This is a genomic window from Granulicella paludicola (genome assembly GCF_025685545.1).
Taxonomy (GTDB): domain Bacteria; phylum Acidobacteriota; class Terriglobia; order Terriglobales; family Acidobacteriaceae; genus Granulicella; species Granulicella paludicola.
On record NZ_JAGSYC010000023.1, the window covers coordinates 230,687 to 288,357 of the forward strand.

45 protein-coding genes and 1 tRNA gene (2 of these 46 running past the window's edge) are annotated in these 57,671 nt (G+C 58.0%); 18 read left to right on the forward strand and 28 right to left on the reverse strand.

Features of this window, described 5'->3' with window-relative positions; all coding sequences use genetic code 11:
• Together OHL14_RS08325 and OHL14_RS08330 are read right to left on the reverse strand one after the other, a co-directional pair.
• A protein-coding gene (locus OHL14_RS08325; RefSeq protein WP_263378878.1) for an IS1595 family transposase crosses the window boundary here: on the reverse strand, positions 1-190 show its 5' portion. It extends 404 nt beyond the left edge of the window; the window shows 190 of its 594 coding nt (coding positions 1-190); it begins with the start codon at positions 188-190; its stop codon lies off the left edge, out of view.
• A gap of 440 nt (positions 191-630) precedes the next feature.
• Entirely contained in the window at positions 631-1,005 is a 375-nt protein-coding gene (locus OHL14_RS08330) for a tautomerase family protein (RefSeq protein WP_263378879.1), read from the reverse strand.
• Between the two features lie 219 nt (positions 1,006-1,224).
• On the opposite strand from OHL14_RS08330, the gene OHL14_RS08335 reads away from it, so the two are divergent.
• Entirely contained in the window at positions 1,225-1,788 is a 564-nt protein-coding gene (locus OHL14_RS08335) for a TetR/AcrR family transcriptional regulator (RefSeq protein ID WP_263378880.1), read from the forward strand.
• 106 nt (positions 1,789-1,894) lie between these two features.
• On the forward strand, positions 1,895-2,809 hold the full coding sequence (locus OHL14_RS08340) for a proline dehydrogenase family protein (protein ID WP_263378881.1): 915 nt from the start codon (positions 1,895-1,897) through the stop codon (positions 2,807-2,809).
• On the opposite strand, the gene OHL14_RS08345 is transcribed toward OHL14_RS08340, so the two are convergent.
• The 3 genes from OHL14_RS08345 to OHL14_RS08355 form a co-directional block, all read right to left on the reverse strand.
• The gene (locus OHL14_RS08345) at positions 2,806-3,276 is read right to left on the reverse strand and encodes a DUF3106 domain-containing protein (RefSeq protein WP_263378882.1); all 471 of its coding nucleotides are present in this window, start codon (positions 3,274-3,276) and stop codon (positions 2,806-2,808) included. The two genes, OHL14_RS08340 and OHL14_RS08345, sit on opposite strands and share 4 nt — an antisense overlap.
• Positions 3,277-3,669: 393 nt before the next feature.
• Positions 3,670-4,182 carry an anti-sigma factor family protein gene (locus OHL14_RS08350; RefSeq protein WP_263378883.1) on the reverse strand — a complete coding sequence of 171 codons (513 nt, stop codon included), beginning with the start codon at positions 4,180-4,182 and terminating at the stop codon, positions 3,670-3,672.
• A 96-nt stretch (positions 4,183-4,278) separates the two neighbouring features.
• Entirely contained in the window at positions 4,279-5,166 is an 888-nt protein-coding gene (locus OHL14_RS08355) for an RNA polymerase sigma factor (protein WP_263378884.1), read from the reverse strand.
• Between the two features lie 55 nt (positions 5,167-5,221).
• On the opposite strand from OHL14_RS08355, the gene OHL14_RS08360 reads away from it, so the two are divergent.
• The 3 genes from OHL14_RS08360 to OHL14_RS08370 all read left to right on the forward strand — a co-directional run bounded on the left by OHL14_RS08360 (position 5,222) and on the right by OHL14_RS08370 (position 6,565).
• The gene (locus OHL14_RS08360; RefSeq protein WP_263378885.1) at positions 5,222-5,356 is read left to right on the forward strand and encodes a hypothetical protein; all 135 of its coding nucleotides are present in this window, start codon (positions 5,222-5,224) and stop codon (positions 5,354-5,356) included.
• Positions 5,347-5,421 (forward strand) — tRNA-Val (locus tag OHL14_RS08365). The genes OHL14_RS08360 and OHL14_RS08365 overlap by 10 nt, the downstream gene beginning before the upstream one ends.
• Positions 5,422-6,037: 616 nt before the next feature.
• A complete protein-coding gene (locus OHL14_RS08370) occupies positions 6,038-6,565 on the forward strand; it encodes a general stress protein (RefSeq protein WP_263378886.1) in 528 nt (175 codons plus the stop codon).
• Positions 6,566-7,162: 597 nt separating this feature from the next.
• Here the strand turns inward: OHL14_RS08370 and OHL14_RS08375 are convergent.
• Positions 7,163-7,522, reverse strand: a complete 360-nt coding sequence (locus OHL14_RS08375; protein ID WP_263378887.1) for a thioredoxin family protein — start codon at positions 7,520-7,522, stop codon at positions 7,163-7,165.
• A 211-nt stretch (positions 7,523-7,733) separates the two neighbouring features.
• Positions 7,734-8,390 carry a BON domain-containing protein gene (locus tag OHL14_RS08380; protein ID WP_263378888.1) on the reverse strand — a complete coding sequence of 219 codons (657 nt, stop codon included), beginning with the start codon at positions 8,388-8,390 and terminating at the stop codon, positions 7,734-7,736.
• 397 nt (positions 8,391-8,787) lie between these two features.
• Here OHL14_RS08380 and OHL14_RS08385 point away from each other — a divergent pair, with 397 nt between their 5' ends.
• Genes OHL14_RS08385 through tcuB form a run of 3 tightly spaced genes read left to right on the forward strand, consistent with a single transcriptional unit; the run spans position 8,788 to position 12,642 of the window.
• Positions 8,788-10,047: an MFS transporter gene (locus OHL14_RS08385; protein WP_263378889.1), complete on the forward strand. Its 1,260-nt coding sequence runs from the start codon at positions 8,788-8,790 to the stop codon at positions 10,045-10,047.
• A 50-nt stretch (positions 10,048-10,097) separates the two neighbouring features.
• A complete protein-coding gene (gene tcuA, locus OHL14_RS08390; protein WP_263378890.1) occupies positions 10,098-11,543 on the forward strand; it encodes an FAD-dependent tricarballylate dehydrogenase TcuA in 1,446 nt (481 codons plus the stop codon).
• Positions 11,530-12,642: a tricarballylate utilization 4Fe-4S protein TcuB gene (gene tcuB / locus OHL14_RS08395; protein ID WP_263378891.1), complete on the forward strand. Its 1,113-nt coding sequence runs from the start codon at positions 11,530-11,532 to the stop codon at positions 12,640-12,642. The genes tcuA and tcuB overlap by 14 nt, the downstream gene beginning before the upstream one ends.
• Positions 12,643-12,745: 103 nt before the next feature.
• Here tcuB and OHL14_RS08400 read toward each other — a convergent pair whose 3' ends face one another.
• The 9 genes from OHL14_RS08400 to OHL14_RS08440 all read right to left on the reverse strand — a co-directional run bounded on the left by OHL14_RS08400 (position 12,746) and on the right by OHL14_RS08440 (position 22,524).
• Positions 12,746-14,158, reverse strand: a complete 1,413-nt coding sequence (locus OHL14_RS08400; RefSeq protein WP_263378892.1) for an MmgE/PrpD family protein — start codon at positions 14,156-14,158, stop codon at positions 12,746-12,748.
• Positions 14,159-14,243: 85 nt separating this feature from the next.
• Entirely contained in the window at positions 14,244-15,476 is a 1,233-nt protein-coding gene (locus tag OHL14_RS08405) for a carbohydrate porin (RefSeq protein ID WP_263378893.1), read from the reverse strand.
• Between the two features lie 233 nt (positions 15,477-15,709).
• Positions 15,710-16,453 carry a Crp/Fnr family transcriptional regulator gene (locus tag OHL14_RS08410; protein ID WP_263378894.1) on the reverse strand — a complete coding sequence of 248 codons (744 nt, stop codon included), beginning with the start codon at positions 16,451-16,453 and terminating at the stop codon, positions 15,710-15,712.
• A gap of 444 nt (positions 16,454-16,897) precedes the next feature.
• Positions 16,898-17,710 carry a hypothetical protein gene (locus tag OHL14_RS08415; protein ID WP_263378895.1) on the reverse strand — a complete coding sequence of 271 codons (813 nt, stop codon included), beginning with the start codon at positions 17,708-17,710 and terminating at the stop codon, positions 16,898-16,900.
• Positions 17,703-19,058 carry a multicopper oxidase family protein gene (locus OHL14_RS08420; RefSeq protein WP_263378896.1) on the reverse strand — a complete coding sequence of 452 codons (1,356 nt, stop codon included), beginning with the start codon at positions 19,056-19,058 and terminating at the stop codon, positions 17,703-17,705. Before OHL14_RS08420 ends, OHL14_RS08415 begins: the two co-directional genes overlap by 8 nt.
• Before the next feature lie 125 nt (positions 19,059-19,183).
• Positions 19,184-19,747, reverse strand: a complete 564-nt coding sequence (locus OHL14_RS08425; RefSeq protein WP_263378897.1) for a YceI family protein — start codon at positions 19,745-19,747, stop codon at positions 19,184-19,186.
• A 39-nt stretch (positions 19,748-19,786) separates the two neighbouring features.
• The gene (locus OHL14_RS08430) at positions 19,787-20,917 is read right to left on the reverse strand and encodes an NAD(P)/FAD-dependent oxidoreductase (RefSeq protein WP_263378898.1); all 1,131 of its coding nucleotides are present in this window, start codon (positions 20,915-20,917) and stop codon (positions 19,787-19,789) included.
• 139 nt (positions 20,918-21,056) lie between these two features.
• A complete protein-coding gene (locus OHL14_RS08435; RefSeq protein ID WP_263378899.1) occupies positions 21,057-21,695 on the reverse strand; it encodes a DUF2306 domain-containing protein in 639 nt (212 codons plus the stop codon).
• 94 nt (positions 21,696-21,789) lie between these two features.
• A complete protein-coding gene (locus tag OHL14_RS08440; protein ID WP_263378900.1) occupies positions 21,790-22,524 on the reverse strand; it encodes a methyltransferase domain-containing protein in 735 nt (244 codons plus the stop codon).
• 325 nt (positions 22,525-22,849) lie between these two features.
• Here OHL14_RS08440 and OHL14_RS08445 point away from each other — a divergent pair, with 325 nt between their 5' ends.
• The 3 genes from OHL14_RS08445 to OHL14_RS08455 all read left to right on the forward strand — a co-directional run bounded on the left by OHL14_RS08445 (position 22,850) and on the right by OHL14_RS08455 (position 25,571).
• Complete coding sequence (locus OHL14_RS08445; protein WP_263378901.1) at positions 22,850-23,317, forward strand: PepSY domain-containing protein; 468 nt, start codon at positions 22,850-22,852, stop codon at positions 23,315-23,317.
• Between the two features lie 126 nt (positions 23,318-23,443).
• Positions 23,444-24,121, forward strand: a complete 678-nt coding sequence (locus tag OHL14_RS08450; protein WP_263378902.1) for a winged helix-turn-helix domain-containing protein — start codon at positions 23,444-23,446, stop codon at positions 24,119-24,121.
• A gap of 67 nt (positions 24,122-24,188) precedes the next feature.
• Positions 24,189-25,571, forward strand: coding sequence for an ATP-binding protein (locus OHL14_RS08455; RefSeq protein WP_263378903.1), 1,383 nt, complete (start codon positions 24,189-24,191; stop codon positions 25,569-25,571).
• A 170-nt stretch (positions 25,572-25,741) separates the two neighbouring features.
• Here OHL14_RS08455 and OHL14_RS08460 read toward each other — a convergent pair whose 3' ends face one another.
• Entirely contained in the window at positions 25,742-28,792 is a 3,051-nt protein-coding gene (locus OHL14_RS08460) for an amidohydrolase family protein (protein ID WP_263378904.1), read from the reverse strand.
• A 77-nt stretch (positions 28,793-28,869) separates the two neighbouring features.
• Entirely contained in the window at positions 28,870-31,953 is a 3,084-nt protein-coding gene (locus OHL14_RS08465) for a TonB-dependent receptor (protein ID WP_263378905.1), read from the reverse strand.
• Positions 31,954-32,471: 518 nt separating this feature from the next.
• Between OHL14_RS08465 and OHL14_RS08470 the strand changes: the two genes are divergently transcribed.
• The gene (locus OHL14_RS08470; protein WP_263378906.1) at positions 32,472-33,422 is read left to right on the forward strand and encodes a LysR family transcriptional regulator; all 951 of its coding nucleotides are present in this window, start codon (positions 32,472-32,474) and stop codon (positions 33,420-33,422) included.
• Positions 33,423-33,463: 41 nt separating this feature from the next.
• On the forward strand, positions 33,464-34,768 hold the full coding sequence (locus tag OHL14_RS08475; protein ID WP_263378907.1) for an aminotransferase class V-fold PLP-dependent enzyme: 1,305 nt from the start codon (positions 33,464-33,466) through the stop codon (positions 34,766-34,768).
• 24 nt (positions 34,769-34,792) lie between these two features.
• On the opposite strand, the gene OHL14_RS08480 is transcribed toward OHL14_RS08475, so the two are convergent.
• Positions 34,793-35,152 carry a hypothetical protein gene (locus OHL14_RS08480; RefSeq protein WP_263378908.1) on the reverse strand — a complete coding sequence of 120 codons (360 nt, stop codon included), beginning with the start codon at positions 35,150-35,152 and terminating at the stop codon, positions 34,793-34,795.
• A 324-nt stretch (positions 35,153-35,476) separates the two neighbouring features.
• On the opposite strand from OHL14_RS08480, the gene OHL14_RS08485 reads away from it, so the two are divergent.
• Positions 35,477-36,745, forward strand: a complete 1,269-nt coding sequence (locus tag OHL14_RS08485) for an ammonium transporter (RefSeq protein ID WP_263378909.1) — start codon at positions 35,477-35,479, stop codon at positions 36,743-36,745.
• 18 nt (positions 36,746-36,763) lie between these two features.
• On the opposite strand, the gene OHL14_RS08490 is transcribed toward OHL14_RS08485, so the two are convergent.
• From OHL14_RS08490 to OHL14_RS08510, 5 genes are all read right to left on the reverse strand, one after another.
• Positions 36,764-37,744 carry a serine/threonine protein kinase gene (locus OHL14_RS08490; protein WP_263378910.1) on the reverse strand — a complete coding sequence of 327 codons (981 nt, stop codon included), beginning with the start codon at positions 37,742-37,744 and terminating at the stop codon, positions 36,764-36,766.
• A complete protein-coding gene (locus OHL14_RS08495; protein ID WP_263378911.1) occupies positions 37,745-38,551 on the reverse strand; it encodes a PP2C family protein-serine/threonine phosphatase in 807 nt (268 codons plus the stop codon).
• 78 nt (positions 38,552-38,629) lie between these two features.
• Positions 38,630-40,435, reverse strand: a complete 1,806-nt coding sequence (locus OHL14_RS08500) for an APC family permease (protein ID WP_263378912.1) — start codon at positions 40,433-40,435, stop codon at positions 38,630-38,632.
• A 92-nt stretch (positions 40,436-40,527) separates the two neighbouring features.
• Positions 40,528-41,922, reverse strand: a complete 1,395-nt coding sequence (locus OHL14_RS08505; protein ID WP_263378913.1) for a porin — start codon at positions 41,920-41,922, stop codon at positions 40,528-40,530.
• Positions 41,923-42,443: 521 nt separating this feature from the next.
• Entirely contained in the window at positions 42,444-44,270 is a 1,827-nt protein-coding gene (locus tag OHL14_RS08510) for a porin (protein ID WP_263378914.1), read from the reverse strand.
• Positions 44,271-44,610: 340 nt separating this feature from the next.
• On the opposite strand from OHL14_RS08510, the gene OHL14_RS08515 reads away from it, so the two are divergent.
• From OHL14_RS08515 to OHL14_RS08530, 4 genes are all read left to right on the forward strand, one after another.
• The gene (locus OHL14_RS08515) at positions 44,611-46,101 is read left to right on the forward strand and encodes a sensor histidine kinase (RefSeq protein WP_263378915.1); all 1,491 of its coding nucleotides are present in this window, start codon (positions 44,611-44,613) and stop codon (positions 46,099-46,101) included.
• Positions 46,102-46,127: 26 nt separating this feature from the next.
• The gene (locus tag OHL14_RS08520; RefSeq protein WP_263378916.1) at positions 46,128-46,865 is read left to right on the forward strand and encodes a response regulator transcription factor; all 738 of its coding nucleotides are present in this window, start codon (positions 46,128-46,130) and stop codon (positions 46,863-46,865) included.
• Between the two features lie 194 nt (positions 46,866-47,059).
• Positions 47,060-47,686 (forward strand): sigma-70 family RNA polymerase sigma factor, encoded by a 627-nt coding sequence (locus OHL14_RS08525; RefSeq protein ID WP_263378917.1) that lies wholly within the window; start codon positions 47,060-47,062, stop codon positions 47,684-47,686.
• On the forward strand, positions 47,679-50,396 hold the full coding sequence (locus OHL14_RS08530) for a serine/threonine protein kinase (RefSeq protein WP_263378918.1): 2,718 nt from the start codon (positions 47,679-47,681) through the stop codon (positions 50,394-50,396). Before OHL14_RS08525 ends, OHL14_RS08530 begins: the two co-directional genes overlap by 8 nt.
• 9 nt (positions 50,397-50,405) lie before the next feature.
• Here the strand turns inward: OHL14_RS08530 and OHL14_RS08535 are convergent, their stop codons facing one another.
• The 4 genes from OHL14_RS08535 to OHL14_RS08550 form a co-directional block, all read right to left on the reverse strand.
• Positions 50,406-51,686, reverse strand: coding sequence for a serine/threonine protein kinase (locus OHL14_RS08535; protein WP_263378919.1), 1,281 nt, complete (start codon positions 51,684-51,686; stop codon positions 50,406-50,408).
• Positions 51,687-51,749: 63 nt separating this feature from the next.
• The gene (locus OHL14_RS08540) at positions 51,750-55,766 is read right to left on the reverse strand and encodes a beta strand repeat-containing protein (protein ID WP_263378920.1); all 4,017 of its coding nucleotides are present in this window, start codon (positions 55,764-55,766) and stop codon (positions 51,750-51,752) included.
• 113 nt (positions 55,767-55,879) lie between these two features.
• Entirely contained in the window at positions 55,880-57,067 is a 1,188-nt protein-coding gene (locus OHL14_RS08545; RefSeq protein WP_263378921.1) for an HlyD family secretion protein, read from the reverse strand.
• A gap of 2 nt (positions 57,068-57,069) precedes the next feature.
• Positions 57,070-57,671 carry the end of a TolC family protein gene (locus tag OHL14_RS08550; protein WP_263378922.1) on the reverse strand. The gene runs 883 nt beyond the window's last position, so 602 of the gene's 1,485 nt are visible here — the last part of the coding sequence; the start codon falls outside the window, past its right edge — the gene reads right to left on this strand; the stop codon is at positions 57,070-57,072.

The following is a 57,671-nucleotide window of genomic DNA, read 5'->3' on the forward strand; positions in this document are numbered from 1 at the left end:
CACCGCGCTCTAGCATACCGACCACTACCGTCTTACCTTTGACGGTTCCGGGGGTGTTGTAGAGCTTAGCACGCTTGCTGGCGTGCATGTTCTTAGCCTTGCCGCCGACGAACGTCTCATCCATTTCGACGGTTCCCTTTAGCTGCGTGGAATCGTCTTCCTGCATGGCGAGACGAATACGCTGGAGCATAAACTATGCCGTCTTCTGTGTGACGCCAAGCGAACGGTGAATCTCATAGGACGAGACGCCATTCTTGCAGTTCGCCATCATCCACCTTGCCCCCATCCACTTATCAAGACCGATGGGGTACCTCAGGGGCTGAAGCCCCTTGATTCATAGGAGTCAGTATTGCCCGGACTAAAGTCCGGGTCTATCTCAGAAGCGCAGGCCGTGGCCGACCGAGTGTGCTGTCGGAGAGTGGACTCAGGGTATGCTCGCGGTTTTGGTCCCGCGGCACTACACTGCAGGTTTCTCCGCTGCGCATCGCGTTGGAATTGCGATGTGCCGGTCGAAACGACAGCTCATACGGGATAGGTGTGCCGATGTATCGGCGTCCCGCTCATGCACGATGGGGCTGCGCATGAACGGGGCATCCGGTTGGGGCTGCGGCGGATGATGCGTCGAGCAACTTACCAGGGCAGGCCATTGCCGAAGGACCAGTCTTCGCGGTCGACGAAGACGAGGCTGATGAAGACGTCTTCGCGGCGGACGCCGAGGCGGCTGTGGAGATCGTCTGCGATCTGCTTGAAGAAGGCGACCTTCTGCTCCTTGGTGTTGCCGACAGTGCTGGTGACCTGGAGGATGATGACGTCGGGGGTGCGCTGGATGTCGAGGAAGTTGGGGTCGTAGATGAAGTTTTCGGTGGAGTGCTCGCCGATGACCATGAAGCGGTCGCCCTCGGGTGCCTTGAGAACGCCAACGATTCCCTGGTAGACGACATCGGCGACGGTGGAGCGGTACTCGGCGGACTTTCCTTTGGCTAGATCGATGCGTGCGAAGGGCATGACAATCTCCTTGAGGTGCGGTTGAGGGTGAAGGGTGAGCGAGGGTGCCGATGGGGCTCGGTCGCAGGATGGATGTTTCGGGTGGTTCTGATTTGTCTACCGGCCACTTGGTCGGTTTATAGAGTAGACGCTACCGGCCACTTGGTAGATTCAGGAATTTCAAATAAAATTCAGGTCGGGCCCGGTTGTTGCGTCTTAGGGGCGAGATGAGGCAGACCTGTGAGTTCAGATTCTCGGGAAAAGGTGCTGGTGGAAGCCATGCGGGTGGCGCAGGCGCATGGGTATAACGGCTTGAACTTTCGCGATCTGGCAGAGGTCGTGGGGATTCGACCGGCGAGTATTTATCATCACTTCCCCAGCAAGGCGGTGCTGGCGGAGGCGGTAGCGAGGCGTTACTGGGAGGACCATGCGACGGCGCTGGAGAAGATTCTGGCGGAGGCTTCGAGTCCGATGGAGGCGCTGCGGCGATTTCCGGAGACGTTTCGGTGGGCTCTGCAGAATGAGAACCGGATGTGCCTGAGCGGGTTTATGGCTGCCGAGTATGACGACCTGCCGGAGGCGGTGAAGAAAGAGGTCCAGACGTTCGCGGATGTGAATGTCGCCTGGCTGAGCAAGGTGCTGGTGGCTGCGGGTTTGGTGAAGCCGGGGGAGAGCGAAGCGCGGGCGCGAGCGATCTTTGCGGCAGTGGGTGGGGCCCAGCTGATGGCGAGGAGCCGATCGGATATTGCGCTGTATGACGGGCTGATTGAGAGCTATCGGCAGGCGGGGCTGTTGCCGGCGTAGAAGGTGGTAGTCCCCTTCCCCGCTCATTGCATGAATGAACATGCGCTGTCGATGGGACAACAAGCTCAGAGACGAGGCAGCGGGAGATGTCATAAGCTGGAAGCCTATGCTGCGTTCATTTTTTATCGGGCTTTCGACCAATAAGGCGTTTCGGAGATTTTCAGAGCAGTCGGCGATGGGGCAGCGGGTGTCGCGGCGGTTTGTGGCGGGGATGACGGTGGAGGGCGCGATTGCGGCGGCGGCGCAGTTGAATGCCGAGGGCGTCGATGTCTCGCTCGATTCGCTGGGCGAGAGTGTGACGGAGCGGGCGCAGGCGGAGGCCAGTGCGGCGATCTATCATCGGCTGCTGGATGAGATTGCAGCGAAGAAGCTACGTGCGAATGTGAGCGTGAAGCTGAGCCAGATGGGCATGGAGATGGACCCGGCGTTTGCCGAGGAGATCGTCGCAGGGATCGTGGAGCATGCGGCGGCGATTGAGAGCTTTGTGCGGATCGATATGGAGGGGTCGCCGTATACGGAGGCGACGCTGAACATGACGGAGCGGCTGCATGCGCGGTTTCCGGGGGCGGTGGGGACGGTGCTGCAGGCGTATCTGCGGCGCACGGCGGACGATACGAACCGGCTGCTGCGGGAGCATATCCGGATACGGCTGTGCAAGGGGGCTTACAAGGAGCCGGATTCGATTGCCTTCCCGATCAAGGCAGCGGTGGACGAGAACTATGTGCGGCTGGCAAAGCACCTGATTACGAGCGACGTGTTCTGCGGGCTGGCGACGCATGATGAGCGGATCGTGGATGAGATCTGCGCGTATGTGGCGGAGCGGAAGATCGACAAGAAGGCGTTCGAGTTCCAGATGCTCTATGGGATTCGGCGGGACCTGCAGAGGAAGCTGGTGGCCGAGGGGTTCGGGGTACGGGTGTACCTGCCGTTTGGAGCGGAGTGGTATCCGTACTTTATGAGGCGGCTGGCGGAACGGCCGGCGAATGTGCTGTTCCTGGCGAAGAACTTCTTCAAGAGCTAGCGCGGGATCATCGGTTCGAGGCGCATAAGGTTGTATAACGTTGCTCGCTGAGCATCGTTCAACGGGATGCCACCCATGGCGGCGGCGCGCTGATTCGGGGGCAGATTGCGGAGCTCGTTGAAGCTGCGGGCGACCACGTGGCGCTGGTCGGGCGGGAGCGAGCCGAGTTGCTGCATGGCTCCGCGGACCTGACCGCGCTGGTCGGGTGAAAGCCGCTCCATCTGTTCGTTGCGATTGAGGATGCGCTCGCGCTGAACGGGGTTCATGGCGTTGAGCTGGGAGAGACGCTCGCGGTAACGCTCCTGGGTTTGAGGCGGGAGCTGGCGGAAGCCGGGCTCGTTCTGGAGAGCCTGCTGCTGCTGCTGGGGCGTGAGATTGCGGTGGGCGTTCATCCAGTCGGCGAGGTGGCCGCCGCGGTCCTGATTCTGGCCCATGGGAGCGCCATTGGGACCTAATCTGCGCGGCATTGGCGCCATCCGAGGGGGTGGAGCCTGACGCTGCGGGTACTGAGCGGACGCGGACGCTAGGAAGAGAAAACCAAAGGAGGCCAGCGCGCTGAGCGCGATGCTGTTGAGCCGGCTTGGTTTCTTGGCGTGCATGGTGCCGCTTTCAATCCTCGATAACAGACGTTTGCCCCATGATAGCGAAGTGGCTGCTCCATGGGGTTGGAACTCTTTGATTGCAGGCTGCGGACAGTCTGCCAGGGTACCTCAGGGGCAAAAGCCCGGATTGCGAAAAAGCTGTTGGGTGGACGGGCTAAAGCCCGTCCCTATCCAGAAGCAAAGACCCCAGAGCAAAGGCAGAAGCAAAGACTCTAAGGCGAAAAGCGGCGACTCTAAAGCAAAAACTTTGTTTCCTGGTTAGGACACCGGCGGTGGGCCGTCGTCGTCCGAGTCGTCCAGCAGCTGATCCATCTGCTGGAGTGCCTGCGCGTTGTTGTCGAGAATTCTGAGGTCGTTCACGGTTGCCGACGAGGTGGCCTGAGCCTGATGTACGTAGAGGCCGAAGGTTCCTCCACCGATGAGCATGGCGCAGGCAAGAGCTCCGCTCATGGCCGGGCGCAGACCGCGGCCCGTGCTGTAGAGCAGGAACGACTTGGCGCGCTCCCAGAGGCCTTCCGGCTGCTTGGCCTGTTCCTCACGCAGCAGGACGTGCATCTTCGAATCGAAGTATGGCGACGGCTCGGGCGCGGTCCAGGCATCCATCAGTTCCATGGTGGCGCGCAGGTCGTGCAGCTCGGTGGCGCAGTCGGTGCAGCTTGCCAGGTGCGTGCTCAGCTCCGGGTGTTCGGCGGCGTAGCTATCGTCCAGCAACAGGTCCGGCATGTGAGTGCGGCAAGTCTTGCAGTCGATATGTGTATTTGTCGAGTTCATCTTCTCCCCCTCTCCGGGTGGTCCTTCTCTATCCCTAATGACGGAAACTCTTCGCTGGTAGTTTCTAAAAGCCAGGAGTTTCTAAATAAGGTGTATCTAAACAAAGTCCTTGAGCTTCTCCCGGAGCGTCTGATAGGCGCGGAAGAGGAGCGATTTGGTGGCAGATTCGGAGAGTTTTAAGACCTCGCCGATCTGCTTGTAGTCCATGCCTTCGTACTTATGCATCAGCACGGCAGTCTGCTGGCGTTCTGGCAGGGACATCACATGCTGCCGGATGGCGTTCATGCGCTCGCGGCGAAGCATGTTGGCTTCAGCCGAGGGCGTGGCGTCGGCCACGTCCGGGGTGGTGCCGGTCTCCGCGTCGGTCTCATCGAGATAGACGGTGGAGGCGGAGCGCTCGTGCCGGGTATCGCGCGCATGGTTGACGCCGAGGTTGGTGGCGATGCGGTAGAGCCAGGTGCTGAAGCGAGCCTCGGCACGATAGGTCTCACGCGAGCGATAGACGCGGAGGAAGACCTCCTGGGCGAGCTCTTCCGCAACGGCCTGGTTATGCACCATGCGGAACATGAAGTGCACGATGGGCTTGCGGTACTTCTGCAACAGAACGTCGAAGGCAGCCATGTTGCCGTTGCGGAGTTCGATCATGACCTCGGCGTCGTTGAGGAGCGAAAAATCTCCGCGGGCGACGGCGAGACGGCGGGCTTCAATCTGTTCGGGCGTGAGATCGACCGTGAGGGGCGACTCGACGAGTCGGCCAGAGGGCCGTCCTTCCACTTCAAACGACCCGGGATGGAGCGCCAAGGTACCCATGTCTTCTGAAACCCCATCTTCGGCCTCAGGTTGCGCGGCGGGATCGATTTCGTCGAAATCCTCGTCCGGGCGCGGGTCCTGCTCGGACGTTTCGGGCGTCTCCGCCGTGCCCGGCGTCTTCCGCGCAGCCGGGGCTGCGGGGCGAGTCGGGTTGGGCTTCGGAGGGGTGGGCATCAGTCGAAATTGTACCTGTTCGATCCGCAGAACTTACGGCAGGGATAACGAGGAGATGGATGTAGCGAAAAACGCAGGGATTCGCGAGACCGGATGGCGCGCGGAGAGGTGGAGTGGTATTCTGAAGCAGCAAGAGGAGCGCGGTGGGTCGCGTCTCCGATGCCTGAGCCGCAAGGCCAAGGGCGCATAACTCAGCGGTAGAGTGCCACCTTCACACGGTGGAAGTCGTAGGTTCGAATCCTGCTGTGCCCACCATATTTTTCAACAACTTAGTAGCCGCAAACACTCGGAACCGATATGGGCGTTCGGATTTGGTTATGCGCGGACGTGCGTGTTCGGGTTCTGCTTCTGCAGGGGATGGTTTGCTGGCGGTGAGTTTGGCGGCTTCTCTTCCTGAGACTTGCAGGCTGAGGGACGAGGGCTCGCCTCGTCGTCGACGAGAAGTACGCGATGTGGAACCGCGTATTCAGGTGAATGAGCTACTTTGAACTACGCCGCACCGGCACAGCGTTGCCACGGAAAGCTGAGATCTCCCGATAACTGGTTGCTCCAGATCGATTGAGGGGCGACCGGGCAACGAGAACCCTCACGCGCGAACGATCGATGAGCGACAGCAGCGAGATTCCACCGACTGCGGCGACGGCAAAGCTAAATAACTGGAGCAAAGGGACACCTCAATTTAAAGATTCCCATGCCTGACCCCACAGCGTCTGAGCACTCGGATACAAGAGTGCCCTTCTCCCGATGAGCGGCACGTCTTCAGCGGGTGAGTCATAAGGCTCTACATCGTCCTAGGCCGGAGAGGACACTTGGCTATGGCCGCGAGCAGATATCTTGACCGCGATCCACGAGTTTGAAATGGGAGATAAATATGTCAACGACGAATTCAATAGTTGCCGTGTATGACACACATGAGCAGACGGAAGCGGCAATCAAGGAACTTCAGCAGGCTGGTGTCGATATGAAGAGTCTGTCGATTGCGGCGAAAGATACCCACACCGACGAGCATGTCGTGGGCTATTACAACGCTGGCGACCGGATGAAGTACTGGGGGAAGTTTGGAGCGTTCTGGGGTGGATTCTGGGGATTGCTGTTTGGATCTGCGATGTTTGCGATTCCAGGCATCGGTCCGATCCTTGTAGCTGGTCCGCTTGTGAGCTGGATCATCGCCGGACTCGAGGGAGCTGTCGTTGTTGGAGGAGCAAGCGCGCTGGGAGCAGGCCTTGTCAGCATTGGTATTCCGAAGGACAGCGTATTGGAATATGACACGGCTTTGAAGACGGACAAGTTTCTGCTGATCGTCCACGGCACACCGGAACAAGTAAGCCAAGCGAAATCCATCATCGAAGGGACGCAGCATAGCTCCTACACGGTGCATGGGGACGCTATTTCTGCATAGTCCACGTACCGAAGCGAGCTGGAGCGCCACGGAAGTTGAGCTCCAGCTCGTCGGTGCATAATTCATTTCCAGCAGGTCCGCCGGGTGCGCGTTCTCTATCGCCTGATTGTCTGGGAGGACACAGCCGAATGATTGCGCGTCGCAGTCTTACCTCGCAATGTCAGAGCCATCCAATGGAAGGGGCGCAGCCACAGGGAAGGGATTCCACAACTTTCGCAGCCCAGCAGGGGACGAATGTCTGAAAGTGCGCTGTAGGCAACGTTCAGGATGGCCTGCAAGGGGCGCCGACCAAAGAACTGCCAGTTGAAGCAGGGTGCAAGCCACCTTGTGGCAGGAGTACGACGGAGGGTTTCGGCCACAGCCTCTCCATTCACCTTCATGGACCCATCGGGCATGATGAGGTGGATATTCGCATAGGCATCCCAGATGTCGAGGGAGGGATTGAGAGCTCGCAGGGCGGCGGGATCGTTGCCGATCGGTTGGACTATGAGAGTCGCAGCGTCTCCCTGGGACTGCAAGGATCGACAGACCCAGCCTGCAATCAGACGACAAACGGCACACTCGTCATTGAATAAGAGGATCGGCAGGTGCCGGGGTTCACCCATTTTGAGATAGCCCTTCGAACGGACTTGTCACTGCATCCCACAGGGCCTGCATGGACGGATCTGGACCGATGGCGCGTCCGATCTCGACACCCTTCCAGAACATTACGAGGGTCGGCGTACCCTCGATCTGATAGCGATCAGCCAAGGTCTGCTCGGTGGCTATGTTGACTCTGAAGATGAGCTCGCGGGAGCCGAGCTTTTCTGCGACTTTCTGGAGTACGGGTTCCAGCAGACGGCAGTGCTCGCAGCCATAGGACATGAATTCCGCGACGACGGGGATGTTGGTTCTGAGCACTAACTCATTGAAGTTCTCTGCTGTGACAGGTGTCACGAAGTCCATTGCTACAGGCATAAACACTTCCTTTTAGACGCGGTCAACAAGAGCGAAGAGAAATCAAGCTCCGGGCCGACCTTCGGCCAGGAGTCCAAAATCAGATTGGCAGCAGCGAGCGTTCGTTGCAGCTGAGGGACCGAAAGTGCGGATGGTGCAGCGAAGGTCTGGCTCGGAAGCAGGTCGGTCAAAAGTTTTGTCATAAAGCCCTTCAAGAGGCGCGGATACGAATCTATTCAGTGACGACCTTGAGATTGTTATTTACTGTTCTGACTCCGCTGGCGGACCATGCCGCACGGTCGGCATCATTACGCTCGGTCCAACTTCTGACGCTTCCAGAGAGATCGACTTCATTCCCGGTCACGCTCACTTCGATTGCCGCAGCCTCCAGGGTTGCGGACCGTTTGAGGGCATCTTCGATCTTTACCTTTAGATCGGTGCCATCAATCAAAGGTTTAATGGCGATGCAATTCTCTACGCCTCGTACACCCATCAGGTGTCGGACTGCTTCCAAAGCTGCGTGGCGTTGAAACTCCTGCTCGACGGATCCGTCGAGAGTGAGCCAACCCTCTTCGACCTGCACCTTGATGGAGTCATCGGGCACGGTCACCTGCCAGCTCAATGCGTTAACGGCTGCGGCTGCAATCTCCTGATCGTTGCGCCTATGAAGAGATGGCAGGTCGACGGAGGTTTCATCGGCGACGGCTCTGACTCCGCGAACACGCTCTGCAGCCTGTTCTGCCCCTCGCTTATCTGGAAACGTTGGAACTGTGCCTGACAAGGTGATGACGCCGTCTGTAGCGACGACGCCAATGTTGCGGGCATCGATACTCGGCTCAAAGGACAGTTCGGCGATTACATCCTGCTGCAGTATGGCGTTGGTCTTCATGGAAGCGCTCCGTTGCAATTGCATTCCGTTCTGGTATCAGTCTTCCAGCTTACGAACGACCTCGTTGAGCCCGATTGCTCAGAGGCTAGATACGCAGCGCTCTTTGCTTCTGTAGACCGAGACAACCTGCTGATGAGCAATTGAACACAGATGGCGACGGGGGTAACTGTTAGCTTCTGGCCTAGGCTGATGACTGTCTCCCACCGCATTTGAGGATTTATCAAACAGGTTTTGCGACCGGCAATCAGCCTGGGTCCAATGCAGACGTGGAGAAGATGGCAGTCAGCCCTCGAGGTGAACTTTGGCAGCGATTGCTACGAATGCAAGATCTCAGATCCGCCATTCGGCGGCCGCCCGGCTTGACCGCCTTCCTATCGGCTCCTTTCAAAAGCGGATTATGTGGCTGATAGCTTACGTCTACTTTTTTGAGCTTGGCGATCTGAATAACTTCGGCTTCGTTGCTCCGGAGCTGAGGGTGCAATGGGGCATGTCGATCTCGACGGTTGGGCTTGTTACGTCGTCCGCGTTTCTCGGAATGTTCGTGGGAGCTATTAGCGGAGGTTGGATTTCAGACAGGATCGGAAGGAAGAAGGCGCTGCTTCTAACGACCGTTTGCTTTTCCGTGTTCTCTCTGCTGAATGCGTGCGCATGGAACGTTACAGGTCTGCTGGTAAGCCGGTTTCTGACAGGGATTGGACTCTCCGCTATGACGGTGGTAGCAATCACCTACATTACAGAGATGTTCCCTGCGAATAAGCGCGGGGCCTATCAGGCCTGGGTGATGGTCATTGGGCTGTTTGGCATTCCGTTGTCGGCACTGGTCGCTGGTGAGTTGATCCCTCGCGCCACCTACGGCTGGCGATTTGTTTTTGCCTTCGGTGGACTCGCGATTCTTCTGCCCTTGTTTTCAGGGATGCTCGAGGAATCACCTCGCTGGTTTGAGACACAGGGCCGCGACGCTGAAGCCGATGCTGTTCTGGACAGGATCGAAGCGCGCAGCATGAGGGATTCAGGCTCTACGAAGCTTCCGCCACCTGGCCCTGAACCCACAGCGACTTTGCACCGGAAGTTCAGCGATCTGTTCTCAGCAACTTATCTTCCGCGCACCCTGATGCTGGTGGGTGTCTTCATCTTCCAGACGCTGGGCTTGTTCGGATTTATGGCCTGGGTACCGACACTTCTGGCAGCTCGCGGATTTCCTGTTTCGAAGTCACTGCTTTGGGTTTGTTTGATGTATTTCGGAGCACCAGTCGGGGCACTGATCGCTGTCGCGATCTCCGATCGATGGGAGCGGAAGTATCTCATCGCGATTTCGGCTGTCGTTATCGGCGCGTTCGGTGTGATGTACGGACTGAGTACGGGTATGATCCCGATTATTATTCTGGGCTTCTGCGTGGCGATGTTTATCCAGACCTTCGCTCCTCTTCTTTACGCCTACACGCCAGAGTGTTTTCCCACCGAGATCCGTAACTCCGGTTCCGGCGTCGCATACGGTGCTGGACGGCTGGCCAATGGATTTGGACCTCTTCTGATTGCGTTTCTTTTTACCCACTACGGATATAAGAGCGTCTTCGTTTATATCGCGCTGACATGGCTGATGGTGGCGATTATTGTGACCGTCTTCGGGCCCAAGACGAAGGGCCGCACGCTCGCCTGATCGAGGGCGGCAGGTGAGGAGTCAGCAAGATGAAACATTTGGAGAAAAGCATGAGTGATCTATCCGGATTCGATGTCTTAGTGGTGGGGGGTGGCAACGCCGGACTTGCTGCGGCTCTGAGCGCAATTGAAGGGGGTGCCAAAGTTCTCCTGCTAGAGAGCGCACCCGAGTGGTTTCGTGCAGGCAACAGCCGGCATACAAGGGACCTGCGCTGCATGCACGATGCGCCCACCAGGGTGATGTCTGGTGCCTACACAGAAGAGGATTTCTACAAGGATGTGTTGAGCGTCACACAGGGAAAGACAAATGAACACCTGGCAAGGATGACCATCCGCGCGTCTACGGAGTGCACGGATTGGATGGGCTCCTACGGGGTCCGCTTTCAGAAGGCTCTGGGTGGGACGCTGCAGCTTGGACGCACCAATGCCTTCTTTCTCGGCGGTGGCAAGGCCATGATGAATGCCTATTACGACGCTGCCGAGCGAGTAGGCATTCGCGTTGTCTATAACGCCGAAGTCATTGCTCTCAATGTGAAGGATGGAGAGTTCCAAAGTGTTACCGCTCTCATCGATGGGGTTTCGACTGAGGTGGGTGCAAAGGCGCTCGTGGTTTCATCGGGCGGCTTCGAGTCGAACCTTGAATGGCTCAAAGAGGCATGGGGGCCGATGGCCGACAACTTCCTGATCAGAGGTACAGCCTATAACAAGGGCAAAGTACTGAGGTGCCTTCTCGATCTCGGAATGGAGTCCATCAGCGATGCCAAAGAGGGACACATGGTGGCCATCGACGGTCGCTCGCCGAAGTTCGATGGCGGCATCGTCACGAGGCTTGATTGTGTGTCTCTTGGTGTGGTCGTGAATAACAAAGGCGAGCGCTTCTATGACGAAGGCGAAGACTTCTGGCCGAAGCGTTATGCCATCTGGGGAAGGCTGGTAGCCGAGCAACCCGATCAAGTCGGCTATTCATTCATCGACTCGAAGGCCATGGGCAAGTTCATGCCCACACTCTTCAAGCCCTACGAAGCGAACACCATCGGAGACCTGGCGCAGCAACTTAAACTGCCGGTGGACGTGGTTGAAGCGACCATCCAAGCGTATAACGCCGCGGTGCAGCCCGGCACCTTTAACCACGAGATCCTCGACGACTGTTCGACGACGGGGCTGAAGCCCGCCAAGAGCCACTGGGCGCTGAAGCTTGATAAACCTCCTTACTACGCCTATCCGCTGAAGCCAGGTCTTACCTTCACGTATCTGGGACTGATGGTGAACGATCGTGCGATGGTGCTGAGGAAGGGCGGTGAGCGCACAAAGAACATCTTCGCCGCTGGAGAGATCATGGCAGGAAACATCCTGGGTATGGGCTATGCGGCTGGTATTGGCGTAACGATAGGAACCGTGTTTGGCCGGATCGCCGGCCGCGAGGCAGCAATGCAGGCATTACATCCCAAGGGCACTTCGGTTGTAGTACAGGAGGTGGCCATCCATGCTGCCCGCTGAGCTTTTAGAAGAAGGCCAACATCTGATGGCGGTCTGCAACTCCTGTCGCTACTGCGAGGGCTTTTGCGCCGTATGGCAGTCGATGGAGACTCGGAGCATCTTCGAGGAGAAGGATCTCAACTATCTAGCGAACCTCTGCCATAACTGCAGCGAGTGCTACTACTCCTGCCAGTATTCGCCACCGCATGAGTTTGCTATCAATCCACCAAAGACCTTCGCCAGGCTGCGTGCGTATACCTACGAGTTGTATGCGTGGCCAAGACCCATGGCGACGGCGTTTCACAAGAATGGGCTTAAGGTCACGTTGCTGATGGTGTTGATCCTCGTGGCCGTCATGTCCTCTGCGAGCTTCCTGCTCGGCGGTCGACTCTTTATGACAGTGCATGATGGCAACTTCTATAAGATCGTGCCGCATATGGTGATGTCAGTTGCCTTTGCTGTAGTTGGAACCTTCTCTGCCTTAGCCCTGCTGATAGGTTTTCTAAGGTTCTGGCGTAACGTCGGCGAATCGCATTCGACTCTCGCGAGCCCCGGAGCCATCGCTACGGCAGCCAAGGATATCTTCACCCTGGTGAACCTTGATAATGGGGGCGACGGTTGCAGCTACCCGAAGGAGAAGAGTTCAGAGGCGTTGAAGTGGTTTCACCATGCGACGTTCTACGGCTTCTTATCGTGCTTTATCGCGACGACGCTCGGAGCCTTTTACTACTTCGTGCTCGGTCAGCATGGGGCACCCGCGTTCACCAGCTTGCCCGTCATCTTTGGCACGATCGGTGGCCTCGGTCTTATCGTGGGTCCGATCGGTCTGTGGATCATGATGCAGCGCCGCAACGAGGAGATCGTCGACAAGAGCCAGAATGGAATGGACCTCTCGTTTATCGTCCTGCTCGTGGCCATCAGCATTTCAGGCTTGCTGCTGCTGGTGCTGCGTCAGACAGCGGCCATGGGAAGCTTGCTGCTGATTCATCTCTCGTTCGTGATGACGCTGTTCCTCTCCATGCCCTATGGACGTTTCGTACATGGGATCTACCGGTCAGGGGCCTTGCTGAAGTGGTCGCTGGAGCGCAGCCGCCAGAAGAAAGTAAAGGCGCCTGCCTAGCATTCTTACTCAGAACGAACACAACCCAAGCAGAGAGCGGAGTCCAATACATCTGGACTCCGCTCTTTGCTTATTTCTTCTTTCGATGACGAACTCTTGCTTGCTAGACAGCAACCGCATCTCCTGTAAACGCTTCGTTCAGAACTCCTGCAAGATGCTTGATGCCGTTCAACTCGAGCTTCGCAACAGCATCCACGATCGCCGCGCACTGTATCTCGCTTGCAAAAGGAGAAGCGATGCTGTTGAACTTTGAGACCACGACATCCCAGGGCATACGCCGCGTATAAAAGCCCTCGTAGTCATGTTTCTCTATGGCCAGCTTCGCTCCGTCGTTCAGTTCAATTTCCAGACGGCAGGGCATCTCCGCGGGGAACCGCTCGCTCATTTGTTTGTCAGACACAACCACGACCTTCTGCATCAGGTCCTGAACGTCCTGCTTCAGAATCCGTTTTGCGTCGTATTGAGCCGGCGTTACTGCGCCGTCGAGCAAGGCGACTGCAATCATGTAAGGCAGGCTATGGTCCGCCTCTTCCTTGGTCTTTACGTGCTGCTTGTTGCCGTCGTTGCCGCCGCCAATGATATTGAACGCCACATCGAAGATTGCCAGGTGGATGCTCTTCACGTTGGTGGCCTTGAACTTTGGCTGCTTTCTGAGATCCAGAGCAGCTTCCATCGCGGTCTGTGCGTGGAACTCAGCGTTGTACTTCTTGATATTGGTCTTCAAGACCATCTCAAGATTCTCTTTGGACCAATCGATCTCAAACTTTCCGGTAATGGCATCCATCAAGCCGCCCTTCCCCTCAAAGACTTCCATGGGGCCGGTGATCCCGCGCTGCGCGAGGAACGCCGCATCCGTAGCTCCGTATGCAATGTTGGGATAGGCAAGGCCCTTCCAGTTCGAGAGGTTTCCAGAGCGCGTGACACGCAGGCCTTGATACGACGCTCCGCTAATGGCGACAGCATTTGCGGTTCCCGTCTCATCGAGTCCTAAAGCCTTCGCAACGCCAGCAGCAACACCATATGCCCCTTGCACCGTGTGATCGAAACCCTTGGGGCGAGCCGGGGCGACCTCAGAGAGGCGACACTGTACCTGGTACGCGACCGCTAGAGCGGTGAGAAAGTCTTTGCCAGTCTTCTTCGAATATTCGGTAGCTGCGAGTACTGACATGACGTTATCGGCTGGATGGCAGGTCTCGTGCTTGGCGATGAACGAGTCCATAAAGTCGAGATAACGTTCCAGCGTCGAGTTGTAGAACGCCGCGAGGACGGGAGAGGTCTTGCCTCCACCGATCAGACTTGCCAACGGATTACCGCCGAACTCTTCGAGGTGCGCGCGAAGCTCCTTGAGGGGCGTGGCCCCCATCGCGCCGATCGCGCAGCCGATCGCATCGAGCGTGTGAATCTTGAGTTGTTGAACGGCCTCTGCCGAAAGATCTTTATACCGTGCCTTTACGACAAACGCCGCAAGCTGCTGCGCCATCGTCTCTGTTGCGTATTGGGGTACTGGTGCTGACATAAGTCACTCCCTGGTAGCTCTGGTTATGAAGCATGGAAAGGCGCTGGGTTGAAACCAGCATGGAAGTACGTGCCGAGACTTGCTCTCAAAATTCAACGCGTGCGCGGAAGCCTGCCACCACGGCTCGCTGGGGACCGCCGCCCACGTTGGCGTAGTACTGGAAGGTTGGCTGCAGCAGAATCATGGGCAGGACATTGAAGAGCGTGTTGGCTTCAATCCCTTGCTCCGCCTTGTAGGGCTGCGCACCCTGCGGAAGAAAACGCTGGTTTAATTTGTTCCGGATGTAGCCAACGGAAAACGTGTTGTGGATTGAAATAGGAAGCGCTTCGTTGAAACGCAAGCCGGCCGTCAGCTCGCGATTGTCGCTATTCACATCGGCCGGGCTCCAGTCATAGGCTGCTGTAGCGTCCAGGCCTTTGCCCTCGCGTGGATCGACCCGCCACAATGCCTGGCTCGCCATTCCATACAGAAGGTAGTTGCCCGATCGAAGGCTGCCGGTGGACGTTGTGAAGCTGCCAGGATTGACCGATGCTCCAAACTTATAAACGCCGGAGTAGCCCTTGCGGCTTTCAACATCATCCGGTGGCCGCATCGCAAGTGTCTTCTTACCCGGAGTAAATCCAATCTCCGAAACACTCACCGCGTTGCCCCGGAACTGCGGAACCAGGCCGGTAGGGTTGTGGAAGAAGGCCTTGCGATCGCCGGCCAGTAAAGTCGACGCGAGATAGACGTTGTGGATGGGAGCGACCGTAAGTTCTACTGCCGGTGTCGAGCCAGGACTGCCCGTCTCGTATGTCGTGTTCAGGTTGCTGAGCGCATATCCCATCGGCTCGAAGATGAAGGACGTGCCGTAATGCTGATTGCCGTAGAAGTCCTGGCCTGCAAATTGGCCGACACGCATAGCGACGCGATCATGCCGCCATTGCTTCTCAAACCACCATGAATCCAGGCGAAACAGGTTATAGCTCGACATGCCGCTGGGGCTGGTCTCTGTTCCTAAATACGTACCAAGGTTCCCACCACCCTGCCAGAGAGCCGTTGCGTGAAAGTACCAGCCGGGCTTATGAGCGAGAGCGCCCAGATCGATATCTACAGTGCCGCGTCCGCGATTCCAGCTGGCAAGGCGTTCGTTCTGCGTGCTCTTGATGTTCCATAGCGAATCGCTGATGTACTCAAAATCAAAGTCCACGCCTTGCTTCTTGAGCTTGCTGCGTGCGCCACCCCAGTCACCGGATAGATGCCCATTGAGACCTTGCGGAGAGTCATGCGCGTCTGGACCGGGGAGGGACCGGCCGTCCGGGGCTTGCGAGGAGGCCATCGGTGGAAGAACACAACAGCTCAACGCAAGAAGCAACGAGAAGTAGAGCATACGACTGTACATAGACGACCTATCTTCGGCCTAGTACAACCGACGTCCATGATCAGAATCGCATCGGCAGCGATAGCGGTCTGCGCTCTTGTGCTCACGACTTGTCCAGTCTCACTACGTGTCTGCAAATGACAATTGCCTGCTCAAAAGCAGGCAATTGTCGCTGGAGCGAGAACTATCCATCACGGCTTCGGAGCTATTTTCACCCTCTTTGCAAGACCCGATTTCGTGTCCAGAGTCACGGGCCTCTTGGTTCGTTGTTCAGGCAGCTTGTCATGCAGCACGACGTTGAGCAGCGACTTGTGAACATGGATGCGGCCGTTGTAGGTGATATAGCCAAGCTTCCGGAAGCGGTTCATGAATTTGCTCACCCTGGAGCGGGTGGTACCAATCATGTCGGCGAGTGACTCCTGCGTTATCGGAGGGATGAGTGTTTGCGGCTCTCCCGGGTCGCCAAACTGAGCCATCAGGAGAAGCGTGCGCGCCAGACGTTTCTCACTATTGTTGAACAGCTGATCCACGAGATCTTCTTGTGTTCGAATGGCCCTGGCCAAAACGAACTTCAGGAACATGTCAGAAAACTCATGTTCGTTATGGAGGAGATCGATCATCTCATCCCTGTCGAGCTTGAGGGCGGTGCAGGCAGTGATTGCGATCGCCGTAGCTGCACGAAGCCCTGCGGCTCCTGCGAGTGATTCCTCGCCAATGAAATCATGCGCCACCATAAGAGAGACGGTAGCTTCTTTGCCACGCTTAGAGACGACAACGAGCTTTGCTCTTCCGGACTCCAGGTAATAGATAGATTTTGCGGGATCGCCCTGCGAATAGAAAACGTGGCCCGCTAACACATGGACTGTCTTTCGTGTGAGCGAGGACGCCGACAGATACTGGGCGGGGTCAAATTTCACTTTTTTGGTTCCGGGCATTCTTGCCACCATTCATGATGATCTTCGATCACCGATATAGTTGCGAAGGTCTTCGCCGCATATACCGACCCTAGTCCACAGTGGCCGCGCTGAATGGTCTGTATTGCTCAATGCCCGCCATTCGTTCTCCTCGTCAACAATCCGCCGGTTCAGTGACGTTGTATTTTTTGCGAGAGCAAAGCGGCTCTCTTTCTCCGTGGGGATGCGATGAAGAAGAGAGACGAGGTTCGTCAGGATTCACACAGAAGCCATATCGAAATTCCTGAACAGCGTCCCCGTTCTGGCTCGCAGACAGAGGGTCGCGATCGCTTCGTTATGTTGGGGCGCGGAACGGCAAGGATGGCAGAGAATCTAAGCAAGAATCTGAGTCCGCACAAACCCGATGGTGGCGTGGAGAGGTTTCTTACCGTCTGAAGCAGGCGTGCTCCTGTTCTTCGATGGCACTCACTCAATCACGGAATGGTGGCCCCAGTCGAAGCGCCTCCCCAAAATTCCTTTCACGATCAGGTGATCCGTTCCGGCCGTCGGGCCGACTCCAATTCCCAGATTAATTTCCCACTTGGGGGACGTGTTGAGATCGGTGACGACAAAGATCTGTTGCTGTTGATTGTGCAGCGAGTCAAAGGCGCCTAGTCGACCGTAGTCGGCATAGTATTCGAGTCCTGCGCTAACCACGCGTGTAAAGTCATAACTCACCTTAACGCCCGGCGAGAAGCCCAGCCCCTGTTTTACATCCGGTCCATGCCAGGTACGTTCCAGTGCCGGGTTAAAGGCAAAGTACCACCGGCCGGCGGTCTTATCGATGATGGGCCGCAGCTCCCAGGTCCATGTGTCCGGCGAATACACAGCGCGCTGGTAGCCGACCTCTGTGGAAAGGCTGAGCCCTACGGGCAGATGCCAGCTGTCGGGCGCCCGTACCCTTGGCCGGATGTGATCGCCGACCCACTGCACTCCGTGCCCGTCCTGCTCGCTCGTGAAGACATAGAAGCCGACCTCAGACCAACTGGTGATCCCTTCCGTCAGTTCAAGCGTCTCGTGCTCCTGATGGTTCGTCGGGATGACGCCATCGACATAGTTCTGCTGACCCTGAATGGTGTAGTTCGAATGGAGTTCGGTCATCAAGGTCTTCGGGGGAACGGTGTCCGCACCATAGACCTGAATTTCGTAGTTCCCCTGTGCCGCTGCGGCTTTTACAGATAAGAACACTCCCATCGCCAGAACGATCTTCATCGCGAATCTTGTGCCAACGTTACGCATAGTCGAACACCATCATGAAACCGCGGTCCATATGATCCTGCTGATGACAGTGGAAGAGCGTCTTGCCGGGATTGTCCGCAACAAATTCCACCTCAACCGTCTTGCCGGCGTGTACCAGAACGACATCCTTTCGTAGACCGGCTATCTCTGCCCCATCCTCAAGGCGCCTCACTTCAAACGTGTGCCGATGCAGGTGCATGGGATGGTCGTCCATGCTCTTGTTTATCATCACGAGGCGATAGCGTTCGCCCGCATGCAGTAGCGGCGAGGTCTCAGGTGTTGAGTTCTGAGGGTATGAAAGACCGTTAATCCTCCACAGCTCTTCATTGCCATGCCCCTGGAACTTCGAATCGAAGGTCAGTTCGATAGTTTTGGCCGTGCTGCCCGCACCTGCATCCGCTACATTCGCAAATTGCCGATAGTCCCACACCAGTTCTTTCGGTTGCGTCCACGTGGGTTTGCCTGAAGCATTTTCATATTCGATGACAATGCCCATGCCAGTCGCTTGGACATGCTTGCGCACCTCTCCAAGTATCCAAACGCCCGGATTGTTCATCTCGACAATCGCCGACACGCGCTCCGCAGGAGCGAGCCGGAGCATTGGCACGGAATGCGGCCGTGGGACGGCATTACCATCCAGTGCGATCACCTGAAAGCTATGACCTGAAAGGGAGATCCAATGCACTTCGGTCGGGCTGCTGTTGAGGATGTGCATCATCACGCGCTGGCCCTGCTTTACTTTGACAGGATCGCCAGAGCCCAGCATCTTACCGTTGATGGTAGTGACATCGTAGACCGGATTCATGTAGCCGTCGTCACTACCTAAGAACTGTCCTCGCCAGTCATGAAGTCCGAGAAACACCTCGCGATCGTACGGCGCCGGGTTATCGCGAGGCTCGATGAGCAGAAACCCGTGGAGCCCGCCGTACTGCGCCTTCGTCAGGTTCTTACCTGCAAAGGTGTGCGTGTGGTACCAGCGAAAGCCGCTCGGTTCCGGCGTCATGATGTACTGCGTAGTCTCACCGGGCGCGATCATTGGAGTTCCCTCTTCCATCGCCCCGTCGATCTTTGGCGGGAGAAACAGGCCGTGCCAGTGAACGACTTCCGGATCGGCTGATCGATTGCGAATCTCCACTGAAAGTGGCTGGCCCTCCCGCACACGAAACAGTGGCCCTGGAACCTGGCCGTTATACGCGACGGTCTTGATATGGTGTTTTGGCGAAGCTTCAAGGAGATACGGGGCGATCTCGAGCGAAATGTCCGGCGCCGTCGCGGCATGAACTGTGCCTGGCAATGCGAGAGAGCCCGCAGCCAAACCTGCAAGTTGCGTGAATCGCCTACGAGTCAAAGCAGGTGGATACGTCTGTGTTCGCATTGTTATCAGTATCTCCCGCAGCTACATCTGTATATCGCGAGTAAAACCCCGATTGCCAGAAGAAGATTCACCGCTGCACTTCCATGAATGGGAACGCCTCAATTTTTCAGTGTCCCTGTCAGGCTCAGGTCGACGTTCACCGTGTTCTCAGCCTTCCAGATCAGGAAGCTAGGATTTTTGAGACCCCATTGCACGTAGGGAACGACGAACTGTCCCTTCGCAGTCGCCTTCGAGCCATCCATATGTATCTGCAGCGGAACTATCAGGTCATGAGGGCTGCCCAATAGTGTGAATACCCCGCTCACCTGGATGGTCGAATCACCTGAAGCGGCAATCGTTCCGTTGTAGGTCTTAGGCACAAACGAGACAGTGGTGAACTGATCTACCTTGAGAATGTCCTTATTCATCTTTTTGTCTCGGCTGTCATTACCCGTCTTCCCGCTGCCCGCCGCGACGACGATCAGCCCAGATATATGGGAAGTGGAGCGATCAAACTCGATAGAGCCGGACTGTATGCGGAATATGCCATTAACGAGCTCGTGGGTCGTGTTGAGCTTTATCTTGACCTCGCTGGCATCGGGATTGAGGGTGAAGCTCTGATGCTGAGCATAGCCAGCATGGCTAAGTACTATCGCGACGGCTAAGACTGAGAAGGCTTTCATAGCGTCTCTCCTGGAGAACTCTGACTGCGGAACGATGCTTCAGTTGATGACAGGCTGTGGCGCCATGGTGGCAGGCTGCGTCACGCGCGTGAGCCTTGCTGTCACGCGCATCACGCCGGGCCACACTCGAAGGCAGAACGGCAATACCGCTCGGGCCAGGGAGTTGTTCAGTCCATTCGCGGCAAACTCGGCAAGGCGCATCTGAGGCAACATCGCCGTGCGTAGTTTCGCCTGAAAGACCGGAGCTGATTCCCCTAAGAGATAAGCAGACGCCGCGCATCGGGCTGTGTGCAGAGCGATGGAGATGCCATCGCCGGTGAACGACGGGATGACTGCCGCCTGATCCCCAATGCAATAGAGGCCTTCCTCAGTCGTACGCCGGACAAATCCATAAGGGATATGCGTGATGGCTATTGGCTTGGCCAACAATGCCTCCGCTCCTTTGAGCCTCATGTCCAGATGCGGACAATCCTGCTGCATCTTTTCGAGTAGCTTCTCGGGGCGATTGCCCGCACTCGCCAGGTATCGGCCTTTCACGACCCAACAGAGATTGGCAACGCCGTCTTCCACCGGCTGGATACCGCCGTACCCTCCGGGAAAGAGCATCAACTCGGAGGCATCTGCAAGGTCCGCCGATTGCGACGGTGCGAGACGGTAATACATCTTGAAGGCCACCCACTGCTCCGAGTCTTTTGGCCGCGAGTGGCCGCGGAGGTCATGCTTGCCCGTCGCGAGGAAGGCGGTTGGAGCTTGGCGAACGGTACCGTCATCGAGTGTCGCCTGCCAGAGGTTGTCTGTTGTGCGGCTGAGCGACCGCACACTGCGACCTTGTTCGATGTGAACTCCAGCGGCGGTCGCCTCGGCGAGCAAGGCGGTGTCGAGCGCCTTGCGCGTAAGGGAGGCGGCTGGAAATGGGAGCGGCGCCTGAGCGGCGCGTCTGGCTGCGGCCAGTCGAACGTAATCGATGGGGACCGCGCCCAGGGAAGCTACATCGATGCCGAGCGCATGAAGGTCTTCGAGGGCTTCGCCACTTAAAAATTCTCCGCACACCTTATGGCGTGGGGCGGTCTCTCGTTCAATCAGTCTTACGACTCGTCCCTTTCGTGCGAGAGCAATGGAGGCCGCACAACCAGCTACGCCGCCACCGAGGATCAGTATTTCGTCTTGCAAGAGATTCGCTCCCAACGTACTGGATGTTTCTTGAATTTGTGGGCTTAGTTGTTTTAGTAGACGACCGGATGGAAGTTCGGCACGTCAATCTGTACAAATTGTCATGTTGAAGATGTTGAGCCGCTGGTTGACGAAGGCCCTATGCGTCACGACGGGTAGTGAGTTCATGCCAGTTGAGGCCAAGATCAACGATCAACAGAGACGCGAGCGTAAAGGCAATCACTCCAACCGCGGACAAGACGTCTCCCAGATGGCTCCAGTAACGCGGCCAGAGATTGAGCACCCTGCTCGAAACAAAGGTGAAAGTCACAGCATACGAACGTGCCATCCATTGACGATGCTGCACGATGTGACGGTTCCGCGCGGTGACAAAGGCTGCTGTCGTGCAGACCATCCAGGCGGCCGCCTGCATGGATGTGCCTGGAAGACCCGGCCGGCCGGCCGCGAGAGCGATTCCCGTGAAGGAACCAACAAAAACAGAGAGTACATAGACGAGGCCGAGACTGCGATGGAGAGGGAGATGCCGCTTCCGTATACGCGAAGAGAAGTTAATGGGACCGATCAAGAGAGCCAGGGTCCCTGCAACTGTATGCGGGATCAGGAGATGTCGGTCGGCAATGACCTGCAGGCGGTAGGCGTGATACATCGGATAGTCGGTGACGAGCAATAGCTCCGAGGTAATGAAGACGAAGAGCACAATGAGCCCCAGCGAGACCCAAAGAACGGTCTTGAATTTAGAGCTGGGCATACTGGGCGTTGGCAGAGTGGATGCTGACATTATTTCCCTCTTATGACTATGCGGGAGATGCTGCGCACAGCAGCGATAACCTTGATTGCCTCGTTTACGTTTCCAGGCTGCACAAGAATTGCCCTCACTTCCAACGTCCGACGCATAGACGTCCTGGCCGCCAATGTTCCAACGTGACGACATCTTGCGGGATATCAGCCGCAGCTAATAAGCGCACCCAATCGTCTCTACGAAAGGCTCGCCTGAACGAAACAGGCCCATCATGAAGGACAAACCGATGCCAGCCTACTCGACTTGCCAGCCACTTGAACATCCTGTACGCGCCCTCCGATCGCTCGAGGTCATTGATGAACCAGCCTACCTGAGCCGTAGTTTCCATCCAACGCAGCAGGGCGATGATCTGCTCATCTTCAAGGTGATGGGCCATCAGAGAATTGACAATGATATCTACTGGCGTATCCGGTCGATATTCGAGCGCGTTTCCTGCTATCCAACAAACAGCAAGTTCTTTCGACGTTGACTCTGCGGCGGCACGCGCAGCAAAAGGGTTCAAGTCTATCCCTGTTAGCTGCACTTCAGTGGCTCTTTTTCTTGCCCAGCCGGCAATCTGTCGCAGAAGATCGCCACCACCACAGCCTACATCGAGGATGTGAAGAGGCTTGCTTAGACCTCGCGGCAGTTGTCGCAGCCATGCCAACGTTGGCCGATAACCCAGCAGCCAACGGTTGACAGCCTGCAGGCTGCGAAGACAGTCACGAAAGTCTTCATAACTGCACTCGCCATCCATCAGCTCCGGCAGATCACGCGGAGAGACTCGTCTACTGAAGTCGATCTGTACACTAGGCCACATAAAGCGCATCGTTTCTACTGTTAGCTCTGGCCTGGACGACACGACAGATCACGACGACCTGGACGGGCGGGCTTCTGTTTTGCTGCCGCTAAGCGTTCAAAAAACAAGCTTTAACCTCTCGATTTAGCCGCTAACTATTTAGACGTGTCCTTTTATCTTCTGAAGGCACATCCGGCATGACGATCTGTTCATGGACGGAGGAATCGGCCAAGGACCCGAGAGGCTTCGCTCGACGGTATGCTACTTTACATCAGTCAAGCAAGTGGACGGGCTAGAGAGCCAGCGTCGGATCAAGCACTGCGTCCTCACCAAATGACTGGAGTCGACCGCCGAAATGAAGTCCGCAAGCACTCTCAAAACTGTACGCCTCACGCATCACTACATCGGCGTGTTCTTCGCACCGACGATCCTGTTCTTCGCGATCACCGGAGGCCTTCAGATGTTCGGCCTGCACGAGACATCTCGCGGGAGTACCTATACGCCGCCCGCCATATTGGTTCATCTCGCGCAGTTGCATAAAAAGGGGACGTTATATGTATCGTCCAAAAAAGCGCCTCCCTCCCCCTCCGCCAAGATCGATGGGGCGAAGCCTGATGCTCCGAAGTCACCGCCGCCAGCTCCAGCTCCGCCCGTATCCAATCCACTGCCGATGAAGGTGTTTTTTGCCGCAACGGCTCTGGCCCTCGTGCTGTCGACCTGCACAGGGCTCTTCATGTCGTGGAAGTATGCACGTAGAAAGTCCTTGGTTGGCTACGTACTACTCGCCGGAATTGCATGTCCACTGCTCCTGCTGGCTTTATGATGGCAGCACCTAGTCTCATTGGCGCCAGATTCTCGAACCATTTACTGTTCAAGAACGGTGTGCTGAGGGATTTGTGGCGAAGTTTAAGTCGACACACACTCGTCACGGTGCAAGCGGGATGGAATTATGCGACTTTTGTTGGTCGAGGATGAACTCGAGATACAGAGCTTCGTCAAGCAATCCTTGACGGATGCGGGCTACGAGGTGCACACAGCAGAGGATGGGAAAACTGCTGCCATCCTCGCAGCGAAGAACGTATACCAAGGCATGATCATCGACCTGGGGCTACCTGATCAGGATGGCATCGATCTCATTCTTCAGTTGAAGAAGTCCGGCATGATGAGCCCGGTCCTCATCCTCTCGGCGAGACGTTCGGTAGACGATCGAGTGAAGGGGCTGGAACTGGGCGGTGACGATTACCTCACCAAGCCCTTTGCGATCGCCGAATTGCTAGCCAGAATGCGGAACCTTCTCCGCCGCAACTCACCGCCGACAGAAGACGCGACCCGGTTGCGCATTCATGACCTGGATCTCGACATGATTAAGCGCAGAGCGACCAGAGGCGACCAGGTTCTGAACCTGAGTCCGCAGGAGTTCGTCTTGCTTGAGTACCTCTGCCGCCACGCCGGTCGAGTTGTTACGCGCTCCATGCTCTTGACTGAAGTTTGGGGCATGCGGATTCAACCGGACACAAATGTGGTCGACGTTCACATCTACCGTCTTCGTGGGAAGATTGACACAGAAGGCCGTGAGCCGTTGATCAAGACGTTGCGAGGTATCGGATATGTCCTCAAAGGCAGCTAATCCTATCCTGCGAAGTGCAGCCTGGCGAATCTCGCTGTGGGCAAGTCTGGCGTTTGCGATTGGAACCATGCTGGTATTCGGCATGCTGCACCGATTCGTAGCAAGCGACATACAGCGGCGAAGCGACGCATGGCTCTCCGGCGAAGTCGGGGTGTTGAGCGACGTCGCTACACGCACTCCTAAGGATCGCTTGTATAGGCGCGTCGTGGGTGAAGTGGCAGAACTTGCCAGCCGCGAGGTGCCGAATCACCAGCAGTCCAGCAGCAATGAGAACGACGCTGTTTTCTTTCTTCAGGCGGGAGATAACGGACCGGCTAAGTTGTGGGTGGGTGCTGGAGATGGCGCATCGAATCTCGCGGCAATCCGTTCTACTCGCATGGCGCCCGACGTACCTTTTGACTTGCGGGTTAAGGGCTTCCGCATTCCGTTTCGTGTTGCGGCCGTCCGAATCGACGACGGCAGCTCTATCTATCTGGGATTGTCTGAACGTGATGAAATTCACGTATTAAAGAACCTGCGCGTGCGGTTCTTCACTCTCTGGGTTGCGATGGTACTACTCGGCTTTGCAATCGTCTTCTACGCAACGCGAAAGATGTTAGGACGCGTGAGCGAGATCACAGAAGCAGCATCGCGCATAGGCCAGTCCGACCTGAGCAGCCGAGTTCCCGACACAAAGGGAGACGACGAAATCGGCCATCTGGCTCGAACGCTGAATCACATGCTCGACCGAATCGAGAACACTGTTCATCAGTTGCACACCATCACGGACTCTCTGGCCCACGATTTGCGAAGTCCCCTCACGGCAATCCGCGGCAAGCTGGAGACGACGTTGGCTACGGATCTCAGACCGGATCATACGGAGGCTATTGTCACCTCCATCGATGAACTCGACCGTCTGACTGAGTTCCTCAACACATCGCTCGATGTGGCAGAGGCAAAAGCGGATGCACTGCGGCTGAACCGGACAGAGGTAGACCTCGACGAGCTGGTACGCAGCATGAGCGACCTTTATGAGCCTTCCATGAGCGACAGAGAACTCCAGCTCGAAGTCCACAGCGAGGGTCCGGTGAGAGTTCTTGCAGACGCGGCGCTTCTTCATCGCGTCATCGCCAACCTGCTCGATAACGAACTCAAACACCTGCCTGCTTCATGCCTGATCTGCATATCCCTTCGAAGCGATGAGCACATGGCGACACTTATTGTGGAGGACAACGGTCCCGGTTTCGATGCGGAGGTTGGTCATCACCTCTTTGAGCAGAGAGTAAAAGGCCGCGCATCACGGGGGCACGGCCTTGGACTGGCTTTTGTAGAAGCTGTGGTTCGTGTGCACGGAGGCCAGGTGGCAGCAACGAACCGCAACGAAGGAGGAGCTAGAATCACGGCTAAGCTACCGCTATGTCGGATTCAAGAAAGAGAGCAGCCTGAAGCTCTTGCGCTGGTAAGCACTTAGCCTTCTGTTGCGAGGCATCAGGCGTGAACACTCACTGCGCCTCATATGGCTTCTGCTACCAGTCAGCGCTTCCGGCTCTCGTTCCAATGGAACCCCTCTCGATTCCGAACTCATTTCAACCCGCATCCTGAAAAAGTGATCGACGACGTTCATCGCCCAATGAAACTCGATCAATGAGCCGGACACATCATGGCACCCGCAGTCACCTTCGCAAAGGGCGCCGATATCTGTGCGACACTCCAAAGTTGGCCGTTCTTCATCACACACTGAACACGTATGGTGTCGTCGATATTTCTGAGCGGGTCTCCTGCCGTAATGATGAGGTCGGCGAGGTGGCCGGGTTCCAGTGTGCCGAGGTCTTTTTCAAGACCGAAAGCGCGGGCCGGAAGAATGGTTGCCGTCTCCAGCGACTGCCAAGGTGCCATGCCGAACTTCACCTGCGCGCGAAGATTCAAGTGCAGACTGGTCGCCGGAATATCCAGCGGAGAGTCGGTGCCCGCGAGGATGTATCCCCCTTTGCGGTAGTCATCGGCGACTATCTTTTCCTCTTCCTTCAGGTGTTCGAGCGCAGGGGTCTGATCGGTATGCTGTGCTGTTTGTACGGCCGTGACGAGACGCTTGTTCTCCCATGGAGGAGCGATGCCTTGCCGCGGATCGGTGGCCATGCCGGGGTCGTCCGCATAGGGCGCCTGAGAGAATGTCGTGGTGATCGTCCACATCTTCGAATCGACGAGCAGCTTGTGCACGTCCTCATAGCTGCGGCCCGTGAGCGAGCGCGAGTAGGCCCAACCCCAGCGTGAGGTCGCCGAAATATGCGTCATACCATCTTCGCCTAGATCGACAGCAGGCAACAGGTAGTGGCTTGCTGACTGCACGCCCATCTGTTCATGCCCAAAGGCGGCACCCTGCTTGGCCCAGGCGAAGGGCAGTCGCACGTAAAGCTTGACGAAGTCGAAGTCTAGCGCCTTCAGCCGATCGAACTCGCGATGCAGCTGGGCCTCAGAGGTCGTGGGGATCATCATGGGGTAGTAGACGCGCTCACCATCGACGGCCTCGCCGGTATCGAAGAGTCGCGGCCCCGTGGTTAGGCCAGCAGCGTAGGACTCATGGTGCTCGACGGCACGATAGGCGTTGTCGGCGACGCCCTTCAGTTCGGTGATGCCGTAGCTCAGCCAGAGCCTGCCCATGCGATCGCCATAATAGATGCCGTTGTCTGAGTCAGGATGCGCGTGGCTTTCCCATAGGCCCGGCATCACAGTGGAGTCCTTTGCCTCAATGACGCGGGTAACACCAGCGGGTGTCTGCGCTGTATGGGGGGTGACGCTGGTGACGCGGTTGTTTGTAATGAGGATATCGACGTCGGTCATCTCGTCAGGGCCGGAGCCCTTCCAGAAACGGGCGGCGTGGATGAGGATTTTCTGCTCGGGTTTCGCAGGATGCCATGTGAGATCGACGGGGACGGGTGTGATCTTCTTCGTCGCGCGGTCGATCAATTCCAGCTTGCCGTTGGAAAGGAAGAGCAGACGCTGCGAATCGCCGCTCCAGGTAGGCGCATCGGTCGTGACCTCGGCGAGCATCGTGGCTTTGCCACTCGGGTGACCGTCCTTATCGACGGGCATGGTGTAGAGCACATCGTCCATGACGAAGGCCATCTCTTTGCCGTTGGGCGAGTAGATGGGGCCATCCTCGGTGCGCGTGGTAACCGACTCAAATGGAGCAGGCTCGAAGGACTGCTGTGCGCCAGTGGCAACGTCCACAGTTACGATCTGGCTGGTGCCTTCGCGATAACGCCTGGTATACGGCTTGATGGTGGCGATCGCGACGGTCTTGCCATTCGGCGAGAACGACGGGCGACCGGGAAAGAACGTCGTCGCTGCGAGCAGTCGAATCTTACCAGTGGCGAGATCTGCGATTTGGGTCGCCATCGTCTGGTCCTGGAAGGCGATGCTCTTTCCATCGGGCGACCACGCCGGCATGATCTGGGCGGATTCGCTAGGAGCGGCGCGCTTGTCGCCGCGGCTGTCGCCGGCTGCCATGTCGTGCAGATAGATGTTTTCGATGCCGTCTCTGTCGGAGATATAAGCGAGCGTCTTTCCATCCGGCGACCACGCTGGGCCCTGCTTATAGAATCCGTCCTGCGTGATCTCGACAGGCTTGCCGCCCACCGGCATGACGTAGAGCTGATTCAGAGCGACGAAGGCTACCTGCTTGCCATCGGGTGAGAGCGCGGGTGCATAGATGCCCTTCACCGGCTTCGCTGCGGTCGAATCAAAGTCATACTTCTTGTGCGTGTACTGTGGTCTCCACGCGGGGATCGCTGCGCTGAACTTGAGGGGCGTCTCCGTTTTCGCTCCCACATCCGCGCGCAGGATCTGGCCTTCGCTGGTGTAGATAAGTTCGCTGTTCGATAGCCACACTGCGGGGAACGGGAAGGTATCGAGGCCTTTGCCGGTGTAGACGGGCTCGCCGCCCTGGGCCTTGATGACGACCAGGTGTGCATCATCCAGCATCATGCCTGCACCTTCAAAGAGGATGTAGGACAGCAGCTTGCCACCGGGCGAGAAGCTGGGTGCTTCCACGCGCGCCTTCGCGGGATCGACAGAGACGATGGTGTGCTGCTGTCCACTTGCCAGGTCGATGAACTCGATCGACTTTCCCGCATTGCCGGTACCGCTGATGAAGACCAGACCTTTGCCATCGGGCGACCAGCTGGGCCCAAACTCATCGGCTGCGGACTTTGTGATGCGCTTCAGTGTGCCAGTGGTTATATCCGCGGTCCAGATGTCGTAGGAGCCACCAAATGCTCGATCGGAGGTGAAGGCGATAGTTTTTCCGTCAGGGGAGACTCGCGGTTCGCGGTCGTCGCCGTGCCCTGTGGTGATCTGTTTCAAGCCGGAGCCATCCGGATGCATCGTCCAGATGTGGAAGGTGCCTCCGAAGTAACTCTGCAGCGCCACGAGATCACCCTTTGCCGACCAGTCAGGATGAGATTCCTCATGCAGTGGATCGGTAAGAGGTTTTGCGTTACCGCCGCTGAACGGGATGGAGTAGATGATGCCCTGAATGTCAGCCAAAACTGTCTTGTGGTCCGGCGAGATAGTCACTTGCATGTTGGTGCCCTGCGTAACAGTGATGCTCTTCTGCATCTGCGCCGTAAGGGGAAGGCTGCCAGTCAGCAGCAGAAAGGCGAAACGCTTGACCACGGGCACTGCAATCGACATACATCATCTCCAGAAGCGGTTGAAACGAGTTTGCTATGCAGCGCGATGGTGCGCTGTGCAGCCGGTTGAGGCAATGATTAGAACGACAGACGCCCGATGAATTGCAGCGAGCGCGCCTGATACTCGAAAGGTGCGCCGGAGGAAGCGATCGGAGCGCCATAAGCGTTGGCTCCAGTTCCGGTGGTGGCGCCTACCGCAAAGTTGCCGTAGTTGGAATGATTGAAAAGGTTGAACGCCTCGACGGCGACGATGGCTTTGACGCGGCCCTTGATCTTGAAGCTCTCCTGCAAGCGAGAGTCAACACGATTGTAGGGAGTGCCACGGAAGCCGTCGCGCTGAATAATCCAGTAGCCATAATTCGCGTCGTAGTAAGTCTTGGACAGCGGCGCATAGATCGTGGTGCAGTGCGCGATCGGGCAGGTCTGTCCGGGAGCGATCGGCTGCGACACAAGACTCTGTCCACCTGCGACAGCAAAGCCGAAGGTGCGTGTGCTGTTGGCGTAGCCGTTGACAGACGAGCCGGAGGTATCCGCGAAAGCAAGACCTGAGCCGAAGTGGTAGAGACCGGAGAGCGAGAGGCCATACTTCCACTGGTACTCGCCGTTAACGGTCAGCGTGTGACGTTGATCGTCGGTGCCGTTGGCCCACTCCTGTTGCACGCCCTGGTAGAACGGCTTGTTCGGGTACGAGAACGCACCGCCGGTGGAGTTCTTGGTGCGTCCCCATGTGTAGGCGATCGCTCCGGTAAAGCCGTGCATCGTGGCGTGCTTCAAGCCGACCTGCAGGGCATCGGCAATCACACCCGCTCCCGGATAGGTGGTGAAGTTTCGAGTCGCGCCACCGAACAGATTGTTGCAGACCTGCTTGGCTGAGACGCCGCCCGGGCCCGCGCCGGAGAGGTTACCGGAGAGGTTGTCGAGCAGGATGCCACCGTTGCCGCAGACACGCTGGCCGTAGGTGGTCGATGAGATCGCAGCCGTCGGATTCAAGTTTTGCTGCGGATTGGCGGGATTTTCCAGCAGATTGCCGCTGAGAGCGATGAAGTCATCATAGACACGCATGTGGACCAGGTCCGCGGTGAGCGTGGTTTTGAACGGTAGTTCACGGGCGATACCAAACGACCCTTGAAACGCATACGGGGTCTTCGAGCCGCGACGGACCGGTTGCGGAGAGGTCACATATGCTGTTGGATTCGCGGAGGGGTTTTGACCGGCGAACGGTGTTGGCAGCGAGAGCGGAGCTGCAGGCGAGCCAGAGACAGTGGCTTGCAGAGCACGCGCGGTGCTGCTATAGAGCTCTTCGTCAATGATGGCGTTCGCGACCTGGTCGGCGTAGTACATACCTGCACCACCACGAATGGAGGTTTTGCCGTTGCCGCCAGGATCGAAGGAGAAACCGACGCGGGGAGCAAAGTTCGCGTTGGGATTGGTGTTTGGCGTCAGCAGGCCCGGTGTCGGCACATAGCTGGTGTTGTAGGCGCCGAGATCGTTGTCATAACGGATACCGAGATTGAGTGTGAGGCGCGGCAGTATCTTCCAATCATCCTGCGCCCATGTACCGATACCGTTCCGCTTGATATCGATGTTGTAGCTACCGAAGGCCTGCGTAAAGATCTCGCTGCTGCAGTAGTTGTTGATCGCCGTGTAGTTCCAGGTGGAGGGGTCGAGCGTCCCGTTTGGGAAGAAGGTGTTGTACAGCGCCTGGGTCGCGGTGGCTCCGCCGGTGCAGGTGGTTACGCCGCCACGAAGATACTGCGGAAATGCGCCGCCGTGGAAGGTATAGAGATATTCGCCGCCTAATCGAACGCTGTGCTTACCTTTGAGCCAGAACAGATCGTCTCGATATTGCTGGCGATACTCGCTGAAGATCTCCGGCTGATTGTAGGGTTCCCCGACCGTCGAAGCAGGCAGTGTAAGCACGATTGAGTTGTCGGTGTAGTACGGAAGATTCTCGAACTGGAAGTAGTGGAAACCTGCGTGAACATCGTTCACTAGATGGTCGTTTACATTGTGGTTCCAGTCGAAGACGTAGCCAGCCGAGGAAACTGCCGATGAATAGGATTGGCTGGGATCGTTGCCCTGCACGACAAAACTCGTAGAAGATTTATAGCCATCCCCGCGGAGGAAGAAGTGGTTCTTATCGTTGCGCTGGTAATCGAGTCGTCCGAGATATTCGTTATTCAGCACAATGACGGGATGCGTAAAGAGGCTACCCGCAGTCGTGGTCACATAAGGATTGAGCGTAGTGGTGTTCGGGCTATGCTCCCCCTCATATGAACCGAAATACCAGAGGCGATTGCGCTTGATAGCGCCGCCGAGGGTACCACCGTACTGCTGGTCGGCAAAGTCGAGAACCTTCTTGGCAATAGGGTCCGCTGCGTTGAAGTAAGAGTTGCGGAAGTAGCCGAAGGCCCCACCGTGCATCTGGTTCGCACCGGTCTTGGTCTGCACATTAACGTAGATGCCCGCGGAACGGCCGGAGGTAGCATCGAACCGGTTCGTGATGATCTGGAACTGAGAGATGGCGTCCTGCGAGAAGTGCGGCTGGCCGAAGCTTGAGCCCACCGAATCCTGCGAAACCTGCAGGCCATCAAGGGTGATCTGGAACTTGCCTGTCTCTGCATCGCCTGCGTTCGTGGACTGCCCGGAAGCTGCTGGCGTGTTGCCAAACGAATTCGCCTTGATACCCGGCACAAGCGCGGATAGTTCTACATAGTTGCGACCGTTGATCGGCACGTCCTGTATTTCAGTCGGCGTCACATTGCCCGCCACGGCAGATGATGTCGTGTCAATTGCTAGATCGTTGCTGGCTTCAACAACTACGGCGGTCGTGGTCGAAGCCAGTGGCAGCGAGAGATCCACCTGTGCAAGTTGGCCTACCAGCAGGAGTATCTTCTTCTGTGCGGTGGCAAAGCCTGGCGCGGTGGCCGAGATGGTGTACTCCGCAGCCGTCACGCTTGGCACTACATATACGCCCTGTGCGTTGGTCGTCGTAAAGAAGCTGGCTCCGCCGGTCTGCTTCACCTCTACCTTGGCGTTTGGTAGCGCTCCACCCTGGCTGTCCGCAACGACGCCACTGAGGCCGGTCTGCTGTCCAAAGGCTGGAACCGCGAAACTAACAGATACTGCAAGAACAAGCAGAGACAAGAGACGAACTCGCATCAAGAAGAATCCTCACGAAAGGTACGGTTGGAACAAATCGAAGGCGGCGCACGCCGCTCAGCGGCGGAGAGCGAACCATAGGTCTTCGGCGTACAACGAGGCTTCACCGCGCGAGGGCTCAGCGTTCGCGGTGCAAAGATAGAGGGAGTTCGAGAGCAGGAGGGTGCAGGCTTCCATCGGCGGGGATGATCGCGCTTGCACTGCAGCAGGGGACCTTCTCTGGAGAAATACGACTCAAGAAAGGGCAGGCCCTTGTGACTGAATGCGTTGAGCATAGACGCACACAGAAAGGCTGTCTAATCAAAAGATTTTCGCGCGTAATAGAAATATGTTAACGTGAGGTACATCGCAGGTGGCAACGTATGGTCCGTGTCGATCAGTACTTCGCCAAGCGATATCCCCCGGCAACTTCATAGTCTGACTTCGCTGTGCAGTGACACAGTCAGGCGTTCCCTCCCTTCTGAACGCGAAGAACTCCCTTTTCCTCGAGGCGCTTTTTGGACTTCAGAATCCGGCAGTTGCAATGCTTCCTTACGCTCGCTGAGCTGCTCAGCTATAACAAGACGGCGCGTGCGCTCTACATGAGTCAGCCCACCATCAGCTTCCAGATCAAGTCGCTTGAGGAGGCGTTCGGGGTAAGGCTGTTTGAGCGCGATCGTCAGCAGGTGCGTCTCACCGAGGCAGGAAGTACCTTCCGCAACTATGCGCAATCGATCATGGATACCGTCGATGCGGCCCATGAGAAACTCAACCGCATCCACAGCCCGCTTCATCTACGTGTGGCATGCGGGCCGGTGGGCCAGTTCATTCTGCTACCGGCAATTCTACGCATGCTTGCTGAACGCCATCCGGAGTTCGATCTGGAAGTGAGCGAGCTGACCACCGAGCAACAGATCACCCGATTGCCCGAGGGCAAGGTCGACGCTTTGCTGATGGTCGGATCGCTGCCTATTCCGGGTGTACGCTTTGACCCCTTGTATGAAGACACGCTGGTAGCGGTGATCTCCTCCCACCATGTGCTCGCGCAGCAGGCAGATATCTCGGTTGAGAGCCTGCGCAGCTATCCCATCATTGCCTCGCGACTGCGGGACTGTCGGTTTCATCAGCCGTTTCTGCGCGATCTGCTGGAGCCCTTCGGCATCACGCCGCGGATCATTGAATCGCCTCAATCCTGCACGGTACAGTTTGCCTACGCTGCCGCAGGCGAAGGCATTGCGATTGCTACGCGCGCGATGGAGAGTGGCACGTTTTCAAACCTTGTGACCAAGCCGTTCCGCGAGACGCTGCCGACGCTGCAACTGGGGCTGGCTGCGATGACCTCGAACGAGTCGAGCGCAATGAATCTCTTTCGCAGCGTTGCGGAGGAGTGCGCTGCAGCGATCCTGCTTCCAGCACAGCAGTTTGCGCGTAAACCGAAGATCGTGCCGCGGTCGGTACCTGTATTCTCCGAGAGGATACAGGCGGGTTAGCTGTCGTCCTCATAGATCCACTTAGACAAGGGAGAATTACGATGGCGAACCGCCGAAGCTTTTTGAAGTCGGCCTTACTCAGCGCGCCCGCAACTGTGTTTGCCAGCTCCGGGATACTCGGCCAGGCGGGCGCACCGGTGGCGAAGAAGCTAACGCCGAACTCGATTGCCGTTGAGACGCTTCCCTTGCACTTCGATGTCGAGTCGGGCATCCACAATCTTGAAAACGGCTATTGGGGCGTGATGCCTCGGTCCGTCGCGCAGGTGTATGCGGAGCAAACTGCCTTTGTGACAAAGACGAATTCGATATGGGCGCGCAACGTGTTGCCCGGGGGAGCATGTCTTTCCGCAGGCGGCCGCGAGGCACGCGAGTCGGTCGCTGCGATGGTGGGAGCGTTGCCTGAGGAGATCGCGATTACACGCAGCGGCTCCGACGCACTGCAACAGTTGATTACGAACTACAAACACGTCAAGGCAGGAGATGCGGTGATCTACTGCGATCTCGACTATGACGCGATGATCGCGTCGATGGATTGGCTCGGCGATCATCGCGGGGCGCAGGTGGTAAAGTTTGCGATGCCCGAACCTGCCACGACAGCGAACATTCTGGCCGCATATGAGGACGTGCTGAAGCGGACACCGAACGCGAAGCTACTGCTGGTGACACAGGTATCCAACCGCACTGGGCTGGTGACGCCCGTGAAGGAGATCGTCACGATGGCGCGCGCCCGCGGCGTGGATACGATTGTGGACATCGCCCACGGTGTCGCGTGCCTCGATTTCAAGATTGACGATCTGGGTTGCGACTTTGCCGGATGGTCAGTCCACAAGTGGACGAGCGCTCCGTTGGGTACAGGCGCGATGTACATTCGCAAGAGCCGCATTGACGACATCGATATCGCCTACGACAATCACGATCTGCCGGCGCATGACATTACAGCACGTGTGCCCGCAGGTACCGTGAACTTCGCAGCAGTTCTTAGCATTCCATCAGCGGTGGAGTTCCACTACGCTGTGGGTGGTGCTGCTAAAGAAAAACATCTGCGTAGTCTTCGAGACCGCTGGGTGGATCGTGTGCGCGAACTGTCCAACGTCGAGATCTGTGTTCCCGACGAGCCTGCGCGCTCGTGCGCGATCACGAGCTTTCGCTTGAAGGGCATGCGGTCAAACGAAGACGCTCAGCAAGTGCAGAAGGTACTCTTCGAAAGATACCGCGTGCACACGGTGTGGCGTAAAGGTGTGGCTAAGGGGCCTGTCATCCGCGTGACTCCAGGGCTTTACAGCACGTTTGCAGACTGCGACGCCTTGGCAGCCGCGCTGCACAAAGAGCATGCGATGTTTGCGTAGCCTTGCCGCAGGACACCTCTCAGCTTATTTCCAGAAAGTAATCACCAAGCCGCCGATAACGATGAACGAACCGCCCAGGAGAATGGGTGGTGTCGGCGACTGGTGAAAGCGGAGCTTGGCGACAACCTGCGCAACCACAAAGAATAAAGCCACATAGACGCCGAGGAGTTTCCCAAAATCCCACTGCGGCAGATTCACAAAGAAACCGTAGAAGGCCAGAACTCCGATACCCAGCACGAACCAGAACGACCGCGTCGCCCCGCTGGAGCGGTACATGGCTGACTGAAAGAAGGAGTCGCCAAAAACCTCGAGAGAGGCTGCAAGCGCCAGGACGACGAAGGCACCGAGAGGCGTTGCTACCCATTGGTTCAACAGCGTCTTCATGCACGATCCTTTCTGTTGCCCATGATTCAATTTTTCGTTGAGTATAGCAGTGGCTCGAAGACGCATATCCTATACACTTCGAAGACACCCTGAACTTATATCTACCTGTGCCGGGAGCCTACCTGTGAGAATTGTCAGCGTCGTCCTGTTGGTCTCTGGCTGGTTCATCGTCATGGCAGCGCTCGTCTTGCTGGTGAGTCCAAGCGAGCGGTTCAGCTTTATCGTTGCAGGACTTCTCGTTCAAAGTCTCGGGCTTGGACTGCTGGCGCGCAGTTTCATTCCACAGCGGACTGCCCATTTGAAAGATAGCTTCGGGAGGAGTCAATGAACTTTGTTGTCTCGCTCATCTGCCTTCTTCTAGTGCCTTTTTCCTTTGCGGGTCTCGCGCTAATTCAGCAGGGTCTTGGCCGCAGCCGTAGCGCTGCCCATGCCATGTTGGGCGGTATCTGCGCGTTGAGTGTGTCCGCGATCGCCTTCGTGCTGATCGGATCGGGCTGGGCAGGGTACCCAGGCGGACCCAATCATTCCTTTCTCGCGGGTGGGATCACATGGAACTGGCTGGGTGCAGCGCCTCGATGGGGCCACGCCGCAACGGACGACGGGCTGTATGCCTCGCTGGTGCTTTGCCTGCAGTTGCTTTCGGTCGCTCTCACAGCCATGATTCCCGTCAGCACAGGCAATGATCGCTGGCGTTTACGCTCGATCTGCGCCAGCAGTGCGTTGCTTGCCTGTGGAGTCTTTCCCTTGTTCGCTCACTGGCTCTGGGGCGGCGGGTGGCTCAGCCAATTGCAGAACACGCTCGGTCTACCGCCGCTGCTTGATGTGGGAGGTGCCGGTACGATCCACGTGGTCGGAGGTTTGTCCGCACTGTGCATCGCGTGGCTGCTGGGTCCGCGTCGAGGCAAGTATGACGATGGCATGGCGGCTGCCATCCCCGGACATAACATCGTGCTGGTTCTCTTCGGCTGCGTGCTTGCGCTCGTTGGCTGGACGGGGTTGAACATGGCCGCATCGCTGCTCTTTCACGATGCGTTGCCCCAGGAACTTCTGCTGGTCTTTCTCAACGCTCTGCTTTGCGCGAGTGCCGGATGCCTTGCAGCCGTAGCCACGACACGTCTTCGCTATCGCAAGGTCGACGCCAGCCTGAGCGCTAACGGCTGGGTCGCGGGTTTAGTTGCAGGCAGCGCGGCCTGCGGCTTGATCTCACCTGGAGCCGCGATTTTTACGGGGCTGGTTGCAGGCGCACTGATGACCTTCGTGGTGGAGGCTCTGGAGTTAAAGCTATTCGTCGACGATCCAGCAGGCTCGATCGCGGTACACGCAGTGGCGGGAGTCTGGGGCCTCTTGGCCTGCGGCTTCTTCGCCAAGAGTCATGCCGCGCACCTCGCTCAACTCTCGAGCCAGATGGTGGGCGTCGCAACTCTTCTCGGCGTGATGCTGCCGCTGATCTATCTGACGAATGCTCTATTGAATAAGATCATGCCCTATCGAGTGGACGACGACGGCGATCTGCAGGGCATGGATATCCGCGAGTTGGGTGCGGGCGCCTACCCTGAGTTCGTTCTCCACGCGGATGACCTGATACCGCGATAACCGTGGGTGATACAACGATCAGTGATGACGGGCGACCAGTACTAACACCAGGAAGATCGTGAGCGGTATCAGCACAAGAGCGGCAAGCCCAAGAGTTCGCCGCAGGCCCGGAGACTTATGGGTCTCCCACGTCTCGGCTTCGGGCCTCGATACAACGCCAACCTCCTCTGGATTTGCGAGATCATGCGCCATCTCGCGGGCGCTGGCATAGCGGTTCTTCGGATCGCGTTCGAGCGCGCGATAGATAATCTCCTGTACTTGCGGAGTGATGCTCTCTTCACGCTTTGAAGGCGGGACCGGTTGATTGAGCAGCCGATCGTTCATCACGGCGAAGGGGTTCGGCCCACTGAAGGGCACGACGCCGGTCAGCATCTCATACAGCATGACTCCCAAGGCGTAGATGTCGCTGCGAGCGTCTCCACGCTTGCCGCGGACCTGCTCCGGAGAGATATAGTCGGGCGTCCCCATGCTCTGGGAAAAATGAGCGAAAGTCAGGCGCCGCGAACCAGCGTTCGCTGCGATGCCAAAGTCAATGAGATGAATCTCATCGTTCGGTCCAACAATGATGTTCTCCGGTTTCAGGTCGCGATGCACGACACCGTTAGTGTGAAGAAAGGCCAGGGCTTCGCATACGCTTTTCGTCAGAGCCAGAGTGCGCTCAAGCGGCACCTTCTTTTCTTCGTTTAAAACCTGACGCAGCAGTCGACCTTCAATCCATTCCATCACCATGTAAACCTGGGTGCGGTTCGGATTAGGGTAGACTTTCATCACGCCAGGATGATCGATCCGGGTGCCGATCTCCTCCTCACGCTTGAAACGCTCATACATGGTCGGATCGCTCTCGACCTCTGGATGCGGCACTTTGATAGCGACCTGCTCTCCTGAACGGAGATCATGTGCGCGGAACACCGATGCCATGCCGCTGGTGGCAACGAGGGCATCCAGCTTGTAAGAATCAAGAGTGTCGCCGGGCCGCAGCGTAAGGTTTGGAGCGATCATTTAGAGCAACCTGTAGGGACGTCCCCGATAGAGCCCCATACGCTCTACCGTGAGAATGTGGATCAGCTGCACGCTCACATTATCATGACCTCCCGCTTGAAGTGCAGCATCTATCAAGGACTTGGACGCGGTTTTCAGATCGCGGCTCACCATGAGGGTGTGCTGGATCACTGCATCGGGGACATACCCGTGCAGACCATCGCTGCAGAGTAGCAACACATCCTGAGGCAGCACGTTGACTGTAATGGTATCGGCGGCGACGAAAAGCTCGCTGCCGAGCGAGCGCGTAAGAACATGGCGGCTCTCGCCTTCATCCGCTTCCTCTTTCGTGACCAACCCCATCCGGAGCTGCTCCACAGCAAGGGTGTGATCGTGAGTTAGACAGGTAAGATGGCCATTGCGATATTGATAGCAGCGTGAATCACCCACGTGAGAGATGACCGCCGAATCGAAGCGCAGCGCACATCCCACAAAGGTCGTTCCCATCTGACGACCGCGCTGGCTGGTGCCGCTTGCGTGCCCGGCGTCATACACGGAGGCGTTTGCCTCCTGCACCAGGCGCGGCAGCAGCGAGACGTGCATTACACCTTTAGGTATTTTTTGAAAGCCCTCAAGCGCGGTCTTGATTGCCAGGTTGGACGCCACTTCGCCGCTGTCATGGCCGCCCATGCCATCGGCCAGCGCAAAGAACCATCCGCGAGATTGAACCTCAGCGGCGGTTACGGGCAGAACGTGGCCTAGAGCGTCTTCATTATGATCGCGGACCTTGCCGGTATCGCTCTGTTCAGCGAAATCAAGACTGAGCATGGATTCCTCTCCGGGCAAACTGCGGAGGGCGAGTATGACCTCGCCCTCCGTTTAGCATCCCTCATCATCGTATCGAAACTATTCAGCAGTGACAGGTCGGCTTTCAACCAGAACAGATTTTCCTGACGACTTGCTCTTACCCACGAAGTGAAGTGCCCCATAGATACCCCAGACCGCAGCGATCGCCAAGGCCAGCAGCGGCTCTTTACTTGTGCCGTAGCCCATCACCGGCCCGACGAGGTAAAAGCCCATGCAAGCCAGGTTTGCAATCAACCCGAAGCCCGGAATAAACAGATGCAGCAGAGCGTTGAACTTCGGATGCTTGTGATACGCCACCATGCAGAGCGTGCAGCTGAGAGCGTAGAGAATAAAGGTGCCAAAGTTCGACGCCAACGTGACCGTCAGCAGGCTGTTGGGCAAAGCTGCCATCTTGGCGTGGCTGGAATACCCAAAGCTCGACCAGATGCCGTGCGGTATGGTCGCGATTGCCGCGTCCGTCGGAGCGCCCGCATCACCGAACACCATCAGGACAGCGACACAACCAACCACGGCAGAAATAGCTGCCAGCGTCCAGATAGCGCGGTGCGGCGTCAGCTTCTGGTCGTGCAGCAGGCCGAAGCGGTTTGTGACCTCCTGGTCTTTGCCCATCGCATAGGTCACACGAGCGCCCGTGTTCATGCAGGAGAGGGTCGTTCCAATCAACGCAAGAACGACCGTCGCCGCCTCAAACAGCATGAACGTTCGGCCATGGCCCTGCCCAAAGAGTGCGTCGCCGACGATAATCATCATGTCGCCGATCGGCGCAGCCGAGCCCGACGCGCTGACCATCGTGTATCCGCTGTTCAGGAAGAAGTTCGCGGCAAAGTATTCGAAGAAGTAGAAGAGCACGCCCTGCACGAGCAACGAAGTGATGACAGCAATTGGCACATCGCGTTTTGCGTTCTTCGCTTCGCCGCCCATCGCTGTGACGGATTCGAAACCCACCAGGATCAGAATCGCCACAGTGGCCTGAATAAACACCCAGCTGAAGTGGTGTGGGCTGACGACGGAAGCAGCGCTGCCGTGGGTGAGGAAGGCGCCGGTCGCGTCACGTTCTGGATAACTAATGTGGAAGGGTACGGGCTTTCCGTTGGCGTCGAGCTTGGGCATGGGCACTCCGCTTGAGTCGCGGACGATGGTGTCAGTGGACACCCCCTTATCGACGGTGGTGGTGGTCTTGAACTCGTACGTATACGCCTCGCCGGAGCTCGAATCGAACTGCCATGCCACCGACCCAGCGGGGTGGCTGCTGCGGTAACCCAGCGCGAGGACCGCGAAGACCAGCAGAGCGGTGATCTGAATCACGTTGATGCCAAGGTTGATCGCGGTGGAACTGTTCACGCCGCGATAGGCGATGTAGGCCACCGCAAAGGCGAAGACGACCGCAACCACCATCATGAAGAGCATTCCCGGATTCGATGCGCTCATGAAATTGGGATAGAGCGTACCCACAAGATAGCCGCTCACAATACCCATGGTGCCGACCATGACGCCAGGATAGATCCAGTAATACAAATGCGACGCCCAACCCACGATGAACTTGGAGATGCGTGCGTACTTCCAGGCACGATCGCGGTTCAGAAATGCCTGTTCAGCAAAGTAATAACTGCTGCCTGTACCCGGGTACAGCTTTGCCATCTCGGCATAACAAACCGCGGTTGAAAGACAAAGTACGAGCGCGCCGAGAACGCCCCACCACATCGCCGGAGCGGTCTGCCCGGTCGTAGCCTGAATAAAAAAGGTGAGCCACAGGAACGCGCCAGGGGCAATCAGCGCCATCGCATTACTGGTCAATCCTGTAAGACCCAGAGTTTTTTTCATTTCGCCGGTTGGCATATCGGACATGGTGGCTCCTCATTTCAATAAAATATTTGAACTGCGCAAGACTGAGCTTCTTTAACTTCCTTGGACGAGCATTCACAACGAAAATTGCAGCACTAAAAATGCCAAATGAGATCTGCGGAAACCGTCAGTGCCTGATTCTTTCCGAGACCTAGAGGATTCGTTGCCGCGCCCTGCGAGACACCTTCCAGATTGGAGATGGAGGCGCCGGGCTGAATGTTAAGACCAGAGACACCGTACTGAGTGAAGGCATGGGTATAGCTCACCTCGGGGCGGAAGGTGATCGTGGTGCCCGCCCAGAAGTCGAAGCCAACCATATGCTCTTCATAGATAGCGGGCGTTCCCGTGCGCTGGCCCTTGATGTCATCTACGAACTCGTTGCGGATATTGAGCGATGCTGTGTTGTTCCAGAAGTTGTGCTCAACATAGTTGGTGAAAGCGAATTCGGGAGCGAAACAGCGGGCCTGCTGCCGAGTTACCGGAGCTCGGGGATCGGTGCAGACCGCACCGAAGTTGAGGTTCACCGGTAAAGCCGCGTTGGGATGTGCTGCAAGGTTAGGCAGGTACTGGAACGTGGTTTCAGGCCAAGGGGTCTTCGCTGTAGGTAGATACTGGCCGGTGGAGGTGCTCTGATTGGCTGCGTTGAACCAGTACATATTGGGAACCTCGCGCTCGTACTGGTACCAGGCTTCCGAATCGGTATGCCACTGTGCGTTGATGCGGTGATACCAGGTCATGTAGTACGCCGCGAGATTGTTGTAGGCGTACTTGGAGTCGTTGATGCTGTTGGCGCAGGTGTTGATGGCATTGCCGCCCTGCGACCAGGTATACGTGGCGCAGACGTTGCCGGTCAGCTTGGCATCCGTGGTCCACGGCATGACATCACAGCCGGTGGAGATTCCGCCTTGAATGGTCCAGTGGTCATTCGCTTTGATCGTGGCGTTGACACCTGTCTGGGTGTAGCAGTCGTAGGTATAGAGGATGGAGTGCGAATAGCTGTAGTTATTGGGCGCGAGTTGGGCTTCGATATCCGGTAGCGATACATATCGACCAACGCGAACGTTCATTCCGTGCCCCACCTCCGGGACATAAAGATCGAAGTACATCATGACGGGATCGAACCCATACATGGAGTTCTTCAGGAGTAGTTGCTGGCTGAGCATGCCCTTCGCCGTAGTGAAGCGATAATCCGTTCCGTAGAGCAGAGTCGCCCGATATCCCCAATCCACATGCGATGTCTGCGCGGTGTTTGGGTAGCGTTCTAGGTAAAACGCAGCCTGGTCAAGTTGTATTGTGTTTGCATAAACATCGTACGCGGAAGGAGCGTTGGAAGCGATACCTTTCGACGCGTTAGTCTTATTATTTGTGGAGCCGTTGGCTCCAACCTCAAGCCAGCCATACATTTTGAACTGTGATTTGTTTTCGTTGATGGCCTGCATCAGAGGGTAGGTTTGGCCGTCAGGCACTTCGATGGTGGGGGTTCCGCCCATGGGCCAATCGGAGGCAGGGTACGGGGGCGAGGCCAGGGGTGCCGGATAGTCACGGCGCGGTTCGGGTGTGACAGTGACGGGGGGTTTGCCAGTCCAATCGGCAAGATAGGCATGGCCCAGTCGGACAAAGAGGCTTTGATTGGCCGGAGCCGGCTCAGACGGAGCGATCTGGGAGGGAGTCGCTGTAACAGCAGGCAGGGCCACTGAAGACGTAGCGGTTTCAGAAGAAACGCATGGTGGCGGCTCCGCAGGATTAGACCGTGCGGGCAAGGGCCAAGCCACCGCGCGCAGCGTGTTGGCAGAGGAACTACAGCGCGTTGGGCTGGCCGGTTCCTGCGCAGAGCAAGCAAGCGTCAGCCCGAGAGCGAGAGTCCATCGTGAGAGTCGTACAACCCTGGAAAGGGTTGGGAAAAGAGTTTGCAATTCGTTGCCTCAACTGAGTCTTCAGGGAAGACTTATCAGGGAGCAGGACGGCTCGATCTGAGCCGCCCTGCCCTTTACGCGAACAGACAGAAACGAGCTTAAAACTTCACCATGAGAGCGAAAGTCAGCTTCTGCTCATCCTTGCGAAGGTCTGGCTGCCACAGAGTGAAACCCGATGTACCGGTGGAGCTGGCGACCACAGTCGAAATCGGAATGTTCGCCGGGTTCGAGCAGTAGCCCTTCATGTAGGTCTGATCAAGGTTCGTGTTCTTCGCACCGGTGGTGCCAGCTACGCCGAGGCCGAGGCCAGAGTCGAACGAAGTTTGACCGTTCGAGCAGACATAGTCAGCCGAGTTGCCGACCGCGCTGTTCTGCGAACCGCCGGGAGGCGTCATGCCGCGGCGACCCGTCCAGTAGGGTTGATCGGCGTGGCGGTAACCATACTCCATGCGATACGTGAGGTACTGACGCGGCATGTAGTCGTAGGTGAGGGTGAAGTCGGCGGCGCGAAACGCATCGCCAGGGGTCTGCGGAAAATAAGGCGATTCGGCAAGTGCGGTCGCTCCGTTGATAACCGGCGTCAGCACTAGATAGCGACCCGGATTGTTGATCATGCCCCCGCCGATGGTGAAGCCCTGGCGATCGTGATTGAACCAGAGGCGTGTGTAACTCATGAAGCCAAGAAAGCTTTGTTTGACGGCGACCTGTTTTAAGCCAGCAACGATCTGCGTCTTGTTGCCGTGGCAGGCAACGGGCGTCTGGCTGAGTTGCTGAACGTAACCGGTACCGAGGTTCACGACTTGGGGATAGCCCGCACCGAACTCGCAGCCGGCGTCGAAGGTAAGAGAGGTTGCCATGCGATCCAGCTTGCTGGTGGGCCGCTCGAACCACTTGTACTCCGCGCTGTTATCGGTGTGAATGCGAGCGCGATTCGCAACACCCAGATCGTCTTCACCGTAACCGTAGTTGTTGGAGATGAAGTTCCAGTTGCCGGTGGGGTTGTACTTGATCTGTCCGCCGAGTCCGGGCTTGCTGTTGAAGCGGCCATACGCCTGCCAGCCGTTCGTGAACCACGGCTCGATCTTGAGGTGGGGTGTCGGGAAGAACTGACCACGAACGCCGTTGAAGAACCAGGGCGTATTTGAGGAAACAAACGAGGGCTGATAGGCCCAGTTGTCGAAGTTGTAGTAACCGAAGAGTCCGACGTAGGACATGAAGATACCGGCGTCGATGTTTACGCCCTTGAGGTGGTTGATATGGTAGCCACCGTAGGCTTCTGAGAGATAGCGATAGGCGTTGGCGAGGTTCCATTGTCCGCGTCCCTGGCTGGCGTCGTTACGCGGCGTGGTAACCGAATACTCGCCAAACTGGGTCATGAAGCGCGCGTGCACGTTAGAGAGATAGAAGTCGCCACCGATGCCAAGCTGCTCGATCTGGATCTCCTGCGCGCGGAAGATCTCACTCGATCCGCTGATCGTGTCGTCGGCAGGATGATTGAAGTCGAGGTTGTAGTTGATATCGGCGCGGATTTCGGGAATGAAGTGCTTCGTTGCCAGGGGCGTGTCATGGTTGCGAGGCATACCCATCAACCAGGTCCAGTCCTGATCGGAGAACGGCGCAATCGGCTCCTTGTTGCTATTCGGGTCTTCGTCTCCCGGGGCGACGATCGAGCGCGTCTTCAGGTCTGCCTCAAGCACCTCGATGCGCTTCTTCATGGCCTTCAACTCGTCCGCGGTCGGCGCAGTCGACTGGTCGCTCGATTGCGCCTGCCCTGCTGTCGAGGAGGAGTAACCCGCAGCAGTCGGCGGTATGGCAACGGGCGTCTCTGCGGCGACCTGGGTCTGTCCGAAGACGGGGGCGCTGAAGGTCAGACCGGCGGCCAGGGTCAAGGATATTTTCTGGAGAAACGTGGCTGTATGGATCATGCACTCTCTTTCATCGGAGAACGTCAAAGCGCTCTACGGGAAAATGGATTTGGCCTTTGCTGCAGAGACACGGGATCCCGGACGCCTCGAGAAAGCGAAGGCGGAGAGGATACAAGTCCTGTTTCCAAGGAATTGGAAAACGCAGCGTTTGCGATCAGTTTGTTAGTTCATCTGAATCGCATGGGCATGAAGAACACATATAGATTGCTTTTTTTTTTGATCGCTGTATAAAGGATTTACGATTCTCCACGGCTCAACTGCCCATCCACGCGACAGCGAACCCAGATGTTCGCTGCTGAAGGAATGTGTGCGCCGAACGTCGCCAGGAACTGTTGCCTCCATGGTTTTAGAACCAGTTCGATCTCTTACGAAGGCGGTCTACGTCAATCGGCCGGCCAGCATACAGTGCCTGCTGGGTATTTTGATGACATTGCTAGTGGCCGCCATTGGAGTAGCGGTCCATCTAAACCTTGCGACAGCAAGCCTTCTTTACCTATTGCTGGTCGTCTCGGTGGCTGTGCATTGCGGCTTCTTTCAAGCCTCCGTAGTCTCTTTGGCGTCGATCCTTTGTCAAACCTACTTCTTTACTTCGCCTACCTTCAGCTTTCGCATCGCCGATCCCCGTAACGCCATAGCGATCGTCATCTTTGAGCTCACTGCGCTTCTGGTGAGTCGCCTTTCAGCGCGGGAGCGTGCGTATTCTGAGGAGCTCCAGCGGCAGAGAATAAAGATCCAGAGACTCTATGCAGTTAGCTGCGGAGCCCTGACCTTCGACCCTGCCAAGGGTCCTGAAAAAGAAATGGCACATCTCATCCGGACTGAGTTCCAGTTGGAGTCGGTGGCCATTTATAACGCCTACTCCACCACTCTTGGTGTCGCAGGCTCATGGCAGGACTTCGAAGAAGAGTTGCTGGAGACCCTGGCATTGGGAACACTTCCAGAGAATCGCCTCTTTCAGGGCTCCAGGTCTACGGTCTTCAGAACGCCTGGAGAGCTCTTTGGAACGTTAGTCGTTGCAGGAACCATCGGCCCAGTTGCTCTTCAATCCCTGGCGTCGCTCACAGCGCTCATCCTGGAGAGACAGCAGGCCTTTTTGGAAAAGGGTGCCGCGGAAGCCTCCCGCCAGACAGAGCAGTTGCGAACCACCGTCCTTGACGGATTGGCCCACGCCTTCAAAACCCCACTCACGGTCATTCGAGCTGCCAGCTCCGGTCTGCTGGAGAGTGGCAAACTGGATCCGGCACAAAGTGAATTGATGGACATGATCGATGAACAGTCGATCTGGCTCAACGACCTCACAACTCGCCTGCTGGCCACCGCAAGAGTTGGTGAAGAGAAGCTTTGTCTGGAGTTCGAGACGATTGACATCTCAACTCTTCTGAACAGCATTGTTGCAGAGTGCCAGCGCCTGCGGTCCAGCAATCTAACTCAGACTGCACCCGCCTCTACCATTCACGTTCATGTACCCGACCACGTATCACCCATTGCGGCCGATCACGATTTACTTCGTACCACGCTGCTGGAGCTCTTGGAGAACGCGCTTAAATATACGGACAAGGGAAAGTCCATCTCTCTTTCGGCCGCGCAGTGCTCCGAAGAGACACGTATCTCCGTGCATAGCTGGAGCAAGGTCATCGATCTGCAAGAGCGCGACCTCATCTTTGATCGCTTCTATCGTTCGCTCGACCACCACGATCTGGCACCTGGCACCGGCATCGGCCTGTCCGTGGCCCAGCGCGTCGCCGAAGCCCACAAAGGGCAAATCTGGGTAACCAGCAGCCTCGAAGAGGGCACCACCTTCAATATTTCACTTCCGCGTACCTCAAGGTAGAGGGCGTAAAAGATAGGATGTGCTCCATGGCAGCGAGAATCCTGATTGTCGATGATGAGAACGCAATTCGCAGGGTCCTGAAGGCCACATTACCGCCAGCCGAGTTTGAGATCGTAGAGTCGGTGCGCGGGGACGAGGCAATCTCCCTGGTGAAGCTCTCTACCTTCGATGCGATCGTGCTCGATATGAATATGCCTGGACTGAGCGGACTCTCCGTCTGTCGAGCGATCCGCAAAATCAACGTGAACGTACCGATACTCATCCTCACCGTGCGCGATGCCGAAGACGACAAGGTAGAGGCGCTCGATGCCGGCGCGGACGATTACATGACAAAACCTTTCGCCGTTCGCGAACTGACCGCTCGCATCAACGCGCTGCTGCGACGGTCGCGACGTCCGGAGGTCCCCGATACCGTCGTCAAGATCCACGACGTTATCCTCTGCGGCGAACAGCGCACATTCATCAAACGCGGCGTGCCCATCCATCTCACGCGCACGCAGTTCGACATCGTCGAGCTGCTTATGCGCACCCCCGGTCAGACCGTCAGCCACCGAACGCTGCTGACCTCCGTGTGGGGGGCTGAGTATCGGAACCATCTTGAATATCTTCGGACCTATGTACGCCAGCTGCGCAAGGTGATCGAAGATGACCCGGCACATCCGCAGTATCTCCTCACCGTGCCATACGGAGGCTACCGCTTCCGCGATGCCGCTCCCCTCGCAAACCCTGACCTGCCCAACGAGGGACAGCTCGACGCAGTTTAGGTGACATCCTCCGTTGCTGCGCGGCCGCAACCGTGAAACGTAGGGAAACCTCCCACCTGAAAAGGTGCGAGCGCGCTTTCAATTCATCCTGCGAGCGCAACGCCGTGGAGAAACATGGAGCAGCGTTTCACCACACGGCACGGCAGGCCTGCGGCGTCATTTTTCCAGCCGGGAGAGAGCTCCCCGCCCGTAGAATGAGGCCAGCGCAGGCGTACTTCTGGCAGGCTATGGAACCCACGAATGGTGAAGTAACAACCCTTCTGCAGCGATGGAGGGACGGCGATGCTGAGGTGCTCGATCGCCTTGCCCCGCTGGTGTACGACCAACTGCATGTCATCGCGCAAGGCTATATGCGCCGCGAGCGAGACGACCACACGCTCCAGCCCACCGCGCTGGTCAGTGAAGTCTTTCTGCGGCTGCTGAATCAACGCAAAGCTACTTGGAACGACCGCGTCCACTTCTACATCTTCGCAGCCAGCATCATGCGCAACATCCTGAAGGACTATGCGCGCGCACACCTCGCGGACAGGCGCGGTGGCCTGGGGATGGTGAGGCTGCCTCTCTCCGATGAGCTTGCCTGGGTGGGGTCTACGCCCGAGGCGGTCCTCGACCTGCACCGCGCTCTGGATCGATTAGAAAAACTCGATGCCCGCAAAGCCCACATCGTGGAGCTGCGTTTTTTTCTGGCGCTGAATATGGAAGAGGCCGCCGAGGTGATGTCGCTTTCCCTGGCGACCGTGGAGCGGGACTTGAAGTTCGCACGTAGCTGGCTCCATCGCGAGCTCCACTCGGACTTGCCAGAGGAAAGCGCGCATGCCTGATACGCAACCGTTCTCCAACGGACACGAGCGCTGGCAACGCGTGGAAGAGCTCTTTCACGCTGCTTCAGCTCTACCTTCAGAAGCGCGGCGAGCCTACCTTGCGAGTCAGTGCATCGACGTGGCCATGCTCGATGAAGTCATCGACCTGCTCGGCTCAGATTCCGCCGTCAGTGACCTGATGGCCACACCGATAACGATCGGCGACCACCATCTGATGCGAGAAACGTCGAGCGATCCGTGGCTGGGACGGACCCTTGACGGTTTTGAAATACGAACTCTGCTGGGTAGGGGAGGCATGGGCGTCGTCTATCTCGGGGTGCGCACCGATGGCCTGCTCGCACAACAGGCCGCGATCAAGGTGATGGCGCGGCATCTGCAGTCCACCCCGGCGCAGAGCCAGTTCCTCCTCGAACGCGACGCTCTCGTCAGGCTGCAACACCCGCACATCGCACGGCTGGTGGGCGGCGGTGTCACCCCAGAGCAGCTGCCCTTCCTCGTGATGGAGTACATCGAGGGACGAAGGCTCGATGAAGCCAGCGACGATCCGTCCGTCAGCCTGAGGCAGATCGTGGTGTGGATGCTGCAACTGTGCGATGCCGTCAGCTACGTTCATCGCAACCTGATACTGCATCGCGACCTCAAGCCCGGCAACGTTCTGGTCACCAGCGATGGCGCGGTGAAGCTTCTCGACTTTGGCACGCTGAAGGCGATGGGACCGCAGACTGCGGTCGACTCTGCGATGACCCAGGCAGGTATGCGTGCCGTCACGCTGCGCTATGCAAGCCCGGAACACATCCGCGGCGGGGTCGCGTCCACGGCAATGGACGTCTTCTCACTCGGCATGACGCTTTATCGACTGATCGCCGGGCGTCTGCCTGACATGCCTGAGCAGTCAGTTCCACAATACCTGCAGCTGCTAAAAGAACGCACCCTTCCGGCACCAGGCACGCTTATGAGCCCGGCACGCAGACAAGCCGAACCGATGCTGGCGAAAGATCTCGACATCCTCGTTGCAAAAGCGATCCACTTCGAAGCGGCCGCTCGCTACACGGACGCAGATGCGATGGCGCAGGACCTGCGGCGCGCGCTCGAATCACGACCTCTGCTCGCAACGCCTCCCACTTCGCGTGATCGTCTGCGGCGCTTTGTGTACCGCAACCGACCGCTCGTGGTCGGTGGCGCTGCAGCCTGTCTCGCCGTTGCGTTAGGGCTTGTCGGTATGAGGCACGAGGCACGCATCGCCTATGCACAGAGCCACCGAGCCGCCGCAGGTGTGGAAGAAGAACGAAAGCTCGCGCACCTGCTGCTCTCCGATTACTTCACGCAGATTCGCGAGGTCCCCGGGTCGACCCATGCACAGACTCTCGCTGTTGCACGAGCGGTCGACTACCTGAACCAGCTCAATCGCAGCGCGACGGACGCGGGCCTGCAGCTCGAAAGCCTCAAAGCCTACCGCACGTTGGGGTCGCTGCTCGGCAGCCCCTATGAGGCCAATCTGGGCGACGCTCCCTCCGCCCTCAAGACACTTCAACAGGGGCAACCGCTCGCTGCGAAGCTCCTCGCGCGCGATGCCCACAGCCTCGACTATCTCACCGCCTCAGCCGGGCTGGAGACGGCCTTTGGGCAGGTTTATCTCGGACAGGGAGACGGTCGGCATGCGCTTCCACATCTTCTCGCTGCAGCCGCCTTCGTGAAAAGAATTGCAGATGACCCTAACGTCACGGCGAAGATGATGATTCAGTCCGCGGCAGTGTACAAGACGCTTGCCGATACCTATGGCGAACATGGCGACGCAAGTACGCGCGATCCTGCGAAGGTAGTCGCATCGTTGCGACAGAGCGGCCTTTACTATCAGCGCGCGCTGGTCCTGCAGCCTCATTGCTGCGAGCGTGGACTCACGATCGTGCAGGCAACACTGGGCGAGCTGCTCGAAGACAGTGACGCCGCCCAGGCCCTTGCTTCCTATCAGCAAGGGCTCGCGGTCATCGCGTCTCTGCCCGCAGCGGACCAGACCAGCATAGGCTTCGTTCGTCTTACCGGTACGCTGCGAATGCACCTCGGCGCCGACTATCTGATCTTGCATCGCAAGGCACAGGGAGATGCCCTGCTACTGCCGGAGTTCGAACGCGAGCGAGCGGCTATCGCTGCAGATCCCATCGACATTCGTGCGCGGACCGACCTCATAGACCTCGATAGCACCGCACTCGATGGCTACGCCGCACTCGGTGACGAGGCAAAGCAGGAGAGTCTGCTGCGCGAATCGCTCGATAACCTGCGCTTCCTTACCCACGCTCATCCAGACAACGCTGTTTGGCGCGCGCAGCAGACAAGCGGAGAACTTCGGCTTGCCACGCTGCTGTTGCAACGGCACCATACCGCTGAAGCCAACGCGCTCGCCACGGCTGCTTTACCCGCGGCTGTGAGCGACGCCGCAAGCCCTCAGGCCGATGCCGCCACTTTGCAGACCGCAGCGGATGCGATGATTCTCTTTCACAAGGATTCGACACGAGCGCTCGCCTTTGCGAAACGGCTGGTTGCCATGGACGCGACTCCCTCGGCAAGTCACCTGCTGACGCTTGCCGCTGCACAGCGACAGAGCGGAGAGATAGGCCAGGCCTCCGTCACCTCGGCCAAAGCCCTGCAGCTCATTGAAGCTCAGCCTCACGGGCTGCGCTACGCGAGCGAGTTGGCGCAGGCACGCGCTCTGTAGCTTGATTGTTTATCTATAAAACGCGTGGCGCAGCTGCGCCACGCGCTGTAGTTCAGCGCTCACCCCAGCGTTGCGCCAGCGAGTTCGTCCCAGCAGAACGCGCGCTTTATCGAGATCGTGCTGCCCTGCAACGATACCCGGTCCACCTGGATTCTCATCGCGCTCCAATTGCGCCAACACCTCATACTGCCGGGCCATCTCGAGCGCCAGCTGTGGCTCATCTGCGACCGTGACGCTCAGATTGTCCAGCGTCTGCGTTGCCCCTTTCAGCAGCGTCGCCCTGGGCTGTCCCGCATGGGCCAGCGGCTTTGCTGAATCGTAGAGCTCGCCCGCCAGAGCTCCCGTTAGCTTCACCACATCCGCAAGCTGCGCCTGCGCACGCGTGCGTTCGCGAGTGGCTCGCATCGTTGATACCGCGACACCGGCAACGCTGGCCGCCATTACCAGCGCGACGCCGCCAGCGATCGTCGTCATAGCCCAGTGTCTGCGCGCCCATCGTCCCAGGCGATACACATAGTGCCCCTTGCGAGCAGCGACAGGCCGGTGTTCCAGCACCGCTTGCAGATCGTCCGCAAACGCGCGCGCACTGCCATAGCGCTGCTGAGGCTCATCGCGGGTGGCCTTGTCCAGCACCGCCGTCAGTTCGCGGCCGGGCACATCGCCCAGCAGAAGCCTGCTTACCCTGCCCAGCGAGTACACATCCGTGGCCACCGTCGCACGTTCGCCCGCCAGCTGTTCCGGTGCAGCGAACGCCGGTGTAAAAAATTTCTCGACGCCCGCTTGCGCTGAAGTTGAAGGCCCCACCAGCACCGCCACACCGAAGTCAAGCAGCTTCAGGTGACCGCCTTCCATCACTAGAATGTTTTCGGGTTTCAGATCGGCATGAACCACGAGTCGCCGGTGTGCGTAATCCAGCGCACGGGCAGCCTGCAGCAGCAACAGCACACGCGCTTCCTTCGCAAGGCTATGCTCGCGGCAGTACGCATCCAGCGGCAGACCCTCAACATACTCCATCACAATGTAGCGATGGCCTTCTGACTCACCCGTGTCCAGAAGGCGCACGATCGAAGGATGGTCGAGCGAGGTCAACACCGCCTCTTCGTGTTGCAGTGATCTGCTGCCCAGCACAAGCCCCACCTGCGGATGCAGCATCTTGATCGCCACGCGTTGCGCGAACTGCTCCATGCGCTCAGCGAAATAAACCGTTCCCATTGCGCCCTGCCCCACAGGTCGCACGATGCGGAACGGTCCTATCGTTGCAGGTGCGGCGAAGCTGAGGGACATGGCCATAAGAGTGTGCTCCCATAGTAAGTCGGGCCGCCCGAAGACGGCCCGACTTATTTCCAGCATTCGTTACTGAACGACAACGGTCAGCGCCACCGTCTGCGACGATCCCGAAGGTCCAGTGATCGTAACCGGCACTGAATAGCTGCCCACCGGAGTTGCATTCGTGTAGTTCGACGTCGAACTGCTGCCACTGCTGCAGCCGGTGATGGCTCCCAAACCCGCTCCTAAGCTCAGAACGAAGATCCCGGCCAGCAGCATTTTAGGAAGTGCGATCTGGAGCTTCCGTCGCCGTGCGAGCCCGAGCAGGCCCAGCATGGACGCCGGCAGCCACAGTATCTGTGCAGAGTAGGTACCGCTGCCCCCGCTTCTCTGCGGTGCAGTGAGCAGCGATGTCGTGACCGTGCCCGTCCCGATCGTCAACGTATCCGTGACCACTGCACCTGCCAGTGTCACCGTTGACGGACTGAACGTACACGTCGCCTTCGACGGCAACGTGCCGCACGCAAGCGTGATGGCTCCGCTGTACCCGCCGACCGGCGTGAAGGTAAGTGTGGTGGCACCCGTAGCGCCACGTGCGATCGTCAGGTTCGCCTGGCTGGCCGTCACGGAGAAGCTCGGCACAACAACGGCTTCCGCTACCGATGTCGACGTGCTTCCCAGGTAATTGCTATCGCCGCCATACGTCGCCGTCAGGCTATAGGTATTCGCCGTTGCAAACGAGGTTGTCAGCGTCGCTGTCCCGTTCGTTCCGATAGCGCCGGTGCCCAGCGTAGTGCTGCCGCTGTAGAACGTGACCGTGCCGGTAGCTCCACTGGTCACGGTCGCGGTCAGCATCACGCTCGCGCCTGTACCAACCGATGCCGCCGAAGTTGCGAGCGATGTGCTGCTTGCAGCCTTCGTCACCGTCAGCGGTACACCCGCGCTTACGCTTGCCGCGTAGCCCGTCGGATTTGACGTGGCGTTGTAGGTACCCGCATAGCTCGCCACGACCGAGTAGCTGCCGACCACCGGCTTCACCACCAGCGTCGCCACGCCCTGCGCATTCACCACCGCAGAGCCCAGGCTCACCGAGCCAGCCGCGAAGCTGACAGTGCCAGAGGTGGCAGCCGTGCTTCCAGCGGTCACCGTCGCCGTCAACGTGGATCCAGCGCCGTAGGCAGAACTCGCAGGGCTCACCGTCAGCGCCGTCGACGTCGTGTTCGCCGAAGACACCGTAAGTGCCGATGACGTGGAGGTCGAGCCGTTAAAGCCTGTATCCCCGCCATACTGCGCGGTCAGACTGTAACTTCCACCGGAAAGCAAACCAGAGTACGTCGCCACGCCGTTTGCGTTCAGTGTTCCCGTGCCAATCGTCGTCGAGCCGTTCAGGAAGGTCACCGTCCCTGTCGGCAGCACCGCCCCCGTGATCGTGGAACTCGTCGTCACCGTTGCGGTCAGCTGCACTGTCTGAGTGGGCGTCGCATTACCCGAAGGCGACACGGTCAACGCCGTCGCCGAAGGCTGCTGCTGCGTAATCATCTTCGCCACAAAGCCGTCTGCATTTCCGCCGAGCGTCTTCTGTGCTGCGTTGGCGGTCACGGGCAGGTAGGTGCCCCCATAGGGATTAGGTGCCTGTGAGCCGCTGAAGTAAGCGTTCAGATTGCTGTCGAGTGCGAGCGCATTGTTGTTCACCGTGATACCGCCACCCGACCCCAGATAGGTACCGAGCAGCAGTGACGAAGCGGTGGGCGAGAGTTCTGCGATATACGCGTCGTTGCCGCCGGGCTGGGCGATGGAGTTCTTCACTGGATAGTTTGAGCTGTTGGTGCTGGCCAGCAGGAACACATTGTTGTTTGCGTCGAGCGCCACACCGCGGCCCTGGCCCGGGGAGATATCCTGTGCCGTGGCTCCCAGATAGGTGGACCACACCAGGCTGCCAGTGGACGACAGTTTGGTCAGGAACGCTCCAAATTCGCATACGCCGGTATTGCCGTTGCCGTCGTTGAACTTGAAGCAGGAGGGCTGCAGTGTGCCGCTGGTGGTTGGATAGTCGATGGCGTTGGTATCGCCCGTGAGCACCACGTTGCCCGTGGTATCCGTCGCCATGCCAAATACATCGGACGCGGGGTAAAGCGTGGTTCCGCTGCCGCTGGTGCCTGCGCTCTGTCCGTTCATGTATGTAGTGAACAGGAGCGATGCCGGGCCGGACTTGGTGGGATCGAATGCTGCGACCCAACCCGTCATGGGGCACTGGCTGCTGGTTGCACCGGCGTTCGCGCACGTGGAGACGAGCGCGCCGGCACTGACGGGCCAGTGGGCGGAAGAAGTGTTGCCACCGATGTAGGCGATGCCGTTGGCATCTACCGCGACGGAGAGGCTGTTGGTATTGCAATCGCCGTTGCCGCAGCCGCCGATACCCGTGCCGCCGATGAGTGTGGAGTAAACGATGCCGCCGGCAGGCGTCAGCACGGTCAGAAAACCCTGTTCATCCTGTGGGCCGCCGCGCGCAACGGAGTAGCCGGGGTTATTCGTGGCATACAGCATGGACTCGGTCGTGTTGGTGTAGAAGGCAGTGTTGGTGGTGGGGAAGTTTGCCGCGCCCACATCCGCCGCGCCTGTCGAATCCGTGGGCCATGCCGGAATGTCCTGATTATGGCTCTGGTTGCTGACGGCATACTGGGTGGAGTAGGTTACGCCCGTGACATACACGTTGCCGTTGGCGCCGATAGCGACGGCATTGGCCTGGTCATACTGCGACCCGCCAAGGAACGTACCCGCGACTATTGACTTGCCGTCGGACGAGAGGCGGATCATGTACGCGTCATAGTTGCTGCTGCTGCTGATCTCGGTTGGGACGTTGTTCACTGAGCCACCGACCGGATTGCAGAGGGACTGCGCTCCTGTGGCAGGTACGGGAAACTCGCGTGGCGTGAAGTTGCCGATGACGTCGCCGCAACTGTTTGTATAGCCCACGACGACGGGCTGATCGCCGGTTGCGACGGCGACAGCGGTGGCGAAGTCATCGAAGGTGCCGCCGATGAAGGTGGACCACAGGATGGTGGATCCGTCCGCGGAGAACTTCGTCACAAAGGCGTCGTGGCTGCCGGGAGCATTGGGGGTGGAGGACGAGTTGTATGTCTGGAACTCACCGGTGCTGGAAGGCAGAGCGGTGGAGTAACTGGTGCCGACCGCATACAGCTCATTACTGCTGTTGATTGCAGAGCCCAGGACGTTGTCTTCGCTGTTGCCACCGGTTCCACCAAAGTAGCTGGCATAGCTGATTATCGGGTCGATGACGAGTTCGCGGGTATGGTCGTAGTTGCCAATCCGGAAGCTCACGTCTCCGTTCGCCGCAATTCTGTAGTCGCCTTCGACAGGCTCACGTTGGCCGTCTCGCTCCTGGTATAGCACCGGCTTCTGAAAGCTCAGGTCGTCCGGGGATGCCTTCTGCCGGGTCTGCAACAGGAGGCGGCCGTCTGACGCCAGCACCGGCGATGCGCCCGCAATCGACAGGCGAATCTTGCCTGCATCCGCTCCTGGAGCGACGACGAAGTCATACTCCAGCTGCTTCTGGTTGCCGTAGTACACCACGTCGATACCCGGATACGCGGCGGTGACGCGCGCCTGCGCATAGGTTGGCACGCCCAGCTTCCACGTCGAGCGATCGCTACCCGTCAGGTAGTTGACATAGCTTCCCAGGGGCCGTTCCGCCGACATCGGTGCACTCGCATTCGCACCCAGCAGTTGCATCTGCAGATACCGCTCACCCTTTCCCTGCGAAGGGAGCGACTTGCCTGGCGCAGGCTTCTCCGCCGCTCGATATAACGCAAACGTCGCCCGGTCCGGTGATAGCAGAAGGTTGTAGCCAGAGCCTCGCGCAAGGAACTTTGCCTGCGGCACGGCCTGCCCCAGGTTCGGCTCAAACTGCATAGGAAGATTCTGATACGCGGCGCTGACCTTCGCTGCGTTCGGACCGGTCGGGGTGCTCTGAGCCGGCGCGACGCCAGCTATCACGGAGAAAACAGCAGCAGAAAAGACCGACGCGGCCAGCTTGCTTACGCTGAGCTTCGCATTGGCGGTAGATCGAGATGAGGAAACAGGCATAAGGCTCCTTTGAACGACGAATCCACGCGAGTTATGGGCTCTTACCCCATACTGCGTAGGCTGTCGGAGAAACCCCTCACGCCTGCAAACTTTTTTACTCACCTCTTTTATCGCTATCGGTGAACCCGAGTCTCGACGGACATGCCCGGCAGCAGCGAACGGCCTCCGACGCTCGTCGTCTCCAACCGGATGCGCACTGGGATACGCTGCACGACCTTCACATAGTTGCCCGTCGCATTGTCCGGCGCGATCAGCGCGTACTTCGATCCCGTAGCCCCCCCAATGCTCTCAACACGTCCTTGCAGGTCGCTGCCGAAGGTGTCGATATGTACCGTGACCGCAGCCCCCGGCTCTACATGGCGCAGCTGCGTCTCCTTGTAGTTCGCCGTCACCCAGAGGTCGTCGGTAGGTACGATGTTCAGCAGGAGCTGTCCAGGTGCAATACGCTGGCCCGTCTCGAGGCTGCGCCGACCGATGATGCCGCTCACAGGAGCCACGATATCCGCATAGCTGAGGTTCAACTGCGCATCCCGAAGCACAGCCTTGGACTTCTTCAGCTCACCGAAGACACGATCCACGCTGCTCTGCGCAGTAGCCACCTGGTCAGGTGCAGTCGCTGCAGCAGCTATATCCTGCCTGCGCTCGGCGATGTGCTGCTCGGCAACCTGCACCTTCTGCTCGGCAGACAGCAGATTCGCCTCCGCAGCCGAGAGCTGCGCCACCGCAACGTTCGCCTCTGTCATCCGCGAGTCATACTCGGAACGCGAGATCTCATGCGAGTTCACCAGCTGCTCATAACGCGCACGGTCAGCCTCCGCGCGACGCGAACTCGCCTCGGCCTGCTTCACCTGCGCGGCCGAGGCCTGCACACCCGCCTTCGCGCTCGCCAGTTCAGCTTCGGCTTCCACCGAAGCCGCGCGTGCGGAGGTCAATTTGCTTGCGCTTGTAGTCTGTGTAATCGGCACCGCCAGCTGCGCCGCCTGCAACTGCGCCTGCTGCGCCTGCACATCGCCTTCGAGTCTGTCCACCGCGGGCTGAAAGTCGTTCGTATCCAACCGCGCCAGCACAGTGCCCGCCTTCACGAACTTGGTGTCATCGATGTCCGGGTTCACCCACACCACGGTGCCCCCCACACGAGCGTTGATAGGATGCACATGCCCGTCCACCTGGGCATCGTCAGTCGTGATCGAACCGAACGAACGGCTCAGCAGCACATAGCCGCCAACTAATAAAACGATAAGAGCGGCGATAGCGAGCACCGCGGCCGCGCGCGTATGAGATTTCATTTGAGTGTCGGACATGGCTATCGAACTCCGAGATAGGTTTTGTAATCGCGCTCGGCTGTGCCAAGCGATCGCACAAGCATGAGCTTGGCAAGATTGTGGCCGTAAACACTGGCGATATCGTTGTCTGCTGCGGCAGCTACGGCCTGCTGCGCCTGGATTAACTCGAGACTGTTGGAGACGCCTGCATCGAAGCGGTCCCTCGCCTGCCGCAGGCCCTCCTGCGCCAGAGATGAATTTGTGCGCGCCACCTCGACGCTCTTGTCCGCCGCGCGCAGGTCCAGCAGCGCCGAGCGTACGTCATATTTCGTCCGTTGTTGAAGGTCTTCGAACTCTGCCTGTCGGCGATGCAACGTCGCGTCGGCCGACTGCACATCGGCCTGAATGCGACGCCCCGTAAAAATGGGAACGCTCAACTTTCCCTCCACTTCATACGTACCGTAGGCATGACCGAAGTTCACCCCGACCTCGCCGCCGTTGGCTTGAATATCCACAGTCGGCAGTTTCTGCGCGCTCTCCGCCTTCACATGCTGGCGAGCGAACTCCACTCGCGCTGCGGCCGCCTTCAGGTCCTGCCTGGAGACCACAGCCTGCTGCACCAGTGAGTCCACATCCTGCGTTG

Excerpts from the sequence above, each read along its gene's own strand:
- OHL14_RS08330 (WP_263378879.1), bottom strand. The coding sequence starts at position 1,005 with ATGCCCTTCGCACGCATCGATCTAGCCAAAGGAAAGTCCGCCGAGTAC.
- OHL14_RS08340 (WP_263378881.1), top strand. The coding sequence starts at position 1,895 with ATGCTGCGTTCATTTTTTATCGGGCTTTCGACCAATAAGGCGTTTCGG.
- OHL14_RS08345 (WP_263378882.1), bottom strand. The coding sequence starts at position 3,276 with ATGCCGCGCAGATTAGGTCCCAATGGCGCTCCCATGGGCCAGAATCAG.
- OHL14_RS08350 (WP_263378883.1), bottom strand. The coding sequence starts at position 4,182 with ATGAACTCGACAAATACACATATCGACTGCAAGACTTGCCGCACTCAC.
- OHL14_RS08355 (WP_263378884.1), bottom strand. The coding sequence starts at position 5,166 with ATGCCCACCCCTCCGAAGCCCAACCCGACTCGCCCCGCAGCCCCGGCT.
- OHL14_RS08360 (WP_263378885.1), top strand. The coding sequence starts at position 5,222 with ATGGATGTAGCGAAAAACGCAGGGATTCGCGAGACCGGATGGCGCGCG.
- OHL14_RS08370 (WP_263378886.1), top strand. The coding sequence starts at position 6,038 with ATGTCAACGACGAATTCAATAGTTGCCGTGTATGACACACATGAGCAG.
- OHL14_RS08375 (WP_263378887.1), bottom strand. The coding sequence starts at position 7,522 with ATGCCTGTAGCAATGGACTTCGTGACACCTGTCACAGCAGAGAACTTC.
- OHL14_RS08380 (WP_263378888.1), bottom strand. The coding sequence starts at position 8,390 with ATGAAGACCAACGCCATACTGCAGCAGGATGTAATCGCCGAACTGTCC.
- OHL14_RS08385 (WP_263378889.1), top strand. The coding sequence starts at position 8,788 with ATGTGGCTGATAGCTTACGTCTACTTTTTTGAGCTTGGCGATCTGAAT.
- tcuA (WP_263378890.1), top strand. The coding sequence starts at position 10,098 with ATGAGTGATCTATCCGGATTCGATGTCTTAGTGGTGGGGGGTGGCAAC.
- tcuB (WP_263378891.1), top strand. The coding sequence starts at position 11,530 with ATGCTGCCCGCTGAGCTTTTAGAAGAAGGCCAACATCTGATGGCGGTC.
- OHL14_RS08400 (WP_263378892.1), bottom strand. The coding sequence starts at position 14,158 with ATGTCAGCACCAGTACCCCAATACGCAACAGAGACGATGGCGCAGCAG.
- OHL14_RS08405 (WP_263378893.1), bottom strand. The coding sequence starts at position 15,476 with ATGGCCTCCTCGCAAGCCCCGGACGGCCGGTCCCTCCCCGGTCCAGAC.
- OHL14_RS08410 (WP_263378894.1), bottom strand. The coding sequence starts at position 16,453 with ATGCCCGGAACCAAAAAAGTGAAATTTGACCCCGCCCAGTATCTGTCG.
- OHL14_RS08415 (WP_263378895.1), bottom strand. The coding sequence starts at position 17,710 with ATGCGTAACGTTGGCACAAGATTCGCGATGAAGATCGTTCTGGCGATG.
- OHL14_RS08425 (WP_263378897.1), bottom strand. The coding sequence starts at position 19,747 with ATGAAAGCCTTCTCAGTCTTAGCCGTCGCGATAGTACTTAGCCATGCT.
- OHL14_RS08435 (WP_263378899.1), bottom strand. The coding sequence starts at position 21,695 with ATGTCAGCATCCACTCTGCCAACGCCCAGTATGCCCAGCTCTAAATTC.
- OHL14_RS08440 (WP_263378900.1), bottom strand. The coding sequence starts at position 22,524 with ATGCGCTTTATGTGGCCTAGTGTACAGATCGACTTCAGTAGACGAGTC.
- OHL14_RS08445 (WP_263378901.1), top strand. The coding sequence starts at position 22,850 with ATGAAGTCCGCAAGCACTCTCAAAACTGTACGCCTCACGCATCACTAC.
- OHL14_RS08450 (WP_263378902.1), top strand. The coding sequence starts at position 23,444 with ATGCGACTTTTGTTGGTCGAGGATGAACTCGAGATACAGAGCTTCGTC.
- OHL14_RS08455 (WP_263378903.1), top strand. The coding sequence starts at position 24,189 with ATGCTGGTATTCGGCATGCTGCACCGATTCGTAGCAAGCGACATACAG.
- OHL14_RS08460 (WP_263378904.1), bottom strand. The coding sequence starts at position 28,792 with ATGTCGATTGCAGTGCCCGTGGTCAAGCGTTTCGCCTTTCTGCTGCTG.
- OHL14_RS08465 (WP_263378905.1), bottom strand. The coding sequence starts at position 31,953 with ATGCGAGTTCGTCTCTTGTCTCTGCTTGTTCTTGCAGTATCTGTTAGT.
- OHL14_RS08475 (WP_263378907.1), top strand. The coding sequence starts at position 33,464 with ATGGCGAACCGCCGAAGCTTTTTGAAGTCGGCCTTACTCAGCGCGCCC.
- OHL14_RS08480 (WP_263378908.1), bottom strand. The coding sequence starts at position 35,152 with ATGAAGACGCTGTTGAACCAATGGGTAGCAACGCCTCTCGGTGCCTTC.
- OHL14_RS08485 (WP_263378909.1), top strand. The coding sequence starts at position 35,477 with ATGAACTTTGTTGTCTCGCTCATCTGCCTTCTTCTAGTGCCTTTTTCC.
- OHL14_RS08490 (WP_263378910.1), bottom strand. The coding sequence starts at position 37,744 with ATGATCGCTCCAAACCTTACGCTGCGGCCCGGCGACACTCTTGATTCT.
- OHL14_RS08495 (WP_263378911.1), bottom strand. The coding sequence starts at position 38,551 with ATGCTCAGTCTTGATTTCGCTGAACAGAGCGATACCGGCAAGGTCCGC.
- OHL14_RS08500 (WP_263378912.1), bottom strand. The coding sequence starts at position 40,435 with ATGTCCGATATGCCAACCGGCGAAATGAAAAAAACTCTGGGTCTTACA.
- OHL14_RS08505 (WP_263378913.1), bottom strand. The coding sequence starts at position 41,922 with ATGGGCGGAACCCCCACCATCGAAGTGCCTGACGGCCAAACCTACCCT.
- OHL14_RS08510 (WP_263378914.1), bottom strand. The coding sequence starts at position 44,270 with ATGATCCATACAGCCACGTTTCTCCAGAAAATATCCTTGACCCTGGCC.
- OHL14_RS08515 (WP_263378915.1), top strand. The coding sequence starts at position 44,611 with ATGGTTTTAGAACCAGTTCGATCTCTTACGAAGGCGGTCTACGTCAAT.
- OHL14_RS08520 (WP_263378916.1), top strand. The coding sequence starts at position 46,128 with ATGGCAGCGAGAATCCTGATTGTCGATGATGAGAACGCAATTCGCAGG.
- OHL14_RS08525 (WP_263378917.1), top strand. The coding sequence starts at position 47,060 with ATGAGGCCAGCGCAGGCGTACTTCTGGCAGGCTATGGAACCCACGAAT.
- OHL14_RS08530 (WP_263378918.1), top strand. The coding sequence starts at position 47,679 with ATGCCTGATACGCAACCGTTCTCCAACGGACACGAGCGCTGGCAACGC.
- OHL14_RS08535 (WP_263378919.1), bottom strand. The coding sequence starts at position 51,686 with ATGGCCATGTCCCTCAGCTTCGCCGCACCTGCAACGATAGGACCGTTC.
- OHL14_RS08540 (WP_263378920.1), bottom strand. The coding sequence starts at position 55,766 with ATGCCTGTTTCCTCATCTCGATCTACCGCCAATGCGAAGCTCAGCGTA.
- OHL14_RS08545 (WP_263378921.1), bottom strand. The coding sequence starts at position 57,067 with ATGTCCGACACTCAAATGAAATCTCATACGCGCGCGGCCGCGGTGCTC.